The organism is Klenkia terrae, from assembly GCF_900491935.1.
GTDB lineage: Bacteria > Actinomycetota > Actinomycetes > Mycobacteriales > Geodermatophilaceae > Klenkia > Klenkia terrae.
Genome location: NZ_UEXK01000004.1, coordinates 2,260,203 through 2,312,774, shown reverse-complemented (window position 1 = coordinate 2,312,774; position 52,572 = coordinate 2,260,203). Strand labels below are relative to the sequence as shown.

52 protein-coding genes and 1 riboswitch are annotated in these 52,572 nt (G+C 76.3%); of the genes, 22 read left to right on the top strand and 30 right to left on the bottom strand.

Annotation, left to right across the window (positions count from 1 at the left end; all coding sequences use genetic code 11):
- A partial coding sequence (locus LFA75_RS11780) for a hypothetical protein (protein ID WP_263639376.1) occupies nt 1-856 on the top strand: 856 nt, incomplete at its 5' end.
- Nucleotides 857-928: 72 nt separating this feature from the next.
- On the opposite strand, the gene LFA75_RS11775 is transcribed toward LFA75_RS11780, so the two are convergent.
- Genes LFA75_RS11775 through LFA75_RS11755 form a run of 5 tightly spaced genes read right to left on the bottom strand, consistent with a single transcriptional unit; the run spans nt 929 to nt 5,324 of the window.
- A complete protein-coding gene (locus LFA75_RS11775; protein WP_225233826.1) occupies nt 929-1,660 on the bottom strand; it encodes a GntR family transcriptional regulator in 732 nt (243 codons plus the stop codon).
- Nucleotides 1,661-1,664: 4 nt separating this feature from the next.
- The gene (locus LFA75_RS11770) at nt 1,665-2,444 is read right to left on the bottom strand and encodes a glucosamine-6-phosphate deaminase (RefSeq protein ID WP_225236051.1); all 780 of its coding nucleotides are present in this window, start codon (nt 2,442-2,444) and stop codon (nt 1,665-1,667) included.
- Nucleotides 2,445-2,456: 12 nt separating this feature from the next.
- Nucleotides 2,457-3,629, bottom strand: coding sequence for an N-acetylglucosamine-6-phosphate deacetylase (locus tag LFA75_RS11765; RefSeq protein ID WP_225233825.1), 1,173 nt, complete (start codon nt 3,627-3,629; stop codon nt 2,457-2,459).
- Nucleotides 3,630-3,654: 25 nt separating this feature from the next.
- Nucleotides 3,655-4,677 carry a 1-aminocyclopropane-1-carboxylate deaminase gene (locus LFA75_RS11760; protein ID WP_225233824.1) on the bottom strand — a complete coding sequence of 341 codons (1,023 nt, stop codon included), beginning with the start codon at nt 4,675-4,677 and terminating at the stop codon, nt 3,655-3,657.
- Nucleotides 4,674-5,324, bottom strand: coding sequence for a GntR family transcriptional regulator (locus tag LFA75_RS11755; protein ID WP_225233823.1), 651 nt, complete (start codon nt 5,322-5,324; stop codon nt 4,674-4,676). The genes LFA75_RS11760 and LFA75_RS11755 overlap by 4 nt, the downstream gene beginning before the upstream one ends.
- Before the next feature lie 64 nt (nt 5,325-5,388).
- Between LFA75_RS11755 and LFA75_RS11750 the strand changes: the two genes are divergently transcribed.
- Both LFA75_RS11750 and LFA75_RS11745 read left to right on the top strand, forming a co-directional pair.
- Entirely contained in the window at nt 5,389-5,886 is a 498-nt protein-coding gene (locus tag LFA75_RS11750) for a PaaI family thioesterase (RefSeq protein WP_225233822.1), read from the top strand.
- A 31-nt stretch (nt 5,887-5,917) separates the two neighbouring features.
- Nucleotides 5,918-6,538 (top strand): N-acetyltransferase, encoded by a 621-nt coding sequence (locus LFA75_RS11745; protein WP_225233821.1) that lies wholly within the window; start codon nt 5,918-5,920, stop codon nt 6,536-6,538.
- Here LFA75_RS11745 and LFA75_RS11740 read toward each other — a convergent pair.
- Complete coding sequence (locus LFA75_RS11740) at nt 6,512-7,132, bottom strand: class I SAM-dependent methyltransferase (protein WP_225233820.1); 621 nt, start codon at nt 7,130-7,132, stop codon at nt 6,512-6,514. The two genes, LFA75_RS11745 and LFA75_RS11740, sit on opposite strands and share 27 nt — an antisense overlap.
- A gap of 269 nt (nt 7,133-7,401) precedes the next feature.
- On the bottom strand, nt 7,402-8,160 hold the full coding sequence (gene fabG, locus LFA75_RS11735; RefSeq protein ID WP_225233819.1) for a 3-oxoacyl-ACP reductase FabG: 759 nt from the start codon (nt 8,158-8,160) through the stop codon (nt 7,402-7,404).
- Nucleotides 8,161-8,408: 248 nt separating this feature from the next.
- Between fabG and LFA75_RS11730 the strand changes: the two genes are divergently transcribed.
- From LFA75_RS11730 to LFA75_RS11710, 5 genes are all read left to right on the top strand, one after another.
- A complete protein-coding gene (locus LFA75_RS11730) occupies nt 8,409-9,464 on the top strand; it encodes a type IV toxin-antitoxin system AbiEi family antitoxin domain-containing protein (RefSeq protein WP_225233818.1) in 1,056 nt (351 codons plus the stop codon).
- A 48-nt stretch (nt 9,465-9,512) separates the two neighbouring features.
- Nucleotides 9,513-9,617: riboswitch (TPP riboswitch) on the top strand.
- Nucleotides 9,617-10,234 carry an ECF transporter S component gene (locus LFA75_RS11725; protein WP_225233817.1) on the top strand — a complete coding sequence of 206 codons (618 nt, stop codon included), beginning with the start codon at nt 9,617-9,619 and terminating at the stop codon, nt 10,232-10,234. (Overlaps the previous riboswitch by 1 nt.)
- Before the next feature lie 70 nt (nt 10,235-10,304).
- A complete protein-coding gene (locus LFA75_RS11720) occupies nt 10,305-11,627 on the top strand; it encodes an ABC transporter ATP-binding protein (RefSeq protein ID WP_225236050.1) in 1,323 nt (440 codons plus the stop codon).
- Nucleotides 11,624-12,385, top strand: coding sequence for an energy-coupling factor transporter transmembrane component T family protein (locus LFA75_RS11715; protein ID WP_225233816.1), 762 nt, complete (start codon nt 11,624-11,626; stop codon nt 12,383-12,385). Before LFA75_RS11720 ends, LFA75_RS11715 begins: the two co-directional genes overlap by 4 nt.
- 95 nt (nt 12,386-12,480) lie before the next feature.
- A complete protein-coding gene (locus LFA75_RS11710) occupies nt 12,481-13,011 on the top strand; it encodes a putative immunity protein (RefSeq protein WP_225233815.1) in 531 nt (176 codons plus the stop codon).
- A 16-nt stretch (nt 13,012-13,027) separates the two neighbouring features.
- Here LFA75_RS11710 and LFA75_RS11705 read toward each other — a convergent pair whose 3' ends face one another.
- Nucleotides 13,028-13,408, bottom strand: coding sequence for a hypothetical protein (locus LFA75_RS11705; protein ID WP_225233814.1), 381 nt, complete (start codon nt 13,406-13,408; stop codon nt 13,028-13,030).
- A 126-nt stretch (nt 13,409-13,534) separates the two neighbouring features.
- Nucleotides 13,535-14,017, bottom strand: coding sequence for a MarR family winged helix-turn-helix transcriptional regulator (locus LFA75_RS11700; RefSeq protein WP_225233813.1), 483 nt, complete (start codon nt 14,015-14,017; stop codon nt 13,535-13,537).
- A 93-nt stretch (nt 14,018-14,110) separates the two neighbouring features.
- Here LFA75_RS11700 and LFA75_RS11695 point away from each other — a divergent pair, with 93 nt between their 5' ends.
- On the top strand, nt 14,111-15,040 hold the full coding sequence (locus tag LFA75_RS11695; RefSeq protein WP_225233812.1) for an NADP-dependent oxidoreductase: 930 nt from the start codon (nt 14,111-14,113) through the stop codon (nt 15,038-15,040).
- A gap of 8 nt (nt 15,041-15,048) precedes the next feature.
- On the opposite strand, the gene LFA75_RS11690 is transcribed toward LFA75_RS11695, so the two are convergent.
- The 4 genes from LFA75_RS11690 to LFA75_RS11675 form a co-directional block, all read right to left on the bottom strand.
- The gene (locus LFA75_RS11690; RefSeq protein ID WP_225233811.1) at nt 15,049-16,572 is read right to left on the bottom strand and encodes a DUF6297 family protein; all 1,524 of its coding nucleotides are present in this window, start codon (nt 16,570-16,572) and stop codon (nt 15,049-15,051) included.
- Entirely contained in the window at nt 16,569-17,255 is a 687-nt protein-coding gene (locus tag LFA75_RS11685) for an ABC transporter ATP-binding protein (protein WP_225233810.1), read from the bottom strand. The genes LFA75_RS11690 and LFA75_RS11685 overlap by 4 nt, the downstream gene beginning before the upstream one ends.
- A gap of 34 nt (nt 17,256-17,289) precedes the next feature.
- Complete coding sequence (locus tag LFA75_RS11680) at nt 17,290-18,690, bottom strand: uracil-xanthine permease family protein (RefSeq protein ID WP_225233809.1); 1,401 nt, start codon at nt 18,688-18,690, stop codon at nt 17,290-17,292.
- An 80-nt stretch (nt 18,691-18,770) separates the two neighbouring features.
- The gene (locus LFA75_RS11675; protein WP_225233808.1) at nt 18,771-20,144 is read right to left on the bottom strand and encodes a reverse transcriptase family protein; all 1,374 of its coding nucleotides are present in this window, start codon (nt 20,142-20,144) and stop codon (nt 18,771-18,773) included.
- A gap of 220 nt (nt 20,145-20,364) precedes the next feature.
- Between LFA75_RS11675 and LFA75_RS11670 the strand changes: the two genes are divergently transcribed.
- Both LFA75_RS11670 and LFA75_RS11665 read left to right on the top strand, forming a co-directional pair.
- The gene (locus LFA75_RS11670; protein WP_225233807.1) at nt 20,365-20,919 is read left to right on the top strand and encodes a DUF1697 domain-containing protein; all 555 of its coding nucleotides are present in this window, start codon (nt 20,365-20,367) and stop codon (nt 20,917-20,919) included.
- 101 nt (nt 20,920-21,020) lie between these two features.
- Nucleotides 21,021-21,464, top strand: coding sequence for an ATP-binding protein (locus LFA75_RS11665; protein ID WP_225233806.1), 444 nt, complete (start codon nt 21,021-21,023; stop codon nt 21,462-21,464).
- Nucleotides 21,465-21,477: 13 nt separating this feature from the next.
- Here the strand turns inward: LFA75_RS11665 and LFA75_RS11660 are convergent, their stop codons facing one another.
- Entirely contained in the window at nt 21,478-23,289 is a 1,812-nt protein-coding gene (locus LFA75_RS11660; protein ID WP_225233805.1) for a SpoIIE family protein phosphatase, read from the bottom strand.
- Nucleotides 23,290-23,348: 59 nt separating this feature from the next.
- On the opposite strand from LFA75_RS11660, the gene LFA75_RS11655 reads away from it, so the two are divergent.
- Together LFA75_RS11655 and LFA75_RS11650 are read left to right on the top strand one after the other, a co-directional pair.
- Nucleotides 23,349-23,750 (top strand): rhodanese-like domain-containing protein, encoded by a 402-nt coding sequence (locus tag LFA75_RS11655; protein WP_225233804.1) that lies wholly within the window; start codon nt 23,349-23,351, stop codon nt 23,748-23,750.
- Between the two features lie 9 nt (nt 23,751-23,759).
- Nucleotides 23,760-24,395 carry a CG0192-related protein gene (locus tag LFA75_RS11650; RefSeq protein ID WP_225233803.1) on the top strand — a complete coding sequence of 212 codons (636 nt, stop codon included), beginning with the start codon at nt 23,760-23,762 and terminating at the stop codon, nt 24,393-24,395.
- A gap of 89 nt (nt 24,396-24,484) precedes the next feature.
- Here LFA75_RS11650 and LFA75_RS11645 read toward each other — a convergent pair whose 3' ends face one another.
- Entirely contained in the window at nt 24,485-26,317 is a 1,833-nt protein-coding gene (locus LFA75_RS11645) for a gamma-glutamyltransferase family protein (RefSeq protein ID WP_225233802.1), read from the bottom strand.
- An 879-nt stretch (nt 26,318-27,196) separates the two neighbouring features.
- Nucleotides 27,197-27,529: an ArsR/SmtB family transcription factor gene (locus tag LFA75_RS11640; RefSeq protein WP_225233801.1), complete on the bottom strand. Its 333-nt coding sequence runs from the start codon at nt 27,527-27,529 to the stop codon at nt 27,197-27,199.
- Between the two features lie 32 nt (nt 27,530-27,561).
- On the opposite strand from LFA75_RS11640, the gene LFA75_RS11635 reads away from it, so the two are divergent.
- Nucleotides 27,562-28,506, top strand: coding sequence for a nucleoside hydrolase (locus LFA75_RS11635; protein WP_225233800.1), 945 nt, complete (start codon nt 27,562-27,564; stop codon nt 28,504-28,506).
- On the opposite strand, the gene LFA75_RS11630 is transcribed toward LFA75_RS11635, so the two are convergent.
- Together LFA75_RS11630 and LFA75_RS11625 are read right to left on the bottom strand one after the other, a co-directional pair.
- Nucleotides 28,494-29,333, bottom strand: coding sequence for an alpha/beta fold hydrolase (locus LFA75_RS11630; protein WP_225233799.1), 840 nt, complete (start codon nt 29,331-29,333; stop codon nt 28,494-28,496). The two genes, LFA75_RS11635 and LFA75_RS11630, sit on opposite strands and share 13 nt — an antisense overlap.
- A complete protein-coding gene (locus LFA75_RS11625; RefSeq protein ID WP_225233798.1) occupies nt 29,330-31,084 on the bottom strand; it encodes a PHA/PHB synthase family protein in 1,755 nt (584 codons plus the stop codon). Before LFA75_RS11625 ends, LFA75_RS11630 begins: the two co-directional genes overlap by 4 nt.
- A gap of 458 nt (nt 31,085-31,542) precedes the next feature.
- Here LFA75_RS11625 and LFA75_RS11620 point away from each other — a divergent pair, with 458 nt between their 5' ends.
- On the top strand, nt 31,543-33,000 hold the full coding sequence (locus LFA75_RS11620; protein ID WP_225233797.1) for an HNH endonuclease signature motif containing protein: 1,458 nt from the start codon (nt 31,543-31,545) through the stop codon (nt 32,998-33,000).
- A gap of 15 nt (nt 33,001-33,015) precedes the next feature.
- On the opposite strand, the gene LFA75_RS11615 is transcribed toward LFA75_RS11620, so the two are convergent.
- Nucleotides 33,016-33,963 (bottom strand): hypothetical protein, encoded by a 948-nt coding sequence (locus tag LFA75_RS11615; RefSeq protein ID WP_225233796.1) that lies wholly within the window; start codon nt 33,961-33,963, stop codon nt 33,016-33,018.
- 52 nt (nt 33,964-34,015) lie between these two features.
- Here LFA75_RS11615 and LFA75_RS11610 point away from each other — a divergent pair, with 52 nt between their 5' ends.
- Both LFA75_RS11610 and LFA75_RS11605 read left to right on the top strand, forming a co-directional pair.
- A complete protein-coding gene (locus LFA75_RS11610; RefSeq protein WP_225233795.1) occupies nt 34,016-34,435 on the top strand; it encodes an STAS domain-containing protein in 420 nt (139 codons plus the stop codon).
- A gap of 8 nt (nt 34,436-34,443) precedes the next feature.
- Nucleotides 34,444-35,217 (top strand): isocitrate lyase/PEP mutase family protein, encoded by a 774-nt coding sequence (locus tag LFA75_RS11605; RefSeq protein ID WP_225233794.1) that lies wholly within the window; start codon nt 34,444-34,446, stop codon nt 35,215-35,217.
- Between the two features lie 126 nt (nt 35,218-35,343).
- Here the strand turns inward: LFA75_RS11605 and LFA75_RS11600 are convergent, their stop codons facing one another.
- Both LFA75_RS11600 and LFA75_RS11595 read right to left on the bottom strand, forming a co-directional pair.
- The gene (locus tag LFA75_RS11600) at nt 35,344-36,897 is read right to left on the bottom strand and encodes a GTPase (RefSeq protein WP_225233793.1); all 1,554 of its coding nucleotides are present in this window, start codon (nt 36,895-36,897) and stop codon (nt 35,344-35,346) included.
- Nucleotides 36,890-38,419: a GTPase domain-containing protein gene (locus tag LFA75_RS11595; RefSeq protein WP_225233792.1), complete on the bottom strand. Its 1,530-nt coding sequence runs from the start codon at nt 38,417-38,419 to the stop codon at nt 36,890-36,892. The genes LFA75_RS11600 and LFA75_RS11595 overlap by 8 nt, the downstream gene beginning before the upstream one ends.
- 56 nt (nt 38,420-38,475) lie before the next feature.
- Between LFA75_RS11595 and LFA75_RS11590 the strand changes: the two genes are divergently transcribed.
- Both LFA75_RS11590 and LFA75_RS11585 read left to right on the top strand, forming a co-directional pair.
- Entirely contained in the window at nt 38,476-38,877 is a 402-nt protein-coding gene (locus LFA75_RS11590; protein WP_225233791.1) for an ATP-binding protein, read from the top strand.
- A gap of 61 nt (nt 38,878-38,938) precedes the next feature.
- Nucleotides 38,939-40,081: a M23 family metallopeptidase gene (locus LFA75_RS11585; RefSeq protein WP_225233790.1), complete on the top strand. Its 1,143-nt coding sequence runs from the start codon at nt 38,939-38,941 to the stop codon at nt 40,079-40,081.
- A gap of 15 nt (nt 40,082-40,096) precedes the next feature.
- On the opposite strand, the gene LFA75_RS11580 is transcribed toward LFA75_RS11585, so the two are convergent.
- Genes LFA75_RS11580 through LFA75_RS11565 form a run of 4 tightly spaced genes read right to left on the bottom strand, consistent with a single transcriptional unit; the run spans nt 40,097 to nt 45,759 of the window.
- Nucleotides 40,097-41,812, bottom strand: a complete 1,716-nt coding sequence (locus tag LFA75_RS11580; protein WP_225233789.1) for an ABC transporter ATP-binding protein — start codon at nt 41,810-41,812, stop codon at nt 40,097-40,099.
- Nucleotides 41,809-43,455, bottom strand: a complete 1,647-nt coding sequence (locus tag LFA75_RS11575) for an ABC transporter transmembrane domain-containing protein (RefSeq protein ID WP_225233788.1) — start codon at nt 43,453-43,455, stop codon at nt 41,809-41,811. Before LFA75_RS11575 ends, LFA75_RS11580 begins: the two co-directional genes overlap by 4 nt.
- A 34-nt stretch (nt 43,456-43,489) precedes the next feature.
- Nucleotides 43,490-45,043 carry a phospholipase D-like domain-containing protein gene (locus tag LFA75_RS11570; RefSeq protein WP_225233787.1) on the bottom strand — a complete coding sequence of 518 codons (1,554 nt, stop codon included), beginning with the start codon at nt 45,041-45,043 and terminating at the stop codon, nt 43,490-43,492.
- Nucleotides 45,040-45,759: an NYN domain-containing protein gene (locus LFA75_RS11565; RefSeq protein WP_225233786.1), complete on the bottom strand. Its 720-nt coding sequence runs from the start codon at nt 45,757-45,759 to the stop codon at nt 45,040-45,042. Before LFA75_RS11565 ends, LFA75_RS11570 begins: the two co-directional genes overlap by 4 nt.
- 126 nt (nt 45,760-45,885) lie before the next feature.
- On the opposite strand from LFA75_RS11565, the gene LFA75_RS11560 reads away from it, so the two are divergent.
- From LFA75_RS11560 to LFA75_RS11550, 3 genes are read left to right on the top strand one after another with little or no spacing between them, the layout of a single operon-like run.
- The gene (locus LFA75_RS11560) at nt 45,886-46,608 is read left to right on the top strand and encodes a TetR/AcrR family transcriptional regulator (protein ID WP_225233785.1); all 723 of its coding nucleotides are present in this window, start codon (nt 45,886-45,888) and stop codon (nt 46,606-46,608) included.
- On the top strand, nt 46,605-47,300 hold the full coding sequence (locus tag LFA75_RS11555; RefSeq protein WP_225233784.1) for a GAF domain-containing protein: 696 nt from the start codon (nt 46,605-46,607) through the stop codon (nt 47,298-47,300). Before LFA75_RS11560 ends, LFA75_RS11555 begins: the two co-directional genes overlap by 4 nt.
- Before the next feature lie 20 nt (nt 47,301-47,320).
- The gene (locus LFA75_RS11550; protein WP_225233783.1) at nt 47,321-47,854 is read left to right on the top strand and encodes an NUDIX domain-containing protein; all 534 of its coding nucleotides are present in this window, start codon (nt 47,321-47,323) and stop codon (nt 47,852-47,854) included.
- Here the strand turns inward: LFA75_RS11550 and LFA75_RS11545 are convergent.
- The 5 genes from LFA75_RS11545 to LFA75_RS11525 all read right to left on the bottom strand — a co-directional run bounded on the left by LFA75_RS11545 (nt 47,851) and on the right by LFA75_RS11525 (nt 52,479).
- Nucleotides 47,851-48,534, bottom strand: coding sequence for a GNAT family N-acetyltransferase (locus tag LFA75_RS11545; RefSeq protein WP_225233782.1), 684 nt, complete (start codon nt 48,532-48,534; stop codon nt 47,851-47,853). The genes LFA75_RS11550 and LFA75_RS11545 overlap by 4 nt on opposite strands.
- A gap of 74 nt (nt 48,535-48,608) precedes the next feature.
- Nucleotides 48,609-49,085: a DnaJ family domain-containing protein gene (locus tag LFA75_RS11540; RefSeq protein WP_225233781.1), complete on the bottom strand. Its 477-nt coding sequence runs from the start codon at nt 49,083-49,085 to the stop codon at nt 48,609-48,611.
- A gap of 19 nt (nt 49,086-49,104) precedes the next feature.
- Nucleotides 49,105-50,733 carry an acyl-CoA dehydrogenase family protein gene (locus tag LFA75_RS11535; protein WP_225233780.1) on the bottom strand — a complete coding sequence of 543 codons (1,629 nt, stop codon included), beginning with the start codon at nt 50,731-50,733 and terminating at the stop codon, nt 49,105-49,107.
- A gap of 30 nt (nt 50,734-50,763) precedes the next feature.
- Nucleotides 50,764-51,153 (bottom strand): SRPBCC family protein, encoded by a 390-nt coding sequence (locus tag LFA75_RS11530; protein ID WP_225233779.1) that lies wholly within the window; start codon nt 51,151-51,153, stop codon nt 50,764-50,766.
- 36 nt (nt 51,154-51,189) lie between these two features.
- On the bottom strand, nt 51,190-52,479 hold the full coding sequence (locus tag LFA75_RS11525; protein WP_225233778.1) for a competence/damage-inducible protein A: 1,290 nt from the start codon (nt 52,477-52,479) through the stop codon (nt 51,190-51,192).
- Between the last annotated feature and the right edge of the window lie 93 nt (nt 52,480-52,572).

The window sequence follows — 52,572 nt, the reverse complement described above, 5'->3', positions numbered from 1 at the left end:
GGCCGACCCCGTCACCGCGTGCGGCAACGGGGTCGGCGTCCTGGGCGACGGGACAGGCACCTGCGCCACGCCCACCCCGGCCACCCCGGCCGCCCCGGCCGACGGCGCTGACCTGGCCGACGTCGATGCCCCCGTCCTCGTCGGCGGCAACGGCATCGGCGTCATCGGCAACGGCACCGGCTCGGTCACCCCGACCACCGGCACCACCGGCACCGGCACGACGGGCAACAGCGCGACCGACACCCTGATCGACGCCGACGCCCCCGTCACCGCCTGCGGCAACGGCATCGGCGTCCTGGGCACCGCCACCGGCACCTGCACCCCGCCCACCACCGGCACCGGCACCGGCCCCGGCACCGGCAGCACGGGCCCCCCGCCCACCGGCACCGGTGGTGGCCTCGACGTCGACGTCCCCGTGACCGTCTGCGGCACCGCGATCGGCCTGCTCGGCAACGCCTCGGCCACCTGCTCCCCGGCCACCACCGGCACCGGCGGCCCCGGCGGCGGCATCGACGTCGACGTCCCGGTCACCGCCTGCGGCAACGCCATCAGCCTGCTCGGCAACGCCTCCGCCGCCTGCGGCCCGACCACCACCCCGCCGACCACCCCGGTCCCCCCGGTGACCCCGCCGACGGCCACCGAGGACCCGCAGGGCCCCCGCACCGACACCCCGCTCGGCATCACCCCGGTCGCCCTGCACGGCACCCCGGTCATCACCGGCGCGCAGGCCGACGCCCAGTCCGACGAGACCTCGCTGGCCTACACCGGCAGTGACCTCGGCACCCCGCTGCTCGCCGGTCTGCTCGCCCTGGCCATGGGGCTGATCCTCAGCCTCACCGCCCGCCGCACCCGCTAGGCAGCACGCGCCCCGGCCCGGTCGTCGTCCGCGACGACCGGGCCGCCGGCGTGCCCGGATGTTCCACGTGGATCAGCTGAGCCCGACCGCCATCTGCACCTCGTAGCGGTCACCGCGGTAGGTGGAGATCGCGTGCTCCACCGGCCGTCCGCGGCTGGAGGAGACCCGGTCGAACACCAGCACCGACCGACCCGGGGCCACCCCCAGGTGCACCCCGGTGTCCCGGTCGACCTCCGCGGCGCGGACGGTCTGCTCTGCCCGGTCGACCGGGCAGTCGTACTCGTCGGCGAGCAGCGTGTAGAGCGACCCGGTGAGGTCGCGCTCCCCGAGATCGGGCAGCAGGTCGGCGACGTACCAGCCGTCGTCGACCGACATCGGCTGGCCGTCGGCCAGCCGCAGCCGGCGGACGTGCCAGGCCGGCGCCCCGGCCGGCAGCTCCAGCCCCCGCCGGGTCACCGGCGGCGGCACGGCTCGGACCACGTCCAGCACGACGGTGGACGCCGCCAGCCCCAACCGCCGCATGTCCTCGTGGAAGGAGGCCAGGTGCAGGCGGGACCGGGCCGGCCGCTCGGCGACGAACGTGCCCTTGCCGCGGACCCGGACCAGGACGCCCTCGCTGACCAGCTGGCCGATCGCCTCCCGGACGGTGATCCGGCTGACCCCGTGCTCGACGCACAGCTGCCGCTCGCCGGGGAGCGGCGTGCCGGCCGGGAGGCGGGCGGCCAACTCGGTCAACCGCCCGCGCAGCTGCTCGTGCTTGGGCACCGGCCCGTCCTGGATCAGCGGCCCGGGCACGGCGCTCATCGTGTCACCAGCCCTGCGCCGCCAGCTTGTGCGCCAGGACGTAGCGGTAGTACTCGGCCCGGGCCAGCTGCGAACCGGCGGCCTCGTCGACGACCACCGTCACGTGCGGGTGCAGCTGCAGCACCGACCCGGGGCAGGAGGCGCTGACCGGTCCCTCGACGGCGTCGGCGACCGCGGCCGCCTTGGACTCCCCGGTGGCCACCAGCACCAGGTGCCGGGCCCGGCCGATGGTGGCCAGGCCCTGGGTGATGACGTGCCGCGGCACGGCCTCGACGTCGTCCCCGAAGAACCGGGCGTTGTCCGACCGGGTGCGCTCGGTGAGCGTCTTGACCCGGGTCCGGCTGGCCAGCGAGGAGCCCGGCTCGTTGAACCCGACGTGCCCGTTGGCCCCGATGCCGAGCACCTGGACGGCGACCGGCCCGGCCGCCTCCAGCTGTGCCTCGTAGTCCAGGGCGGCCTGCATCGGGTCGTCGGCGGACCCGTCGGGACCGTGCACCTCGAGGCCGAGCTCGTCGGTGCACTCCCGGCGGATCACCTCCCGGTAGGACTCCGGGTGCCCGGCCGGCAGGCCCACGTACTCGTCGAGCAGGAACGCCCGGACGCCGGCCGTCGTCCAGCTGCCGGCGCGGTGCCGGGCCTGCATCTCCCGGTAGGCCCGCAGCGGGGAGGACCCGGTGGCCAGCCCCAGCGCGCCCGGCCCGCCGGCGGCCTGCGCGGCGGTGACCGACGCGATCACCGCGTCGGCGACGACCCGCCCGCAGTCCTCGGGGGTGGGCAGCAGCACGAGCTCCAACGGTCAGTCCTCCAGCAGGTGGGTGCCCGCGGCGAGGACCGCCACGGGCGCGAGGTCGGGATCGGTCACCAGCACGTCGGCACGGGCACCGGCGACCAGCCGACCGACGTCGGTGCGGCCCAGCAGGTCCGCCGGGGTCTGCGTCGCGGCCAGCACCACGTCGGCGAGCGGGACACCGGCGGCCACCGTGCAGCGGACGACGTCCAGCAGCCGGGAGGTGCCGCCCGCGATGGCTCCCCCGGTGGTCAGCCGGGCGACCCCGCCGGAGACGGTGACCGGCAGCCCGCCGAGCCGGTACCCGCCGTCGGGCATGCCGGCCGCGGCCATCGCATCGCTGACCAGCGCGACCTGCGCGGGACCGACCAGGTCGAACACGGCGGCCACGGTCTCCGGCGCCAGGTGCACACCGTCGGCGACCAGCTCGACCACCAGCTCGCCGCGACCGGCCGCTGCCAGGCAGGCGGCGACCGGTCCCGGGGCGCGGGACAGCATCGGCGGCATGCCGTTGAACAGGTGGGTGGCCGACACCCGCCCGGTCCGGGCAGCCGACCGGACGGCAGCGGTGGTCGTCGCCGCGGAGGCGTCGGTGTGCCCGAAGCTGGGCAGCGCGCCGTGCTCCCGGAGGACGGCGACCAGCTCGTCGGCGTGCGCGGTCTCCGGGGCCAGCGTCACCGAGACCACGACGCCCGCGGCCAGCAACCGGCGCAGCAGCGCGGGGTCGCCGGGCAGCAGGGCGGCCGGGTCCTGCGCGCCGCACCGGGCGGCCGACAGGAACGGGCCCTCCAGGTGCACCCCGGCCAGCTCGCCGGCGCGGACCAGCGGCGCGAGCACGTCCAGCCGGGCCAGCAGGATCTCCGTCGGTGCGGAGACCAGGCTGGCGACCAGCGTCGTCGTCCCGCCGCGGCGGTGGTGCGCGGCGGCGGCCCGGACCCCGGCGGTGTCGCCGTCCGGGAAGCCGTGCCCGCCGCCGCCGTGGCAGTGCAGGTCGACCAGGCCGGGCAGCAGCAGCCGGTCGGGGGCGGCCGGCGGGAGGTCGCCGGCGAAGCCCGCCGCCGGTCCCGCGTACCCGATCCGGTCGTCGAGGACGGCGCCCCCGCCGTCCTCGACGACCGATCCGCCGGTGACCAACCGTCCGCGCAGGACGGCACCGCCGCCACGCTCCCGAGCACTGGTCATGACCGGACGGTACCGCCCATGTGGCTCAGCTGAAGAGGGCGCTGTACCCGTTCAGGGCGGGCTGGCCGCCGAGGTGGGCGTAGAGCACGGTCGAGTTGCGGGAGATCTCGCCGGAGCGGACCAGCTCGATCGTGGCGGCCATCGACTTCCCCTCGTAGACCGGGTCGGTGACCATGCCCTCGGTGCGGGCGGCGGTCTCCATGGCGCGCAGGGTGACGTCGTCCGGGATGCCGTAGATGCCGGCGTGGAAGCGCTCGTCGAGCTCGACGTCGTCCAGGGTCAGCTCGCGCTGCACGCCGATCGCGGCAGCGGTGCGCCGGGCGATCCGCAGCACCTGGTCGCGGGTCTCGGTGGGCTTGGCGGAGGCGTCGATGCCCAGCACCCGGCGCGGGCGGGCGCCGTCCTCCTCGAGCTTGGCGAAGCCGGCGACCATGCCGGCCTGGGTCGAGCCGGTCACCGAGCAGACGACGACGGTGTCGAAGAAGACGCCCAGCTCCTGCTCCTGCTGCGCCACCTCGCGGGCCCAGTTGGCGAAGCCGTGCCCGCCCAGCGGGTGGTCGGAGGCGCCGGCCGGGATGGCGTAGGGCTTCCCGCCGCGGGCCTCGATCTCGGCCAGCGCGGTCTCCCAGCTCTCCTTGAACCCGATGCCGAACCCAGCCTTGACCAGCCGGACGTCGGCGCCGGCGAGCCGGGAGATCAGGATGTTGCCGACCTTGTCGTAGACCGCGTCGGGCCAGTCGACCCAGCTCTCCTGGATGAGCACGCAGGACAGCCCCAGGTGCGCGGCGACCGCGGCGACCTGGCGGGTGTGGTTGCTCTGCACGCCGCCGATCGAGACCAGGGTGTCGCAGCCCTGCGCGAGCGCCTCGGCGACGAGGTACTCGAGCTTGCGGGTCTTGTTGCCGCCGTAGGCGATGCCGGAGTTGCAGTCCTCCCGCTTCGCCCAGACGGCGGCGCCGCCCAGGTGCTCGGTCAGCCGGTCCAGGCGGTGCACCGGCGAGGGGCCGAACAGCAGGCTGGTGCGGGGGAAGTCGTCGAGCGTCGTCACGGGGTCTCCTCGGTCAGTTCGGACAGCAGCGCCGTCCAGATGGCGGTGGTGGTGCCGACGGCGGCCTCGACGTCGTGGTGCTCGCACGCGGTGATCAGCTGGTCGTGCAGGTCGACGGAGTCCGACCCGTGCGCAGCGGCGAAGCGCAACCGCTCGAGCCGGCGGACGACGGGGGTGAAGCGGTCCACGGTGGCCCGCACCGCACCGTTGCCGCAGCGGTCGACCAGCACGTCGTGCAGCTCGTCGTCGGCGTCCAGCGCCGCGTCGACGTCGCCGGCCCGGACCGCGTCGGCGAACCGCTGGTTGGCCGCGCGCATCGCCGCGACGTCGTCGGCGGTCACGGCGGGGACGGCGGTGGCGACGGCGAGCTCGTGCATCGCCCGGACGACGACCGCCGCGTCGTGCACCACCGCGGGGACGACGGCGGTCACCCGGGTGTGGCTCTGCGGCTTGGACTCCACCAGCCCCTCGTCGGCCAGCCGGGCCAGCGCGGTGCGCACCGGGGCGACGGACAGCCCGAGCCGGCCGGCCAGCTCGGCGTCCTTCACCACCCCGCCCGGGGGCAGCTCGCCGGTCACGATCGCCTCGCGCAGGCGCACGAGGGCCTGGTCGCGCAGCAGCACCCGAGGCGTGGTCACAACTGACATCTCAGATGTCAGTTGTGCATCTGTCAAGGCCCGGCCATATCGGCACACCCGCTAGGTTGTCGGTATGACAACCGAACCCACCCGTGAGCGCACCTACGCTTGGGGGGACCCCGCCGTCTCCGCGGCCGAGGTGATGACCAGCGCCGGCATCGACGTGCTGCGCGGGATCGCCGAGGGTCGCCTCCCGGCCGCGCCGATCGCGGCGACGCTGGGCATGGGCCTGGAGTCGGTCGAGCCCGGAAAGGTCGTGTTCACCCTCGACCCGGCCGAGTTCCACTACAACCCGATCGGCTCGGTGCACGGCGGGGTCTACGCCACGATCCTCGACTCCGCGACCGGCTGCGCCGTGCACTCGATGCTGCCCGCCGGGGTCGGCTACACCAGCCTGGACCTCACGGTGAAGTTCCTGCGCGCGATGACGACGACCACCGGCCGGGTCCGCTGCACCGGGACCGTGACCCACCTCGGCGGGCGGACCGCGCTGGCCGAGGCCCGGCTGACCGACGGCGCCGACCGGCTGCTGGCCACCGCGACCAGCTCCATCCTGGTCATGCGCCCCTGAGCCGGCCGGCGCACTGTGGTGGGGTGGGCCGGTGAGCGCACCCGTCGTCCGCCCGGCCCGCCGACCCGACGTCCCCCGCATCTCGGCGACGCTGGCCCGCGCCTGGGCCGACTACCGCTGGTCGTCCTGGGCGCTGCCCGAGGACGGCCGGTCCCAGCGGCTGCACCGCTGGTGCGAGCTCGCCGTCCTGCAGGCGCTGGACACCGACTCGGTCTGGACGACGGAGGACGGCGCCAGCGTGGCCGTCTGGGCCCCGCCGTCCCCGCCGCCGATCGCCGCCGACCTGCAGACCGTGCTGGACCGGGACCTGCCGCGGATGCTGGGCAGCCGCCAGCCGGTCGTGCTGGCCAGCGAGCGCCTGGCCGAGCAGGGCCTGCCCGAGGAGCCGCACTGGCGCCTGGTGGCCGTGGGCACCCTGGCCGAGCAGCGGCACGCCGGCCTGGCCGCCGAGGTCTGCCGGCCGGTGCTCGAGCGCTGCGACGCCGAGGGCGTGCCGGCCGCGCTGACCGCCTACACCCGGCTGGCGGTGACCTGGGGCCAGCGGCAGGGGTTCGCGGTCACCCATGCCACCCGGACGGCGGTCGACCACGAGCTCCCGGCCTGGGCGATGGTGCGCCGCCCGGCCTCAGGCGGCCAGGGCGGGGACGCCTAGCTGCAGCGCGCCGGCCAGCTCGGCCGAGCGGTCCACCCGCAGCAGCGGCGACCGGGTGAAGAGGGCGACGGCGACCATGTAGGAGTCGTCGTCGGCCCAGCCCCGGTCGGCCGCGACCAGGTCGCGGATCCGGTCGAGCACCTTGGGCTCGCGGCTGTACCGGCCCAGCTCCAGCGGCATGGCCAGGAAGCTGGTCACCCGGTAGCCGGCGTCGGCGGCCGCCTCGAGCGTGCCCACCGGGTCGGCGTAGCTGGCCACCGCGGCCACCACGTTCTCCCACGGGCCGCCGAGCAGCCGGACGAGCAGCGCGTTGCCGTCGGGCCCGCCCCACAGCCCGGGCAGCTCCAGGTCGCCGTCCGGGGCGGGCAGGTAGGGCGGGTTGGTGATCACGGTGCGGGCCGGCGACCCGGCCGCACCGGCGAAGAAGTCGCCGTGCTCGACGGTGTAGCGGTCGGCCACGCCGCGCTCGGCGACGACGGCCCGGGCCGCGGACACCGAGTCGGCGTCGACGTCCCACGAGCGCACGGTCAGCCCGGGGAGGCCCGCGACCACCCCCGCGACCGCCGAGGCGTCGCCGGTGCCCAGCTCGACCACCCCGTCACGGGCCCAGCCCAGCTCGCGGGCGTACTGACGGAGGACGAGGTCGGTGGAGCAGGCGAAGTGCTGGGACTCGGCGGTGCAGTCGAAGGGCAGGGAGGCTCCCGGGGCGCAGCGGGCACGGAGCCCTGGGCGGATGCCGCGGGCTCACGAGCGCCCGCGGGCACGGCCGGCCGTGGGCTCCAGCGCGACGTGCGATGCCCAGGAGAACTACCTCGCCGGGCCGTCCGCCAACCATCGCGGACGGCCCGGATCGGGCCGCGGGATCAGTCCCGGGGCCCGCCGGCGACGTAGATGACCTGGCCGGAGACGAACCCGGCACCCTCGCTGGCCAGGAAGGACACGGTGTGCGCGATGTCCTCGGGCTGGCCGACCCGGGCCACCGGGATCTGCTTGGCGGCCATGGCCTTGAAGTCCTCGAAGGGGACGCCGACGCGCTCGGCGGTCGCCGCGGTCATCTCGGTCTCGATGAACCCGGGGGCGATCGCGTTGGCGGTGACGTTGTAGCGGCCCAGCTCGATGGCCAGGGTCTTGGTGAACCCCTGCATGCCGGCCTTGGCCGCGGAGTAGTTGACCTGGCCGCGGTTGCCCAGCGCCGAGACGCTGGACAGGTTCACGATCCGGCCGAACTCGGCGGCGACCATGTGCTTCTGGGCGGCCTTGCTCATCAGGAACGCGCCGCGCAGGTGGACGTTCATGACGGCGTCCCAGTCCTCGACGCTCATCTTGAACAGCAGGTTGTCGCGGGTGATGCCGGCGTTGTTCACCAGCACGGTCGGCCCGCCGAGCTCCTCGGCCACCAGGTCCACCGCCGCGGCCACGCCGGCCTCGTCGGCCACGTTCGCGCCCACCGCGATGGCGTCGCCGCCGGCGGCCTTGATCTTCTCCACCGTGCCGGCGCAGGCGCCCTCGTCCAGGTCGAGCACCGCGACGGACATGCCGTCGGCCGCCAACCGGGTGGCGATGGCCGCCCCGATCCCGCGGGCAGCCCCCGTCACGATCGCCGTCCGCTGTGCCTGCGCCATTGCCTGCTCCTTCACTACCGGTGAGTACGTCTCCGCTGATCTCTACCAGCCGGGCGGGACGGCGGCACGGGCCGGGCGTCCTCCTGGGTCACCTGGCGGTCATCGGGTCGCGTCGTGGCGCGACCCGATGACCGTGGGGTGACCCGCACGGATGCGCCGGTGTCCATGCCGCACGCCGATCTGTGGACGGCCCCGCCGGGTGTGGACGACGACCGACGCCGGACCCGCTCCCAGCGCACGGTCCCGGTGTGCACCCTCTCCTGGACGAGCTCCGCTCTCGACGGATGGGGCTGATCATCACCGCCGACCTGCGACGGGCCGGGATCACCGACGCGGAGGTGCGCCGACAGCTCCGTCGCGGCGAGTGGGTCCGGCTGCGGCGCGGCGTCCTGGCCGAGGCCTCCCACCTCGCGGGTCTGGACGGCGCCGGCCGCCACCTCCTGGAGACGGTCGCCGTGGTGCTCGCGCTGCAGCGACCGGGTGCCGTCGTCGGGCGGCACAGCGCGGCGACGGTGTACGAGCTGCCCCTCCCGCGCTCCCTCGACGGCACCGTCGTCCTGCTCGACCCGACGCAGAACCGCGCCGGTGAGGGGTACCGCATCCACCGCGCACCGCTGCCCGACGGCGACGTCACCCGTCGACGCGGCATCCCGGTGACGACGCTGCCGCGCACCCTGGTCGACCTCGCCCGCACCCTGCCGCTGACCGACGCGGTCGTCGCCGCCGATGCCGCGCTGCACCGGCTGCCCGAGCTGGTCACCCCCGAGCTGCTGGGCGCCGCCGCCGCAGCGGCGACCGGGTGGGCGCACGCGGCGGACGCCCGCCGGCTGGCCGACCTCGCCGTCGAGCACGTGGAGTCGCCGCTGGAGAGCAGGCACCGGCTGGCGCTGCTCACGTCGCGGGTCCCGCTGCCCCGCCGGGGCATGCGCATCGACCTGGACGGGGACCGGTTCTACCCCGACGGGCTCTGGGAGGAGGCGGGCGTCGTCCAGGAGACCGACGGACGGGTCAAGACCCGCGAGCCGTGGCACGACCGGACGGCGGAGCAGAAGGTCTGGGAGGAGAAGCGACGGGCCGAGAAGCTGACCGCCGCCGGCCTGCGGTTCTGGCGGGTGGCCGAGGAGGACCTGGAACCGCGGGCCTGGGCGAGGGCCGTCGACCGGTTGCTCGGGATGCTGGCGCACCCGGTGCCCGGCCCGCGCCGCTACCGCGCGGTGTTCGCGCCGCGCCCCCGTGACCCCGGCAGCGGGTCACCGGGCAGTCAGAGGGTCGCGTCGCGGCGCGACCCGATGACCGGGGGGTGACCCTCTGCGGCGGAAAGCGGGCGTGCGTACAGTCCCCGGCACAACAGAACACACCGACAGGGGAGCGCCACGAGGCGCTGAGAGTGCGGGCAACCGCAGACCCTCGAACCTGAACCGGGTCATGCCGGCGTAGGGAGTCTGGAGAGAGCACCATGACCGCTGAGGTCACCCGTCCGACCGCTGCCACCGGGCAGGCGCCGCGCCGTTCCTGGCGCACCGTCGACATCGTCACGACCGCCGTCCTGGGCGTCGCGTTCGGCGTCGTCTTCTGGGCCTGGAACCTGGTCTTCGGCGTGCTGGCCGCGCCGCTGGACTTCTTCCCGCCGCTGGCCGCGGTGCTCAACGGCGTCTACCTGATGCCCGGGGTGGTCGCCGGCCTGCTGGTCCGCAAGCCCGGCGCCGCGATCTTCGCCTCCGGGCTCGCCGCCGCGGTCAGCCTGCTGCTGGGCTCGCCCTACGGCGGCATCATCATCGTCTACGGCTTGATCCAGGGCCTGGGCGGCGAGATCGGCTTCCTGCTGACCCGGTACCGGTCCTTCGGCTGGGGCACCGCCGTGCTCGCCGGGGTCACCGCCGGGCTGTCCACGTCGATCCTGGACAACACCGTCTACTACGCCGACCTGGGCTTCTGGGCCTACAAGGTGCCCTACACCGTCTTCACCGTGATCAGCAGCGTGCTGCTGGCCGGTGTGGTCGGGCTGCTGCTGGTGAAGGCCCTGGCCCGCACCGGCGCGCTGAGCTCCTTCGCCTCCGGGCGCAGCCGCGTCTAGCCACGGCGGCCCGTCCGCCGTCCGGGCGCGCGGGCTCGCCGTCCGGCACGCCTCCCGCCTCGCCTCGGCGCTGACCGACGTCGACCTGGACGTCGCGCCCGGCGAGCGCGTGCTGGTCACCGGCCGGTCGGGCGCGGGCAAGTCCACGCTGTTCGCGGTCCTGGCCGGGCTGCTGGATCCCGAGGCCGCCGAGGTCACCGGCGAGCTGACCGTGGACGGCCGCTCCCCCGCCGAGGCCCGCGACCGGCTGGGCCTGCTGCTGCAGGACCCGGACAGCCAGCTGGTGATGACCCGCGCCGGGGACGACGTCGCCTTCGGACTGGAGAACGCCGGCCTGCCGCGCGAGCAGATCTGGCCACGGGTGGACGACGCGCTGGCCGCCGTCGGCTGGCGCTACGCCCGGGACCGGGCCACCCAGGCGCTGTCCGGCGGGGAGAAGCAGCGGCTGGTGCTGGCCGGGGCGCTGGCCCGCCGACCCGGGTTGCTGCTGCTGGACGAGCCGACCGCCCAGCTGGACCCGGCAGGCTCGGACGTCGTCCGGGAGGCGGTGGCCCGCGCGGTCGCCGACCGGTCGACGACGCTGCTGGTCGTCGACCACGACGCCGCGCCCTGGCTGCCGCTGGTGGACCGGGTGGTCGAGGTCGTCGACGGCGGGCTGGTCGCGCACGGCCCGGACTGGACGCCGCAGCTGCGGACGGCAGGTCTGGTGCTGCCGGTGGCTCCCGGGTCCGGCGCCCCCCGGGTCGTCGCCGAGGCCGCCGGCTTCACCTACCGGGGGACGACGACACCCGCCCTGCCGCCGACCGACATGGCCCTCCCGGGCGCCTCGGTCACCGCGCTGACCGGCGCGAACGGCACCGGCAAGTCCACGCTGGCCCTGCTGCTGGCCGGGCTGCGGGCACCCACGACCGGCCGGGTGCGCGCGGCCGAGGAGCTCGCCGCCCGCGGGGTGCGGGAGCCCTACCGCTGGCGGGCCGGGGAGCTGGTCACCCGGATCGGCACGGTCTTCCAGCAGCCCGAGCACCAGTTCCTCACCGGCCGGCTGCGCGACGAGCTGGAGCTGGGTCCGCTGCGCTCGGGCTCCGGGTCCAACGCCGCGCGAGTACGGGCTGAGGAGCTGCTCGAGCGCCTCGGTCTGACCCCGTTCGCCGACGCCAACCCGTTCACGCTGTCCGGCGGCCAGCAGCGCCGGCTGTCGGTGGCCACCGCGCTGGCGACGTCCCCGCAGGCGTTGGTGCTCGACGAGCCCACCTTCGGCCAGGACGCCGCCACCTGGCGCGAACTGGTCACCCTGCTCGCCGAGCAGCGCGCCGCCGGCTGCGCGGTCTGCGTGGTCACCCACGACCGGGACCTGGTCGACGTCCTGGCCGACGCCGAGGAGCGGTTGTCGTGACGGCGTCCCTGGCCCTGGGGCCCGCGCCGGACGTGCCGCTGTCCCGGGTCAACCCGGTCGCCCAGCTGACCGCGATCGCCGTGGTCACCGTGGTGCTGCTGACCAGCCTGGACGTCGTCACCCCGTCGGTGGTGGTGCTCGCCGAGCTGTGCCTGCTGCCCGCCGCCGGGCTGACGAACCCGCGGACGCTGTGGCTGCGGACGTGGCCGCTGCTGATCGGCGCGGGCACGGTCGGACTGGTGAACCTGCTGCTGGGCGAGTCCGGCGCGGTGTACGCGCTCGGCCTGGCGCTGCGGGTGGTCGGCTTGGCGCTGCCCGGGGTGTTCCTGGTGGCGTCGACCGACCCGGTGCGGCTGGCCGACGCGCTCACCGTGCACTGGCGGTTCCCGGCCCGGTTCGCCGTCGGGGCGCTGGCCGCGCTGCGTCTCGTGCCGCTGCTGGTCGCCGAGTTCGAGTCGGTGCGGCTGGCCCGACGGACCCGCGGGGTCGAGGCCGGCCGCAACCCGGTCGCCCGGGTCCGGCTGGTCGCCGGGATCGGCTTCACGCTGCTGGTCGGCGCCGTCCGGCGGGCCGGGCGGCTGGCCACGGCGATGGACGCCCGCGGGTTCGACTCCGGGGTGACCCGCACGAACGCCCGCGGGTCGGTGCTGCACGCCCGGGATGCCTGGTTCGTCGTCGGCACGGTGGCGGTGTGCGCGGTCGCCGTCACCGCGAGCGTGCTCAGCGGCGTCTGGGACCCGGTCTTCGTCGGCGGCTGACGCACCCGCTCACCGAGTGCGGAGCCAGGCCGCCCACCGGTCGCGGATGACCGGCCCAGCTCCGCACTCGACGCGGCCCGTGCCAGGGTGACCCGGTGCCCTCACCCCAGGCGTTGAGCGAGGCCGACCGGCGGACCGTGGCGGCGTGGGCCGCGGACTGCGCCGAGCGGGTGCTGCCGCTCATCGAGTCCGAGGCGCCCCACGACGACCGGGCCCGGGACGCCGTCGCCCGGACGCGCGCCTTCGCCCGCGGCGAGCTGGGCACCGCCGGGGAGATCAAGCGCCGCTTCGAGGCCGGCCGGGCCGCTGCCTCGGCCACCTCGCCGGCCGGTGCGGCCGCCGCCCGGTCCGCCGCGCAGGCCTCCGGGGTCGCGCACATGGGCGCGCACGCGCTGGGCGCCGCGGCCTACGCCGCCCGGGCCGTCGCGCTCGCGCACCCCGACGACCCGGACGCCGGGCCCGCCGAGGTGCGCTGGCAGCTCGCGCACCTCCCCGACGAGGTGCGCGCCGCCCTGCGCACACTGCCGGCCGCGGGGACGGACCGGTCCGGTCCGCTGGGGGCGGGGCTGCTGACCTCCGGCGCGCTGGGCGTCCTCACCCGAGAGATCCAGGCCGGCCTGGCCTGAGACCGCCGCGGCGCACTCAACCCAGCTCGGACCTCAGCAGGGCGACCGCGAACGGGGTCACCCAGAGGGCCACCGACACCGGCCACCAGGTCCGCGCAGGCAGGCTGCTCACCCGGCGCATCGCCCAGGTCAACGGCCCGGCGACCCCCAGCAGCACGAACCAGAGCACGCCAGTGGCCCAGACGACGACGCCGATGCCGTCGTCCACGAGCGTCGGATCGACGGCCACCCACCCCAGCTCCCCGGCGACCACCAGACCCAGCAACCAGGCGAAGAGGACCGGGTACCAGGCCAGCGCGCCCACGAGCAGCCCGCCGAGCACGAGCAGCACCCAGCTCGCCGGCACGCCCAGGCGCCGACGGCGGGTGCCCGCGTCCGGGGCAGTCAGGTCGACCACCGCGCCATCCTGGCACCGCCGTGCGGGCTGCACCCTGGGTCCACCCGTCGCGCCGCCCCTTCCCCCAGGGCAGGACCTGGAGGGAGGGGCGCCCCGCTGGGTCCACCCACCCTGCGACTGCAGCGGTCAGCGGCGGCGGGCGGAGCGGGGCGGGGCCTGGCGCATCCGGTCCCGCAGGCGCAGCAGCAGCCGGGTCAGGACCGGGGCGTCCTCGGCGGGCAGCAGGTCCAGCAACGCCGCCCGGACGACGGCCTCGTGCCCGGGCAGCACGCGGTCGATCAGCGCCCGGCCGGCCGGGGTCGCGCTGACCACCGTGCCGCGGTCGTCGGCGGGGTCCGCGCTGCGCGCCACCAGGCCGCGCTTCTCCAGCACGGTCGCCTGGTAGGTCACCCCGCTGCGGCTGTAGACGACCCGGTCGGCGATGTCGGTCATCCGCTGGCTGGGCTCGGGGCCGAGCACCAGCCCGGCCAGCACCTGGAACTGCACCCAGCTCAGGTCGCCGTCGGCGCGCAGCTGCTGCTCCACCGCGTACTGCAGCAGGCTCGCGGTCTCCATGAGGGCGAAGTACGTCTGCAGCTGCTCGGGCGCGAGGTGGTCCGGGCTCGTCACGGCACCGAGCCTACCGGGCACTTGCTTCGAACTCGGAACACCTCTACGGTCGCCAGTGTTACGAGTTCGAAGCACCTACCCAGGAGGAACACCATGAAGGCAGTCCGTTTCCACGAGTTCGGCGACCCGCAGGTCCTGCGCAGCGACGACGTCGACACCCCTCGGCCCGGGGCGGGCGAGGTCCGCGTCCGCGTCGCCGCCACCACCTTCAACGGCATCGACGCGACCATCCGGGCCGGCGCGATGCAGGGGCCGTTCCCGGTCGCACTGCCGCACGTCCCCGGCGTCGAGGTCGCCGGCACCGTCGACGCGCTGGGCCCCGGGGTCGAGGGCCTCGCGGTGGGCGACCCGGTCGTCGGCTTCCTGCCGATGATCGCCGACGGCGCCGCCGCCGAGTTCGTTTTGGCCCCGGCCGACGTCCTGGTCGCCGCGCCGACCACCATCCCGCTCGCCGACGCCGCCGCGCTGCCGATGGTCGCGCTCACCGCGTGGCAGTCGCTGTTCGACCACGGCGGGCTGACCGCCGGCCGTCGGGTGCTGGTCGTCGGCGCGGGCGGGGCGGTGGGCCGGTACGCCGTCCAGCTGGCCGCGGCGGCGGGCGCGCACGTCGTCGCCGTCGCCGCGCCCCGCCACCGGGAGGCCCTCCTCGCCCTCGGCGCCGCCGAGGTGGTGGACCCCGCCGCGACCCCCCGCACCGAGCCGGTGGACCTGGCCCTCAACCTGGCCCCGGTCGAGCCCGAGCAGCTGGCCGCCCTCGCCGGGCTGGTCCGCGACGGGGGTGCCGTCGTGGCCACCACGGTCTGGATGCCCGCGCCCTCCGACGAGGCCCGCGGCGTGCGCGGCGTCGACGTCTTCGTCCGCAGCGACGCCGCCCAGCTCGCCGAGCTGGTGGCCCGGGTGGACAGCGGCGAGCTGCAGGTCGACGTGGCCGAGCGGGTGCCGCTGGCCCAGCTGGCCGAGGTGCACGCCCGCGCGGGCGCCGGCGCACTGCCCGGCAAGGTCGTCGTCCTGGTGGGCGGCTGACCGGGTGGTCAGCTGCTGCGGCGCTGCGCCGTCCCGACCGCGAGCGCACCCAGCCCGGCGGCCACGACGAGCGCGATGCCCTGGAGCAGCTGCGGGGCCTCGCCGAGCAGCAGCGCGACGATGAACGGGATGGTGCCCAGCACGCCGAGGTCGAGCCCGCGGACCAGGGTGACCCCGACGCTGGTGGGCACCGCCCCCATCGGCGAGGAGAGCACCGGGCCCGACCAGTCGAGCTCGGGCCGGTACCCCCCGCGCACGGCGGCCCCGGCCCAGGCCGGGGCCGTCAGCACGCCCAGCACCGCCCACTCCCAGCCCAGCCCGACCACACCCGCCGACACCCCGCAGACCAGTGCCATGCCGGCCAGCGGCACGATCGCCCGGGCGCGCACCACGTCCTGCGAGCTCAGCGGCATCGCCCGGTCGGCGGCCGGTGACCCGTGCGCCCGCCGACTGGGTTCACCGAGGGCGACCGCGGCCAGCCCCCAGCCGATCACCACGGCGACGGCGACCAGGCCGGGCACCTCGCCCAGCCCGCGGGTGCGGGCCGCCAGCACCGGCAGCGCGGTGCCGATGGCCAGCTGACCCCACCGCCACGGCGAGCGGGAGAACACGGCCAGGTCCCCGGCCACCACGGCCTGCCAGGGCTCCTTCACCCAGGACCAGCTCCGCTGCCGCCGCGGCGGGTGCACCGGGGTGCCCAGCGCCCGGCCCAGCTCACGGGTGTCCAAGGACAGCGCGGACGCCGAGGCCACGAACACCGCCGTCCCCCGCTCGCGCAGGGCGCCGGCGGCCAGCCGGTCGCTCACCCGGTCGGCGGCCACGAGGCCGGCGACGGCCAGCACCGCGGGGACGCCGATCAGCAGCGGCAACGGGACGTCGGGCGCCGAGGGCACCCAGTCCCAGCCGTCCACCAGCGTCCCGCCCACCGCGGGGACGACGACCACCACGGTGGCCAGCGCCCCGGTCACCGGCGCCACCCAGCCGGTCCGCCCGCCCGCCTGCAGCACGACCAGCCCACCGACGACGGCCAGGGCCAGCAGCGCCGCCCCGGCGACGGTGACCGACACCTCCGGCACGCTGGGCGCCTGCGGCGCGGCCAGCACCACCGGCAGCGCGACGACGACCGCGGCCACCACGGCGACCAGGCCGACCTTGCGCAGCTCGCCGCGCAGCAGGCCACGCCGTCCGGCCGGCAGCGGCAACCACCACGCGGCGGTGGCCGGGGTGGCGCTGACCGGGCCCAGCCGGGACAGCAGCGCGACGACGGCCGCGGTGACCAGCACCGCGGCGACCAGCGCGGTCAGCTCGCCGGGCAGCACGGCCGACCCGGTCTCCGGGCGGGCCGCGATCCGCTCCCGCAGCGAGGCGAACGCCCCGCCGAACACCGCGACGACGACCGCCGCGGTGGTGAGCGCGGACAGCACGTCCCCGCCGAGGGTCAGCCAGCTGGTGTCGGCGCGCTCCGCGGTGGCCCGGCGGGTGAACCGGCGGACCCCCGCACCCGAGAGCTCCAGGGTCGGGTCGGCGTTCATCCCTCGTGCAGCGCCGCGACGGCCGCCTTCGGCGACACGACGGTGCACTGGTCGTCGTCGACCACCAGCACCCGGCGGGCGACGGTGGCCAGGAACTCCGGGTCGTGGCTGGCGAACACCACGGTCAGCCCCTCGGCGACGTCGGCGGCCAGGCGGGCGGCCAGCCGCCGGCGCATCTGGGCGTCCAGCCGGCGCTCGGGCTCGTCGAGCACCAGCAGCCGGGCCGGCCGGACGAACGCGGCGGCCAGCGCGAGCCGGCGACGCTGGCCCGAGGACAGCGCGGAGGGCAGCGCGTGCGCCCGCTCGGCCAGGCCGAACTCCTCGATCTCCTCGGCGACGACCTGCTCGGCGTCGGCGACCCCGTGCCCGCGGGCGGTCAGCAGCAGGTGCTCGGCGCCGGTGAGGGAGGGGAAGAAGGCGTCGTCGTCCAGCACGGTGGCCACGGCCCGGCGGAAGCCGGCCTCGCGCTCGTCGACGTCCCGCCCCTCGAGCTGCACCGTGCCGCCCAGCGCCGGCAGCAGGCCGACGACGGTCTGCAGCACGGTGGACTTGCCGGCCCCGTTCGGGCCGATCACGCCCAGCGCCGTGCCGGCCTGCACGCTGACCGTGACCGGCGCGCAGACCGGCTCCCCGCCGTAGCCCACGGAGAGGTCGTGCACCTCGAGCAGCCCGTTCTTCGCCATCGTCGCAGCAGCGTAGGGCGCCCCCCTGTGCGGCTCAGCGCTCGGTGCGCTCCTCGGCGCGCTCCTCGACGGCCGCCTCGACGAAGGGCTCGGCCGGGGACGGCACCTCGGGCGCGGGCACCGGGCGCCCGGGCAGCACCAGGTTGAGCACGATGGCCACCACCGCGGAGACCACGATCCCCGAGCTGAACAGCGCACCCCACTCCCCCGCGATGCCGGCGATCGCGTCCGGGGCGGCCGCGATGCCCCGGCCCAGGGCGACCGACATGGCCACGATGAGCAGCGCGCGGGTGTCCAGGCCGTCCTTGCTCAGCAGCTCGATGCCGATCGCGCAGACCATCCCGAACAGCACCAGCACACCGCCGCCGAGCACCGCCGGCGGGACGGCGGCGAGCACCGCGGCCAGCTGGGGCAGCAGCGCCAGGCCGACCAGCACGCAGGCGCCGATGGTCACCACGTGCCGGCTCATCTGCTTGGTGAGCGCGACCAGGCCGATGTTCTGGCTGAACATCGTGGTCGGCAGCGCCCCGAACACCCCGCCCAGGACGGCGGACCCGCCCTCGGCCAGGATGCCGCCGCGCAGCTCGCGCCGGGTGGCCGGCCGACCCGCGCCGCCCTCGGTGACCGCGTGCACCGTGCCCACCGAGTCGACCATGTTCACCACGCCGACGATCGCCATCGACGCGATGGCCACCACCTCGAACGAGACGCCGAACGCGAACGGCGACGGGAAGGCCAGCACCGGCCGGTCACCGACGCCCGACAGGTCCAGCAGGCCGGCCGGGATGGCCACCAGGTAGCCCACGACGACGGCGATGAGCACCGACGCGGCCTTGGCCAGCCCGCGGGCGAACTGGTTGAGCACCACGGTCAGCACGAGCACCAGCCCGGCGACCCCGAAGTTCGTCCAGGACCCGAAGCCCTCGCGGCCGACCCCGCCGGCGGCCAGGTTGATCCCGCTGGGCAGCAGCCCCAGGCCGATCACCAGGATGATCGTCCCGGTCACCACCGGCGGGAACAGGAACGCGATCTTGTGGATGCCCAGCCCGATCGCCACCTGGACCAGCGCGGTGACGAGCACCCCGCCCAGCACGGCGTCCAGCCCGCGCTCGGCGGCCAGCGGGACGGCGACCGCGATGAACGCGAAGCCCGAACCCATCATCAGCGGCAACCGGCTGCCGACCGGGCCGATGCCGATGGTCTGCAGCAGCGTGGCCAGACCCGCGCACAGCAGCGCGGCCTGCACCAGCAGCACCGCCTCGCCGGTGGTCGCGCCGATGCCCCCGGCCAGCAGGATCGCCGGGGTCAGGTTCGAGGTGAACATGGCCAGCACGTGCTGCAGGCCCAGCGGCACCGCCACGCCCCACGGCGGCATCGCGTCCGGGTCGCCCGGGTCCCGCCGTCCCGTGCCCTTGGTCGCCTTCGTCGTCGCCATGTCCTGCTCCCCCTGGCTCCCGCCGGTGCCCGGTGCACCGGCGACGGTGCCGAGACTGACGGGTCCGCGTCACAGCCAGGTCACAGGTCCGTGTCGGGCTCCGCGAAGTCGACGGCGGCCAGCAGGGCGGCCAGGCGCTCCCCGCGGACGGGGTGCACCTGGGTCACCCAGGCCCCCCGGCCGGCCAGCTCCCGGCGCAGGGCCTGCCGGTCGCCGTCCACCGCCGCGAGGTCGGCCGCCGACGGGCCGCGGCGGACGGCGTTGGTCAGCCGGGCCCGGAGCGCGTCGAGCTCGGCGCGGGGCAGCGAGGGGCGCTCGTTGACCACGACGCCGGTGACCGCCTGGCGGGCGCCGCGCCCGCGCACCCGGGTCTTGGCCGGCTGCAGCGCGAACCCCTCGTCGGCGACGACGACCGCCACCCGGTGCCGCAGCGCGGCGGTGCCGCGCCGGCCGGAGAAGGTCAGGTCGTCGGCGTAGCGGGTGTAGACCGCGCCCGCCGCCGCGGCCAGCCCGGCCAGCCGCCGGTCCAGCCGGTGGGCGGCCAGGTTGGCCAGCTGCGGGGACGTCGGCGCCCCCTGCGGCAGGTGCGGGGTGGCCAGCGCGGCCCGGACGTGGGCACGGGCGCCCTCGCTGCCGCCCGGCGGCATGGTCGCCAGGTCGTCCCGGGTGGCCGAGGTGGTGCACAGCCCGGTCAGCAGGGAGGCCACCGGCTCGGGGTAGCCGGCCGAGCGCAGCGTCGCCCACACCCGGCCGGCGCGGACCGTGGCGAAGAACGCCGCCAGGTCCAGGGTGAGCAGCTCCTCGGCACCCACGTGCTGCCGCGCCCCGGTCAGGGCGGAGCGGCCGGCGACGAACCCGTGCGCGGCGGGGTGCGGCGGGATCGGGGCGAGCACCCGGTCCAGCAGCACCCGCTGCACCGCGCGCAGCCGCGGGGTCGGCACCTCCAGCAGGCGGGGCACCCGGCCCGGGCGGGGCAGCCACCGGCGGCGGTAGAGCTGCAGGTGACCGGCCGGCTCGGTGCGCTGGCGACCCTGCGGGTCGGCGTACCAGGAGAGGTGGTCGAGGTCGGTGCCCAGCATCTCGGCGACGTCGGCCAGGTCGTGCAGCGGGTGCACCGGCCAGCGGGCGCGACCCATCCGGGGGGTGGTCGGCAACCAGGCCCGCACCCGGGGCTCGGCGGGACGGGGCAGCGGCTCGCCGTCGTCGTCGAGCCGGGGCCGGGCGTCGAGCAACTCCTCCCGCACGCCGAGGAGGAACCCGGCCAGCTCCCGCGGAGCGTCCCGCGGCGGCTCCCGGTGGGCCGCGACCGCGGCGGCCGCCACGGCGGGCAGCCAGTCCGGCGCCGGGTCCAGCACCACCCGGCCCTGCTCGACCAGCGCCGGCGCGGACCACTCCGGGGAGCCCAGGAACGCGGCGGCCAGCGCGCGGGCGGTGCGGGTGCCGGGTGGTTTCACGTGGATCGTGCGGTGGCGCGGGTCGACCGGTCCCGTCGTCCCGACGCTGAGCTGCGCGGAGCGCTGCGTCGCGCCGGAGGCGTGGTGGTGGAGGCTGCGTGCGGTCCCCGGGGCATCCCCGGAGCTGCCGGCCCGACCTGCGGCACGGCGTCCTCGAGCCCGCGCCACCGCATGCCGGCCACCTTCCCAGACCCGTCCGCCGGGCTCTACCTTCTGCGGCGTGGCCCGATCCGTCGTCCTGCTCCGCGGCATCAACGTCGGCCGGGCCAAGCGGATCGGCATGGGCCCGCTGCGGGAGGCGCTCACCGCCCGCGGGTACACCGACGTCGCCACGCACCTGCAGAGCGGCAACGTCGTGCTGACCACCGACCTCGTCGAGGACGGGCTGGCCGCCGACGTGCACGCCTGCATCCAGGCCGACTTCGGGCACGACGTGGCGGTCGCCGTCCGGTCCGCCGCCGAGGTGGCCGCCGTCGTGGACAGCGGCCCGGTCGCGCTGCCCGACGGCGCCGACCTGGACCCGGCCCGCTACCTGGTCACGTTCCTGCCCGCCGTCCCCGACCCGGCCGCGGTGTCCGCGGTCCCGGTGGCCGGGCCCGGGGAGGGCGCCTGGGCGCTGCGGGGACGCGACCTGCACCTGTGGCTCCCCGACGGCGTCCTGGACACCCCGGTCGGCAGCTGGCGGTGGGACCGCCTGCTCGGCGCGCCGGGCACCGGTCGCAACTGGACGACGGTCACCCGGGTCGCGGAGCTGGCCGGACGCCCCGGGGGGTGAGGTCGGGGGCACCCCGGAGGTGCCCCCACCAGGTCGTCGTGGTCGACTGTCGGGGTCCGGGCCGTCCCCGGCGCCCCGCGACGACGACGAGAGGGACCCGCGTGGACCGCGACACGGCGAGCCCGGTGTGGCCGTCCGTCGCACCCCCGGACGCCCCACCGGGGTGGATGTGGCCGCTGGCCCGGGTCTCCGAGCTCCCCCGCGTCCGGGCCCAGCTGCGCCGTCACCTGACCGCCGAGCTGGGCGACGACCTCTCCGCCGAGGACGCCGAGCTGGTCGACCGGGTCGTGCTCGCCTTCGACGAGATGGCCTCCAACGCCCTGCGGCACGGCGGGGCCGACGTCACCGCCCGGGTCGCCCCGCACCGGCGCTCCTGGCTGGTGGAGGTCTGCGACTCCGCGCCCGTCCGACCGCCGACGCCGGCCATCGGGCGGGACCCCAGCAAGGGCGGGCTGGGGCTGTACCTGATCGCCGAGATGTCCACCGCGCACGGCTGGCACACCCACGGCGCCGCCAAGAGCGTCTGGGCCCTGCTCCCCCGCTGAGCCCCGGCCGGCCTCAGTCCAGCCGCAGCGCGACCAGCGCGACGTCGTCCTCGGAGTCCTCCGGGCGCAGCCGGGCCACGACCGCGTCGCAGAACGCCTCCAGCGCCTCCCGGCCCGGACCCACCGGGCCGAGCTCGGCGAGCAGGCCGGTCAGCCGGGGCAACCCGTCGTCCAACGGCATCTGCCGGCTCTCGACCAGGCCGTCGGTGTAGAGCAGCACGGTGGCGCCGGGCTGGACCACCAGCTCGTGCTCGGTGCGCGGTGCCCGGTCGTCGACGCCCAGCATCAGGTCGGCCCGCGCGGTGGCCAGCTCCTGGACCGTGCCGTCGGGCCGCAGCACCATGATCGGCGGGTGCCCGGCGTTGGACCAGCGCACCCGGGTGCCCCCGGCCTCGCCGGCCGGCTCCAGGCGGGCGATGGCCGCGGTGCCCATCGTGTCCACCTGCAGGCCGGTGATCGCCCGGTCCAGGTCGGCCAGGACCGCCGCCGGACCCCACCCCGACCGGTGCGCGATGCCGCGCAGCAGCCCGCGCAGCTGACCCATGGCGGCGGCGGCCTCCGTGTCGTGGCCGACGACGTCGCCGATCACCACCATCGTGCCGCCGTCGGGCTGGCGGAAGGCGTCGTACCAGTCACCGCCGACCTGCGCGGCCTCCGCGGCCGGCAGGTAACGGACGGCGATCCGGGCCCCCGGCGTGGCCGGCGGGGCGGTGAGCAGGCTCAGCTGCAGCTCCTCGGCGATCCGCCGCTGCTGCTCGTACAGTCGCACGCTGTCCAGGGCGAGGGCGGCCCGGTCGGCCACCTCCCGGCCGGCCGCGAGGTCCTCGTCGTCCATCGGCGGGCGGTCGGCACCGCGGTGCACCGACAGCGCACCCACCGACCGGCCCCGCGCCACCAGCGGGAACGTCACCCCGGACACCGCGTCGGCGGGGACCTCGCCGGTCGTGCAGGTCGCGGAGTCGCCGAGCACGGGAACCACGGCCCGGGCCAGCTGGTCGAGGGCCAGGGCCGGGGTGAGGTCGCCGGCCAGCATGGCGCCGAACCCGGAGGTCACCTCGGCGATCATCGCCAGCCGGGCCGCGCTGCGGACCACCTGGTCCTGCGCCCGGCGGCGCTCGGTGACGTCGAGGAAGTACCCGCTGAGGCCGTCGGGGCCCGGCCACGCGCGCCCCTCGACCCAGGCGTCCAGCGGCGGCGGGTAGTAGGCGTCGAACCCCCCCGGCTGCCCGGTCTCGGCCGCCCGCCGGTAGTGCAGCTCGAAGTCGCTGCCGACCGCGAGCGGGAACAGCTCCCACACCACCCCGCCGAGCATCTCGTCGCGGCCGCGGCCGAGCCCCCGCTCGGCCTCGGCGTTGACGTAGCTGAACCGCCAGTCGGCGTCGAGGGAGAAGAAGGCCGCCGACATCGACTCGAGCACCCGGGAGACGCGCGCCTCGGCGTCCCGCTCGCGGGTGGTGTCGTAGGCGACGCCGAGCACCCGGGCGGTGCGACCGGTCTCGTCGGCCACCGCCCGACCACGGCCGACCACCCAGCGGGTGCGCCCGTCGGGCAGCTGCACCCGGTACTCGACGTCGAGCACCCCGACGGTGTCGATGGTCTGCTGCAGCGCGTCGGCCACCCGGGGGACGTCATCGGGGTGCAGCCGGGCGTTGAAGTCCGCGAGCGACTCGCCGAAGGAACCTCGCTCGTACCCGAACATCTCGACGAGGCGGTCGTCCCACACCAGGCGTCCGGAGGCCAGGTCCCAGTCGAAGCTGCCGATGCCGGCGGCTTCTGCCGCCAACTCCTGCACCAGAGCCGTCATCGGCAGATCGCGGCCCTCCATGCCTCCGATCATGCCTGTCCCCACCGACAACCGTCGACCACGACGGGCAGGATGGGCGCGTGGGGCACGGGGTGGACAGCGTCTTGGCCGGGGCCCGGGTGGGGCTCACCCGCTACGACCCGGCGGGCACGGCGGCCGCCCTGGACCGCGGTGCGCTCGTCGTCGACACCCGGACGGAGACCCAGCGCGCCGAGCAGGGCGAGCTGCCCGGCGCCCTGGTCATCGACCGGACCGTGCTGGAGTGGCGGCTGGACCCCACCTCGGGCAGCCGGATCCCCGAGGCCACCGGGTGGGACGTCGAGGTCGTCGTGGTCTGCCATGAGGGCTACAGCTCCAGCCTGGCCGCGGCCAGCTTGCGGGCGGTGGGCCTGCACCGGGCCGGGGACCTCGCCGGTGGGTTCGCCGCCTGGCGGGACGCCGGGTTCCCGGTCGGCCGCGGCCCGGCCGACGTCCGGCGCTAGCGTCCCCGCATGGCCACCATCCACCCCAGCGCCACCCTCGTCCCCGGCAAGCTGGAGCTGCTTCAGGCCTGGGTGCCCACCCAGCCCTGGGCGGAGGGCCTGGACACCTCCGCCCTGGAGCAGGTGGGCGCCTACCGGTTCGACGACCCGGCCGGCGAGGTGGGCACCGAGACCTTCCTGCTGCGCACCGGCGACGGCACGGTGCTGCAGGTGCCGCTCACCTACCGCGCGCAGCCGCTGGACGGCGCCGAGCTGGTCGGGACGACGCAGCACTCCGTGCTGGGCACCCGCTACGTCCACGACGGCCCGGCCGACCCGGTGTACGCCGCCGCCCTCGCCGCGGCCCTGCTCACCGGCACCCCGCAGGCCGAGCTGGAGCTGCAGACCCCGGGCGGCCCCGTCGTCCGGGAGCCCACTGCCCGGGTGCACGTCGACGGCGCGCTGGGCACCGTCGGCCCGCCGCCGTCGGACGCCGAGGTCGCCGTCAGCACGGTCGGGACGACGACGGTGCTGGCCACCGGCGCCGCGGACCTGGTGCTGCTGCGGGTGCTGGGCGGCGCGGAGGAGGGCTCCGTGGGCGGTTCGGTGCTGCGCGGCACCTGGACCGGCCAGGACACCCCGGTCCTCCTCGCCCTCGCCCGCTGACCCCCGCGCGCCGGATGTGACACGTCGTCGGGTCCTGGCCCCCGGACACCGCGACGAGTCACATCGAGCAGGAACCCCGGGGCCGCGGCTCAGCGGCCGACGGCGTAGCCCTGCATGCCGCGCGGGTTGGCGGCCGCGCGGAGCAGCCCGGAGGTCGGGTCGGCGCTGACCGCCGACAGCCGGCCCAGCGACCACGGGTCGGCGACGACGACGGTGTGGCCGCGGCGGCGCAGGTCGGCGATCACCGACTCCCCCACCCGGGACTCCACGACCACCTCGCCCACGTTGGTCTCGCGCGGGTAGAACGACGACGGGAACGCGGTGGTGTGCCAGGCCGGGGCGTCGATCGCGGCCTGCAGGTCCAGCCCGCGGTGGGTGTGCGCCAGCCAGAAGCACAGCTGCCACTGCTCCTGCTGGTCCCCGCCGGGGGTGCCGAAGGCCAGCCAGCGGCCGGTCTCGCGCTCGCGGGCCAGCGTCGGGGTCAGCGTGGTGCGCGGCCGCTTGCGCGGGGCGAGGGAGTTGGGCAGGTCCCGGTCCAGCCAGAACATCTGGGCCCGGGTGCCGAGCGGGAAGCCCAGCTCGGGGATGACCGGGGAGCTCTGCAGCCAGCCGCCGGACGGGGTGGCAGAGACGATGTTGCCCCAGCGGTCGACGACGTCGACGTGGCAGGTGTCGCCGCGGGTGGTGCCGTCGGGCTCGGTGATGTGCTCGCCGGTGCGGGCCACGGTGGGCTCACCGACGCCGGCGCCGGTGCTGTAGGTCCCGGACGGATCCGTCACGTGCCGGGGCAGCCGGGGCGGGCGCCCGTCGGGTGACCCGGGCCGCAGCTCCAGGCTTGCGGTGTCACCGACGAGCGCCCGCCGCTCGGTTGCGTACCGAGGGGAGAGCAGGTCCTGCAGTGGTACGTCGGGCACGTCCCCGTACCAGGCCTCGCGGTCGCCCATGGCCAGCTTGACCGCCTCGACGGTGGCGTGGACGACCTCGGCCTGTGGTGCCTGCTGACCAGCTCCTGCGCCCGGTGCCAGCGCCGGGAGTCCGTCCAGCATCGCCATCGCCTGGAGCAGTGCCGGTCCCTGGGACCACGGCCCGGCCTTCGAGACGTCCCACCCTCGCCAGTCGGTCGTGACCGGGGACTCGTACGTCGGCTGCCAGCTGGCGAGGTCGTGCCCGGTGAGGAAGCCCGCGTGGTCACGACCGGAGTCGTCACGCACGGGGCGCCGGGAGAACACGTCGATCGCATCGGCGACGAATCCGGAGTACCAGGCCGCGAGCGCCGCATCGATGCCCGCCTCCCGGGAGGGTCCGCGCGCTGCGTCGAGCAGCCGGCGGTAGGTGGAGGCGAGGACAGGGTTGCGGAACAGGCGACCGGCGACCGGAGGAGCTCCGTCGGCGGCGAGCCAGGTGGCGGCCGAGGTCGGCCAGTGGGTGGTGAAGTGCTCGGAGACCGAGTCGACGGTCGCTGCCACCCGCGGGGAGAGGGGGTGGCCGGTCTCGGCGTACTCGACGGCGAAGCGGAGGACGGCGTCCAGCGGCAGGCTGCCGTGGTCGCGGAGCAGGGTCAGCCAGGCACCGACGGCACCGGGGACGGTGGCCGCGAGCAGGCCCGTACCGGGGACCAGCTCGAGACCGAGTGCCTCGAATCCTTCGATGGTGGCTGCGGCCGGGGCGACCCCCTGGCCCGAGAGCACGGCGGCCCGGCCCGCGAACCCACCGCTCCCGCCGCGGGCGAAGACGATCGGGACCTCGCCACCGGGCCCGTTGAGGTGCGGCTCGACGACGTGGAGCACGAAGCCTGCGGCGACGGCGGCGTCGAACGCGTTCCCGCCGGCCTCGAGGGTCGCCATCCCGGCCGAGCTGGCGAGCCAGTGCGTCGAGGCGACCATGCCGAAGGTGCCGGTGAGCTCGGGACGGGTCGTGAACACCTGGCCAACCTACGGACCCCGCTGCTGGGTCGCAGCGTGCCCGAGGAGCCCGACGTCCAGGCGACGCCCCGCACCACCGCACGACGCCGCGCCCGGACCGCAGGGCGGGACGCCGGGACCGGCCCGGGGACGACGGCGGGGACGAGCAGGCGGGCCGAGCCGGCCGGTCGGACCGGGGACGGCCGCGGCAGCTCACGCATCGGGGCCGGGTCGTCGTCGTCCGGCGCACGGTGCCGGGCGACGGGGACGGTGCCCGGGCGGACGACGGGGCGGACGACGGGCCGGCCCCAGGCGAGGTTCTCGCCACCGGGCCCGGCGCCCCAGGAACCCAGCGCGCGGTAGGCGGCGCGGATCCAGGCCACCAGCCGCACCAGGGTCAGCACGGGGGCCGGCGACCGGCGGGCCACCGGGGCCGGGACGAGCCGGGCCACCGGGAAGGCCTGATGGGTGGCGACGGCGCGCTGGGCCAGCGCGACGCGCTCGGCCGACGTGAGCCGGGACAGCGGGGTCGTCGACGGGGCGCGGACGGCGGCGTCGGCGGCCCGGAGCCGAGCTGCGCTGCTGGGCCTGATGACCGGGTACTGCAGCGTGTCGGTCACGGGTTTCTCCTTCCTCGCTCGGAGCGGGGCCGCAGCCGGGTGCAGCTGCGGACAAGGAGAAGAGTGACCCGTGGGACGGGCGGGACGACGCCGCGCGGACACGCACCGGGACGCGCGTGACCGAACCGTTGTGCACGCCGTCCCGCCGGCCGGCGACCGGCCCACTGGGCGGGCCACAAGTCGACCTGCAGCGGCGTTTACGCAGGTGGATTTCCGGAACGGAGTCGGTGACCTCGCGCCGCGCCGCGTGGGGCGGGCGTGTCGGGTGTGACGGGGGAGGTCAGTGCCGGACGGTGCGGGGGTCTGCGCCGACCGAGCGCAGCGCCTGGACCAGCAGCGCACCCAGCGGCCCCTCGGCCACCGTGTAGTAGACGTACGTGCCCTCGCGGCGGCCCTGGACCAGCCCGGCCAGCCGCAGCTTGGACAGGTGCTGGCTCACCGCGGTCGGTGAGGTGCCGGCCAGCTCGGCGAGGCAGGCCACGTTGGACTCGCCCTGGGCCAGCGCCCACAGCACGGAGAACCGGGTGGGGTCCGAGAGCATGCGCAGCAGGTCGGTCGCGGCCCGGACCTGGGCAGGGTCGGGCATCGCGAAGTCGTCGATGCCCTGGTGCACACCCGGGATGCTAGTGCGGCAGGCTGCGCGGTGTGGCCTCCCGCATCCCCCTCGTGATCGACACCGACCCCGGCATCGACGACGCCCTGGCGATCCTGCTCGCGCTGGCCAGCCCGGAGGTGGACCTGCAGCTGGTCACCGCGGTGCACGGCAACGTCGGCCTGGCGCAGACCACGGAGAACGCGCTGCGGGTGCTGCACCTGGCCGGCCGCTCCGACGTCCCGGTCGCCGCCGGTGCCGCCGGGCCGCTGGTGCACCCGATCCCCGAGCGGGCCGGCCACGTGCACGGCGCCGCCGGGCTGGGCGGGGTCGAGCTGCCCGCCTCCCCCGCCGCGCTGGACCCGCGACCGGCCGTCGTGGCGCTGGCCGAGCTGCTGCTGGCCCACGACCCGGGCACCGTGACCGTCGCCCCGATCGGCCCGCTGACCAACATCGCGCTGCTGCTGCACGTGTTCCCCGAGGCCGCGGCCCGCATCGGCCGGGTGGTCTGGATGGGCGGCTCGGCCACCCGTGGCGGCAACGTCACCGCGGCCGCCGAGTTCAACGCCTGGGCCGACCCGGAGGCGGCCGCCGCGGTGCTCGGCTCCGGCCTGCCGGTGACGATGGTCGGCCTGGACGTCACCCTGCCGACCGTGCTCACCGAGACCGGCATCGCCCGCTTCCGCGACGGCGGCGGCCACGTCGGCGCCACCGCCGCCGGGGTGCTCCGCCAGTACGTGGACGCCGCCCGGGACCGCTACGGCATCGACGGCGTGGTGGTGCACGACGCGCTGGCGCTGACCGAGGCGATCGTCCCGGGCACGCTGACCACGGTGCGCCGCGACGTCGTCGTCGGCACCACGCTCGGCGCGGCCCGCGGCCAGACGCTGGTCGACCGCCGGTCGGTGGCCGAGCACGGGGTCGAGGTCGCGGAGGCCGTCGACAGCGCGGCCGCGGTGGAGTTCCTGGTCAGCCGGCTGGAGACCTACGGCGCCTGATCGGCGTCCGAGCTCTGCTGATCCAAGAACGTCTCGACCACGCCGGCCATCGCGTCGGCGTGGGTGAAGAGGAACAGGTGCCCCCCGCCGCGGACGACGTGCAGCCGGCCCCGCGGCAGCCGCGCGGCCATCAGCCGGGCGTTGGCCAGCGGGATGATCGGGTCGTCGTCCCCGGCCAGCACCAGCGTCGGCATCTCCAGCCGGTGCAGCCACGGCAGGCTGGACCACCGGCGCAGCGCGGCGATCTGGCACAGGTAGCCGTAGGGCGTGGGCGGGTGCGCCGAGCGCTGCGCGGCGTGCTCGCCGAGCAGGTCGGGGTGGTCCTGGATCCCGCCGCCGTACAGCGTCGGGGCCACCCGGGTCAGGTAGCCCGGGGAGTAGTAGCGCATCGGCGAGGCCAGGATGCTGATCGCCGCCGGACGGCCGGGCAGGGACACCCAGCCGGGGGTGGTGCCGGCCAGGACCAGCCGCCGGACGACGTCCGGGTGCCTCCGGGCGAGCTCCTGGACCAGCGCGCCGCCCCAGGACAGGCCCAGCACGTCCACCCGCTCGTGCCCGACCGCGCGGACCAGCTCGGCGACCACGCCGGCGAGCCGCCGCAGCGTCGGCGGGTAGTGCGGCGTGGAGCTGCCGCCCACGCCCGGGGCGTCGAAGGTGATCGTCTCCCGGTCGGCGAGGTGCTCGCGGAAGGTGTCGAACAGGTCGCCGGTCGCCCCGATGCCGTTGACCAGCAGCAGCGGGTGCCCGGCCCCGGCGTGGTCGACCCGGACCCGCAGCGAGAACCCGCCGACGTCCAGCTGCCGCGGTGCCGCGGTGCCCGCCGTCATGCGTGGCCGCCGCGGACGTAGCTGCCCGGCGCGTCCAGCGTGGCCGGGTGCGCGGTGCTGCCGAGGGTCTTCTTCGCCTTCCGCTTCGGCCCGCTGCGCGGCTCGAGCCACTCCACCCAGTGGTCCCACCAGGAGCCCTGGTGCTCGGTGGCCTGCTCCAGCCACTCGTCGGCGCTCGGGGCGGCTTCCCCCTCGGGGACGGGGTCCGTCGTCCGGTAGGAGCCCTTCGGGTTGCCCGAGGGGTTGATCAGCGCCTGGATGTGGCCCTGGCTGCTGAGCACGAACTGCACGTCGCCGCCGAGCAGGTCGACCGTGGGGTAGCAGGCGCGCCACGGGCAGATGTGGTCGGTGACCGCGCCGACGACGTAGGCGTCGGCGGTCACCCGGCCCAGGTCCACCGCGGTGCCCAGCACCCGCAGCTCGCCGGGGTGGGTCAGCGCGTTGCTCTGCGCCATGTCCATGAAGTCCCCGTGCAGGCCGGCGGGCAGGTCGACCGCGTCGGCGTTCCAGGCCAGCACGTCGAAGGCCGGCGGGTTCTTGCCCATCAGGTAGTTGTTGACCCAGTAGTTCCAGACCAGGTCGTTGGGCCGCAGCCAGGCGAAGACCCGGGCCAGCTCCCGGCCGCTGAGCACGCCGTCCGAGCGGCTCTTGCGGCCCGCGGCGGCCACCACCGGCCCGGAGATGAACGTGCCCACCTGCGAGGGCACCTCGAAGTCGATCAGGGTGACCAGGAACGTCACGCTGGCGAACCGGTCGTCGCCGGCGGTGGCCAGGTGGCCCAGCAGCCCGGCGCCGGTGATCCCGCCGGCGCAGACGCCGAGCATGTTCATGTCCGGGGACCCGGTGATGTCCCGGACGACGTCCGAGGCCTCCAGCGCCGTCCGGGCGTAGGAGTCGTAGTCCCACGCCGCGTCGGCCGAGGTCGGGTTGGCCCAGCTGAGCATGAAGACCTGGTGGCCGTGGCTGACCAGGTGCTCGACCATGCTGCGGCCCGGGGCGAGGTCCAGCACGTAGTACTTGTTGATCTGCGGCGGCAGCACCAGCATCGGCCGGGCGTGCACCTGCGGCGTGGTCGGCTCGTACTGGATCAGCTCGGCGATCTCGTTGGACCAGACCACCTTGCCGGGGGTGGCCGCGATCGTCTCGCCGATCACGAACGGCCGGCTGTCCACCATCGAGGGCATGCCGCCGTTGGCCTTGATGTCGTGCAGCGCGTGCCGGGCGCCGTCGACCAGGCTGCGGCCGCGGGTCTCGCGGGCCCGCTTGAGCGCGGCCGGGTTGCCCAGCAGGGTGTTCGTCGGCGCCACGGCCTCGGTGAGCAGCCGGAGCAGGAACTGGGCGCGCAGCTTGCTCTTCTCGTCGAGCTCCAGGTCGTCGACGACGCCGAGCACGGCCCGGTTCCAGGCCAGGTAGGACTGGCCCAGCCGCTTGTAGACCGGGTTCTCCTGCCAGGCCGGGTCCTTGAAGCGGCCGTCCTTGCGGTCGGGCTCGATCCCCGAGGTGCCCACGGCGACCCGGGCGAGCTGGGCGGTCAGGTCCACCCCGCGGCGGGTGAGCGCCCGGGGCTGCCGGACGACGGTGCCGACCAGCCGGCGCGCGGCGGCGATGCCCTGGGTGGGGCTCAGCGCCACCGGCAGCACCCCGGTCAGCGCCTCGATCGCGGCCTCGACCAGCTCGAGGTCGGACTGCTGCTCCGCCGGCTCGGCGACGGTGGTGGAGTCCGGTGCGGTCCGGTCCTCGGTCTGGGTCATGCGGAGTCTCCCGACCTCGTGCAGCACCGGGCCCGGACGGCCGTGTGCTGCCGGTCACATCCTGCCCCGGGGGTGCCGGACCCGCGCGGCCGGGCAGCGCTCCCGTCTGCGCCTCGACAGGTGATGATCACCAGGTGGACAACGAGCCCTTCTTCCACGGCACGGCACGGCCGCGGCCCTGCGCCCGGGCGACCACCTCGTCGCCGGGCTGGTCGTCCGCGAGGTCGAGGGCTGGACGCGGCTGACCCCCGAGGCGCTGGCGGCCTGGCGGACCCGGCTCGCTGCGCTGCGCACGGATCCGAGCGCCAAGATCGTGGACCGACACCCGCCAATCCGGTCGTCCACTCGTGGCGGATCGGTGCCCGGTCAGCGCTCTGAACTGCACCTTCGTCTTGTCGACCGCCCGCCGAGCTAGTAAGGTATCGAACAGGTGTTCGACTACGGAGAGGGGACGAGCCTTGGGACTCGACGATGGTGTCGACCCCTTCCCCGACACCGGCATGTTCGGCACCGCCACGTTCTCCGAGGCCGTCTCCGAGGCGTGGGCGGCGCTGGACGCCGAGGTGGCGGCGACCCGGGAAGCCGAACGCGAGGACGCGCCGGCCAGGGCAGCTGTCGACAAGGCTGTCCGCACCGCGGAGCGGGAGGCCGCGCGGCAGCTGTCGATGACCGTCCCCGACGAGATCGCAGCGGTGCTGGCCGGTGCGCTCGGACTGGTCGATGCCGATGCGCCCCTGGGTGGGCCGGGTGTGGTCGCCCCGACGTTGCTGGCGCGGGTGCGCGGGCTGGCGCAGCTGGTCAACGTGGTGGACACCGCCCTCGCCCACGCCGTCCGCGCAGCGGAGAACGCGCAGGCTGCGGAGTTCGACGGGCACAAGACGATGCGGTCCTGGCTGCCCGGCCACCTCAACGTGTCCCCGGCGACCGCACGCCGGGTCGTGCGGGCCGGGCGCACCCTGGAGCAGCTGCCGCGTTGGGACGCCGCCGCCGGCGAGGGCCGGGTGACCCCCGACCAGACCGCGACCGTGGCCAAGGTGGCGACCCCCGCCCGACTGGCCGCTGCTGCCGACCTGGGTGTGGACCTGCACGGCGACGAAGGCCTGGATGCCGCCCTGCTCGGCTGCGCGATCGGTCCCACGCCCGATGCACTGACGTCGATGGTCAAGCGGGCCCTGGACTGGATCGACCCCGACGGCCCCGAACCCGACCCCACGAAGAAGCGCGAACTGCACCTGACCCCGGACGCCGACGGCGGCGGTGGCAGCATCCACGGCCGGCTGGACGCCGTGGGGTTCGAGAAGGTCACCACGGCGCTGACGGCCCACCAGCAAGCCGGCCGGATCGCCGGCGACGACCGCTCCCACGCCCAGCAGATGGGCGACGCCCTCGTCCAGCTCGCCGACAACGCCCTCGCTGCAGCGACGACTCCGATGCTGCGCACCAACCACGCCCACATCGCAGCCACCATCAGCGCCGAGGACCTGCTCGACCACCAGACCGTCACCGGCGCCGCCCGCTTGGGCTCCGGCCAGACCGTGCCCAACACCGTCGTCCAGCAGATCACCTGCGACTCGATCATCACCCGGGTGCTCTTCGGCCCCGACGGGATGCCGTTGAACATCGGCCGCGCCCAACGCCTGGTCCCCGCCCATATCCGCAGGGCCGCCGAGGCCCGCGACGGCGGGTGCGTGTTCGCCGGCTGCCCGGCCCCGACCTGGTGGTGCGACGCCCACCACGTCCTGGAATGGCTCGCCGACCACGGCGACACCAGCGTGGAGAACACCGCCCTGCTGTGCGAACGACACCACACCAAGGTCCACCACGGCTACGCCGTGGAATGGGACCCCGTCCAGGGACGATGGCGCACCCACCGCAAGGACGGCACCGAGATCATCACCGGCTACCCACCTCGGTAGGTGGGGTGCTGCCGGTCAGCTGAGGGCGTCGACCTGCTGCTGGGCGGCGTCCCGCTCGGCCTCGGCGCGCTGCAGGTCCTCGTCGGCCGCGGTCCGGTCGGCCTCGGCCTGCTCGGCCTCGCGGTCGGCGGTGGTGGCCTCGTCGGCCGCCTGCTCGGCCCGCTCCCGGGCCTGGGCCAGGGCCGTCTCCAGCTCCTCCACCCGCCCGTCGGCGTCCTCGCGGGCCCGGCGGGCAGCGTCCGCGGCCTGGGCCGCCTCCTTCGCCGCCGTCGCGGCCTGCTCGGCCTCGCCCGCCGCCTCGTCCACCGCGGACCGGGCCGACCGCAGCTCGGCCCGGGCGGTCCGCAGCTGCTCCTCGGCCTCCCGGCGCGCGGCCCGCTCGGCCTTGGCGGTGCGGGCGGCGTCCAGGTCCACCGGCGGCGGGGGCGGTGCGGCCGGCGCGGACGGCGCGGACGGACGGCGGGGCGGGCGCCCGGTGGGCGCGACGGGCTCCGGCGTCCCCAGGCCGTTGTAGGTGAGCGCCCCGGTCAGCCGGCCCTCGAGCACCTGCTCGGCGGCCGACGGGTCGGCCACGGCGGCCTTGAGGGTCTCCTCCACCTGGACGACGACCTGGTCGCTCACCGGGTGCCCGGCGCGGCGGGCCAGCTTGGCGGCCTCCCGCGCGACCGCGCGGACCACCTGCCGGCGCTGCTTGTCCAGCGCGCGCAGCTGGTCGGGGTCCAGGTCGTCCTGGGCGCGGCGGAGCAGGTCGCCGAGCTCGACGAGCTCCTGCACCTGGTCGCCGGACTCGCGCACCAGCAGGTTCACCGTCCAGGCGGCCAGCGTCGGCTTGCCCAGCTCGCCCAGCCGGCGGGCCAGGCCCTTGTCGGTGCGCTTGGCCTGCGCGACCGCGTCGGTGCGGGCGCCGATGAAGTCCGCGGGCAGCGCGGCGTAGAGCCCGTCGGCGACCTCGTCGAAGTCCACCTCCCCAGCCTAGGGAGACCCGGCGGAGGTTTGTCCGACCGCCGTCCTGATCATGAGCTGGGGCATGGAGACCGTGCACGGTCACGCGGGGGACCACGACGCGTTCACGCTGACCACCGAGGACGCCGGGGACGGCGAGGTGGTGGCCCGGGTGGCCGGGACGCTGGACTCCGCGCACGGGCCCGCCCTGCACCAGGCGCTGCTGGGGGCCCTGCGGCAGGCGCCGGAACGCCTGGTCGTGGACCTGTCCGGCGTGTCCTTCTTCGGCTCGGCCGGGGTGACCGCGCTGGTGTGGCTCAGCCAGCACCCCGAGGCCGCCGGCAAGCGGGTGCGTGTGGTGGCCACGAGCCGGGTGGTCACCGGACCGCTGGAGCTGACCGGTCTGCTGCAGCGGCTGGACGTGTCGGGGATGCCGGTGGAGTCCCGTCCGCCCGAGGACCCCACCGGGCCGGCGGTGCCGCCGTCGGTTTGACTGCGGCCATGAGCAACCGCGAGAAGGCCGAGACCCTGCTCCGTCTGCACACCGCCCCCGAGCTGCTGACCGTGGTGAACGTGTGGGACGTGATCACCGCGACCGTCGTGGCCGGCCTGCCCGCCACGAAGGCGCTGGCCACCGCCAGCCACTCGATCGCGGCGTCCTACGGCTACGCCGACGGGGAGAACATCCCGGTCGACACCATGATCGAGGCCGTGGGCCGGATCGCGGCGGCCGTGGAGGTGCCCGTGTCGGCGGACCTGGAGGCCGGCTACGGCGACGCCGGCGAGACGGTGCGCAAGGCGATCGGCGTCGGCGTCGTCGGGGCGAACCTCGAGGACCAGATGAAGCCGCTGGACCAGGCCGTCGCCGCCGTGGCCGCCGCGGTCGCCGCCGGCGAGGCCGAGGGCGTGCCGTTCGTGCTCAACGCCCGCACCGACGCCTTCGTCAAGGCCGGGGACCGCCCGAAGGCCGACGTCGTCGCCGACGCGGTCGAGCGCGGGAAGGCGTTCCTGGAGGCCGGTGCGGCCTGCGTGTTCGTGCCGGGCCTGCTCGACGAGCCGACCGTGGTGAAGCTGGTGGAGGGCATCGGCGAGCGCCGGGTGTCGGTGATCAACGTGCCCGGCTCGCTGCCGCAGGACCGGCTGGCCCAGCTCGGCGTCGCCCGGGTCTCGTTCGGCCCGTGGACCCAGCGGCTCGCGCTGACCGCCTTCGCCGACTTCGCCCTCTCGGCCACCCGCGGCGGCAACCTCCCGGCCGGCATCCGCCCCCTGAACTGACCTCCCCACCACCCACCCATCCGGCGGTGATCATGGGGTTGTGGACCGGTCGACGCGCCGGATCGGCGTGTCCAGCGGCCACAACCCCATGATCACCGCCAGGTGAGGGGTGGGTGGGTGGGTGGGTCAGGCGGCGGCGCGGGTGACGGCGGCGCAGAAGCGGGCGTGGGCGGTCGCCGTCCCGGCCAGGGGGTCGAGGACCTCGGTCCGCGCCACCCCGGCCACCGCCTCCTCCAGCCGGCGCCTCGCGCGGCGGGCCCGGCGTCTGGCCCGCAGGCCGATGAACGGCCTGGCCAGCACCGCCAGCAGCAACCCGGCCAGCAGGCCGCCGACCAGCAGCAGCGTCGGCACCGGCAGCCCCTCCACCCGCGGCAGCGGCACCAGGTCGTCGAGCTGCAGCCAGCCCAGCACGACCAGGCCGAGCAGCCACAGCACGCCGACCAGCGCGGCCGCGGTCACCGCCCACTGCAGGGCGCCGACCCCCCGCTGCCACAGCGGAGTGCGCTCGGAGCCCAGGTCGGTACCGGAGACGGCCCGGTCCAGGCGGTCGGCCAGCCGGTCGGCGTGCACCTCCGACGTGGCGCGCAGGTCGTCGGTCCAGGCCAGCGGAAGGCCCTCGCCCGCGGCGTCCCGGGCCCGGCGGACGGCGGTGGCCACCCCGGCCTCCTGCACCGACCCGACCTCGGGCAGCGAGCTGCGCCCGCCGGTGCCCAGGTGCAGGCGGCGCAGCGGGTCCGGGCGCAGCTTGCCCAGCCAGCGGACCACCGGCCAGCCGGTCGCCGCCGTCCCGGCCTTGACCGTCGAGCGCTCCACGGCGGCGGTGATCGCCGGCACCCCGGCCGCGGCGGCCAGCGCCCGGGTGAGGCCCGCGTCGTCGGTCGCCGTCCGGGTGCCGGGACCGCAGTGCACCTGCAGCGCCCGGGCGACCCCGCGGACGTCGGCGGTCAGCCGCTGGGTCGCCGCCCGGCGCTCGGCCACCCGGCGGCCCAGCAGCGCCAGCAGCTCCGGCAGGCCCTCGCCGGTGCGGCCGCTGAGGGTCAGCAGCGCGGCGTCGGCCAGACCCTCGGCGTCCAGCAGGCCGCGCAGGTCGGCCCGGCAGGCGGCCAGGTCGGCCGGCGGCAGGCGGTCGGCCTGGTTGAGCACCACCAGCAGGGTGCCGGCGTGCCCGGCCAGCGGGCGCAGGTAGCGGTCGTGGACGGCGGCGTCGGCGTACTTCTCGGGGTCCAGCACCCAGACCAGGACGTCGACCAGCTCCACCAGCCGGTCGACCTCCAGCCGGTGCTCCAGCCGCACGGAGTCGTGGTCGGGCAGGTCGAGCAGCACCAGGCCGTCCAGAGCCGGGTCGGCGTCGTGCCGGTGCCGGCGGGGCACCTCCAGCCAGTCCAGCAGCGGGTCCTGGGCCGGTCCCCACACCGTCGCGTGGGCCACCCCGGTCGTCGGACGGCGCACCCCCGGCGTGCTGACCTCGGCCCCGGACAGCGCGTTGAACAGCGTGGACTTCCCGCTCCCGGTGGCCCCGGCCAGCGCCACCACGGTGGCCTCGCCGAGCGCCTGGCGCGCACCGGCCTTGGCCAGCAGGGTGCGCGCCCGGCCCACCTCGGGCACGGCCAGCCGGCCCTCGGCGACCTCGACGGCCTCGCGCAGCCCGCCGAGCCGGTCGGCCAGCGTCGGCTCAGCCACGGGCGCGGGCCAGCTCGGCGGCGGCGTCCCGGACCGACGCGACGTCCTCGGCGGTGGCCAGGTCGGCCAGCAGCGCGGTGAACCGGGCCCGCTCCCCGGCCAGCAGGGCGGCGGTCCGCTCGTCGAGGTCCCGGCGGGCCCGCTCGGCCAGCTGCCGGACGGCGGAGTCGCCGAACACCGCCTCGAGCACCCGCTGACCCACCACGGTCGTGCCGCCGGCGACGGCCACCTCGGCGCCGGACAGGCCGGCGGTCTGGGCGAAGACGGCGACCATCACCACCGTGCCGGCCCCGTTGACCCCCCAGGACAGCAGCCGGGCCCGGGAGCGCTTGCCGGCGCCCTCGCCGCGCACCAGCTCCAGCACCGCGCCCTGCCAGTCCCGCACGGTCGCGCCGGCGGCCTCGGCGAAGTCCGGGCCCACGGTGGCCAGCTCCCTCTCCCGGCCGGCCACCAGCGCCGCGCCGCCGGGCAGCCCCCGCCAGGCGGTGACGGTGTCCTCGGCGGCGGTCTCGGCCGCCGCGCGCAGCAGCTGCTCCACCCCGGACTCCAGGGCGCCGGTGAGGTCCTCCGCCGGGGTCGCCCGGCCGGTCACCGCCGCGGTCAGCCGGTCGCGCAGCCGACCGATGCCGGCCTGCAGCGAGCGCATCCACTCCCCGGTGCCGACGAACTCCTGCCAGCGGGCCAGCACCTCACCGCGCAGCAGGGTGCCGCTGCGCACGCCGTCGTCCACGGCTGTCGCGGCCCGGTCGTAGGCGGCGTCGGCCGCGGACCGCAGCGCACCGGCCGCGGCGACCTGCTCGTCGCCGGCCGCGGCGATCCCGGTGACCCGGTCGTCCAGGCTCGCCAGCGCGCCGGCCAGGGTCTGCCGGACCACCTCGGCCCGCGCCCCGGCGTCCGCGGCCAACCCGTGCAGCCAACCGCGCAGCGGGGCGACCTCGGACTCCGGCAACCGCCCGTCCTGCAGCGGACCCTCTCGCACCACCCACAGCGTCGCCGCCGCGAGCCCGGCCCGGGCGAGCATCCCGGCCAGGTCTCCGGCCACCTCGTCCACCGCCTCCGGCGGCACCCGGTCCAGGACGACGGCCAGCGCGGTGCCGCGGTCGGCGGCGGTGCGCAGCAGGTCCCAGGGCACCGCGTCGGCGTACCGGGACGCGGTGGTCACGAAGACCCAGAGGTCGGCGGCGGCCAGCAGCTGGCCGGCCAGGTCGCGGTTGGTCTCCACCACGCTGTCCACGTCCGGGGCGTCGACCAGGGCCAGCCCCGGCGGCAGCGCCGGGCTGACGGTCACCTGCACCGGCAGCACCCGCCCGTCGGCGAACGCGGCCCGGTCGCCCGGGGCGCACACCAGCACCGGCGTCCGGGTGGTCGGCCGGAGCACGCCGGCGGTGGTCACCTCGACCCCCAGCACGCTGTTGACCAGGGTGGACTTGCCGGCGCCGGTGGAGCCGCCGACGACGGCCAGCAGCGGGGCGTCCAGGTCCTGCAGCCGCGGCAGCAGGTAGTCCTGCACCTGGTCCACCACCGAGCGCTCCGGTCCCCGACGTCCCCGGCGACGTGTGGCGGTGGCAGCTCCCCAGCGTGCACGACGCGTCCCGGGTGCGGATGGACCTGCGGGCCCGGCTGGCGCACCCGTCGCTGACCTCGTCGTCCACCGAGGACGCCCGGGAGGGACTGCTGCTGGCCTTCGAGGAGCTGGCCTCCAACGCGCTGCGGCACGGCGGCGGCGCGGTCGAGGCGGTCATCGTGGCCACCGCCGACGGGTGGATCCTCAGCCTGTCCGACGAGGCCGTCGACCGGCTGCCGGTGCCGGCCGTGGACCGCGACCCGGCGCTGGGCGGGATGGGCCTGCCGATGGTGGCGCAGCTCTCGGTGCAGCACGGCTACGCGGTCGGCGACGACCGCAAGCACGTGTGGGCCCAGCTCACGTCGGGTGTCGCCGTGCCCGGGGCCATGCCCGGACCGCGCAGCCGGCTCGGCTGAGACGGATCGGTCCGTTACCCGACCGTGACATCGGGGGTCACCGTCGGTTAGCGTCGATCCGGTGCGCCGCTCCCTGCTCGTCGTCCTCCTCGCGGCACTGCTGACCCTCGGCACCGGCCCCGCGCACGCCGCGCCGGTCGACCCGGGCCAGGTCACCGCCGCCCAGGCCGAGGTGGACCGGGTGGCCGCGCTGGTCGCCGCCGCGGAGGAGGAGCTGGCCCGCTCGACCGTGCTGGCCGAGGCCGCCGCGGACGCCGACCGGGTCGCGCAGGAGCAGCTGGTCGCCGCCCAGCAGGCCGCCGCCGGCACCGCCGCCGCCCTCGCCGACGCGCAGGCGGCCACCGTGCTCGCCGAGGACGACGTCGCGACGCTGGGCCGCGAGGCCTTCATGGGGTCGCAGACCTTCGGCACCGCCGCCGTGCTGCTGGACGCCGACAGCCCCGAGGACGTGCTGGAGCAGGCCGCGACGCTGGCCCAGCTCGGCGAGGACCGGGCTGACCGCCTGGACGCCGTGGAGCAGGTGCGCGACCAGGAGCAGGCCGCCGACACCGCCGCGCAGGAGGCCGTCGTCCAGCTGGACGCCGCGGCCACCGCCGCGGCCGAGTCCGACGCCGCCGCCCAGGCGCAGGTGGCCGCCGCCCAGGAGTCCTACGACGCGGTCACCGCGCAGAAGGCCGACCTGGACGCCCAGCTGCTGGCGGCGCAGACCGCGCTGCTGGAGGCCCAGGGCGTCGAGGACGCCGCCGAGGCGGCCGCCGCTGCCGCCGAGGCGTCGGTGGCCGCCGTGTCCGTCAGCACCGTGGGCGCCGGGTCGCTGGTCTCGGGCCGGGTCACCTCCTGCTACGGCTCCCGCTGGGGCACGGTGCACCAGGGCATCGACATCGCCGCGCCGATCGGCACCCCGATCTACGCCCCCGAGGACGGCGTGGTGCTCGACGCCGGGCCGGCCAACGGGTTCGGCCAGGCGGTCTACCTGCAGCACCAGGACGGCGTGATCACCCTCTACGGGCACGTGGACACCTTCACCGTCCGGGCCGGCCAGGTGGTTGCCGCCGGCCAGCAGATCGCCACCGTCGGCAACCGCGGCCAGTCCACCGGCCCGCACGTGCACGTCGAGACGCACTACGGCGGGCTCTACGCCGACCGCCGCAACCCCGTCCCCTGGCTCACCGCGCACGGCATCTCCGTCGGCTCCTGCGGCTGACCGACCGGGCGCAGCTCAGCCGCGGGCGCTCCAGGCGGTCCAGAGCCGGGCGTAGCGGCCACCGGCCTCGACCAGCTCGGCGTGGGTGCCCTCCTCGACCACCCGGCCGGCGGCCAGCACGACCACCCGGTCGGCCCGCGCCGCCTGGGTGAGCCGGTGCGCCACGACCAGCGTGGTCCGGCCGGCGGTGGCGGCCAGCGCGGCGTCCTCCAGGTCCCGGGCACCCGCGCTGCCGGCCTCCGCGGTGGCCTCGTCCAGGACGGCGACCGGCGGGTCGGCGAGCACCAGCCGGGCCAGCGCCAGCTGCTGCGCCTGCGGTGCGGTGAGCTCGCGCCCGCCGTCGCCCACCACGGTGTCCAGCCCCATCGCCGTCGCCCACCCGGCGCCCACGGTCTCCAGCGCGGCGACCACCTCGGCGTCGGTGGCGTCGGGCCGGGCCAGCCGGACGTCGTCGGCCAGCGACCCCGCGAACACGTGCACCTCCTGGCTGACCAGGCCCACCTGCGCGCGCAGGTCGGCCACCGGCTCGCCGTCCAGCAGCACCTGCCCGGCGGCCGGGTCCAGCCCGCCGGCGAGCACGCTGGCCAGCGTCGTCTTGCCCGCGCCGGACGCACCGACCAGGGCGACCCGCTCCCCCGGGGCCAGCGCCAGGTCGACGTCGACCAGCACCGGCGGGCCGCCGTAGGAGTGCCCGATGCCGCGCAGCTCCACGGCCGGCCGGGCCGCCGTGCGCACCCGGGGCGCCGCGGCGGCATCGGGCAGGTCGGCCACGCCGACCATCCGCACCAGGGACGCCCCGGCCGACTGCACGTCGTCGAAGGTGAACAGCAGCAGCCCCAGCGGGCCGAACAGCCGGTGGAACAGCAGCGCCGCCGTCGTCACCGCGCCGACGGTGACGTCGCCGGAGCGGACGAGGAAGAAGCCGACCCCGAGGACGGCGGCCAGGCCCAGGTACTCGGCCCGGTTCATCCGCCAGCCGAAGTCGGTGAACAGCCGGAAGACCCCGAGGGTGATGCCCAGCGCCGAGGCGGACCGGTCGTCGACCACCGCCCGGTGCCGGGCCTCGTCGGCGTAGGCGTGCACGGTGTCCGCGCCCTGCACCGAGCTGACCAGCGCCTGCGACCGCTCGCCCATCGCCACCCGCTCGGCGGCGTACCGGGGGGCCGACCGCGGCAGGTACCAGCGCAGCGCGGTGACGTAGAGCGGCAGCGCGACCATCCCGGCCAGCGCGAGCCGCCAGTCCAGCGCACCCAGGCCGACCAGGGTGAGCAGCACCGTCAAGCCGGCGCCGGCCACCTGCGGCAGCGCGCTGGTCACCGCGTCGGCCACCTTGGCCACGTCGTCGCCGACCCGGGACAGCAGGTCGCCGCCGCGCACCCGGTCGAGGGTGGCCGAGGGCAGGTGCAGCGCCCGGTCGACCACCTTCTCCCGCAGCCGGGCCAGCACCGTCTCGCCCAGCCGGGCGATGAGGACCGCGGACAGCCCGGTCAGCACGGCCGACAGCAGCGCGGCGCCCAGCAGGGCCCACACGAAGGGCCAGATCGTGCCCTCACCGCGGTCCACCGCGTCGACCAGCCGGCCCAGCACCGTCGGGGCGATCAGCCCGGCCGCCGCCGCGCAGACCGCCGTGAGGGCGGTCAGCGACGCGGCCAGCGGCCGGGCGCGCAGCTCGTCGGCCACCACCCGCCCGGCCCGGCGCCCGGTGGCGACCGGGAGCAGCTGGTCGGTCACCGGAGCACCGCCGCGGCGTAGTCCGGGTGTTCGGCGAGCTCGCCGTGGGTGCCGGTCGCGTCCACCACGCCGCCGCGGAGCACGACCACCCGGTCGCAGCGACCGAGCAAGGCGGGGCTGCTGGTGACCAGCACCGTCGTCCGGCCGCGGCGCAGCCCGGTCAGCCCGGCGGCGATCTCCTCCTCGGTGACCGCGTCGACCGCCGTCGTCGGGTCGTGCAGCACCAGCACGGCCGGCCGGCGGAGCAGCGCCCTCGCCAGGCCCACCCGCTGGCGCTGCCCGCCGGACAGCGACCGGCCGCGGTCGGCGACCGGCAGCTCCAGGTCGGCGAGGTCGGCGGCGCCCGCGGCGGTCAGCGCGGCGAGCAGCTCGTCGTCGGCGGCGTCGCCGGAAGGGTCGACGGCGCTGCGCAGCGTGCCCTCGAAGAGCACCACGACGTGCGGCTCGACCAGCACCCGAGCCCGGACCGCGGCGGGGTCCAGCCCGGCGACGTCCTCGTCGTCGAGCAGCAGCTCACCGGGGCGGACCGGACGCCGCCCGGCCAGCAAGCCGACGAGGTCCTCCGCGTCGGCGGGGTCGGGGGCGACCACGCCGACCAGGGAGCCCGGTTCCACGTGGAACCCCGCCGCCGGCAACGCGAGGGCGCCGGGTCCGGGCCGGGGTGCGCGGCCGGCGGGGGGCAGCGGCTCCGCGGTGAGGACGCCGACCACCCGGGCGGCCGAGGCGCGGGCCTCGGCCACCTTCTGCCCTGCGAAGCCCAGCAGCCCGACCGGCTCGGCGAGGAACTGGGCCAGCCCGACCACGGTGACCAGCTGGCCGACGGAGAGCTGGCCGTCCAGCGCCAGGGCGCCGGCGACCCCGGCCACGGCGAGCAGGAACAGGCCGCTGCCCAGCACCGTCGTCCCCTGGTAGGTGCCGATCGCGCCGGCCGACCGCAGGGTCGAGGCCAGCGCGGTCGCGCTGGTGCGCCGGTACCGGGCGGTGGCCGCGTCCTCGGCCCCGATGCCGCGCAGCACCCGGGCGCCCCGGACCAGGTCGGTGGCCAGCCCGGCGGTGCGGGCGACGTCCGCCTGCTGGGGGGCGGTGCGCCGGGTCAGCCACGGCGACAGCAGCTGCAGCAGGCCGACCAGCAGCGGGGCACCCAGCAGCACCCCGATGCCCAGCGGCACGCTGATCGTGAGCAGGCTGACCGCCGCGACGGTGAGCGCCGCCGTGCCGGCGACCACCAGCGAGGCCGCCTCGATCACCCGGCCGGTCTTCTCCGCGTCGTTGGTCGCGATGCTCAGCAGCTCGCCGGTCGGCGGGGCGCCGCGCAGGCCGTGCGGGTCGAGCACCCGCGCGGCGATCTCCACCCGCAGCTGGTGGGTCTCGGTGAACCAGCCGGTCACCACGTGCCGGGCCCCGTAGCGGTAGGCCTGCGACAGGACGACGAAGAGCAGGGCGGTCGCGCCGAGGGAGGCCACGAGCGCCGGCAGCGACCCGGTGGCCACCGCCCGGTCGATCGTCACGCCGATGGCGACCGGGACCAGGGCCTCGCAGGTCTGGTGCAGGGACAGCAGGACCGTGGCCCAGCCGAGCCGGCGCGGGTGCCGCCGGAGGGAGCGCCGGAGCAGCGCGCCCGGGGTGCTGGGGTGGGGGTCCATGGTGAGGGCACCCTAACCCAGCGTCAGGGGCGGCTCAGCCGTGGTGACCGCGCCGCTGCACCCGGGCGACGACGCGCTGCGTCCGGCTGGGGGTCTGCTCCGGGTCGAGCAGCTCGGTGTCGGCCAGCACGGTGTCGATCAGCCCCTGCTCCGGGATCTCGAAGGGCTGCAGCGAGCGGCCGGTCGTCGTCCGCAGGCTCTCCACCGCGGCGAGCAGCGACCCGTCGTGGGCCGCCACGGCGGCGGCGACGTCGTCCGGACCGACGGCCAGGTGCTCGGCGAGCAGGCGGTCCCGCATGCCGAGGACGGCGGCGGCGATCTCGTCTCGCCGGGGGTCGTCGGCGGCGGCCTCGATGGTGAGGTCGCACTCGGTGTCCAGGCCCATCGACCGGTTGTTCAGGTTCGAGGACCCGATCCGCAGCAGGCGGTCGTCGACGACGCAGACCTTGGCGTGCACGTAGATCGGCGTCCGGCTGGCGGTGACCGGGACGTAGAGCCGGAACCGGCCGTGCACGTCGGCCTCCCGCACCCGGGCCAGCAGCTTGGCGCGGGCGGTGCCCATCGCCTTCTCCTCCAGCCACCCGTCGGCGGTCTCGGGGTTGACCACGACGAACTCGGGGCCGTCGGCCTCGCCCAGCCGGGCGATGATGGCCTCGGCGACCCGGCGGTTGGCGAAGTACTGGCTCTCGATGTAGACCGCGGTGGTCGCGCTGGCGATCATGGCCAGCCACAGGTCCTCGATCTCGTGCACCAGCTCCCACTCGCGGTGCTGCGGGCGGGTGCGCGAGATGGCGACGTCCACGTCGCGCAGCAGCACCGGGACCTGCTCGGGCCACTCCTGCTCGACGTCGTCGACGGGGTCCAGCTGCTCGCCGGTGCCGGCCGCCCAGCGACGGCGGGCGAGCTCGCCGAGCGCCTTGGCCGCCGGACCGGACACCATGCTGGTGACGTCGTGCCACGGCTGGGTCGACCGGCGCGAGCGCGGCCGGTGCCGGTACCGGTTGCGGTCGGCGTGGTCGGAGTCGTCCCAGCGGTCGGCGGTGACGTCGATGCCGCCGGCGAAGGCGAGGCTGTCGTCGACCACCACGATCTTCTGGTGGTGCGCCCCGCCCAGCGGGTGGTGCGCGTCGACCTTCATCTGGAACCGGTCGGACGTGCGCCGGTTGAGCAGCACGATGGGCACCAGACCGCGGCCGAGGGCCTCGAGCATGCCCAGGTCCCACTGCAGCACGCCGACGAACAGGCCCGGGTTGGCCTCGACGGCGGCCTCGAGCACCCGGCCGACGCGGTCGTCGCGCCCCCGGCCCGGGGTGCGCGGGTCCAGCCGGATCCGCGGGTCGAAGTCCCACCCGATGAACAGCACCTGCCGCTTCGCCCGCAGCACGACCTGCTTGAGGGTGGCGAAGTAGTCGGCGGCGTCGACGAACACCGCGTGCTCGCGGGCCCGCTCGACCCGCCACACGGTCTCGCCCGGCTCGAGCACGCTGCCGCGCCACGGCGCCGGGTCGACCGGCTCCCGCGGACTGGGGACGACGGCGGCGAAGCCGTCGGTGTCCGGGTCGGTGGTGCTGGTCCCGTCGGAGCTCACGCGGTCTTCCGGCCGTAGGCGGCCGCGGCGTCGCGCAGGCTCTTGGTCGGGCGCAGCCAGGCACCCTCGACCGGCAGCGAGTCCAGCCGGACCCGGTCCAGCGGGGCGGCGAAGGCCCCGGGCACGTCCTCGATGTCGACGAAGTGCAGCAACTCGGAGCTGCTGGCGTAGCCGGCGACCTCGCTGAACGCGACCACCACGACGTCGGTGCCGGTGCGCGCCAGCTCCTCCAGCGGCTCGCGGAAGTTGCGGCCGTCGCCGGAGAAGACGACCAGGCGGCGCAGCGAGTGGCTGTGCGCGCGGACCTCGATGTGGTCGAGCATCGACTGGTCGATGTCGTCGTCGGGGCGGCTCTTGGGCCGGGCGAAGACCGAGTACCCGAAGCTGCGCAGGGCCTCGACCCAGCCGCGCAGCGTGGTCACGTGCTGCGGGGGCACGTTGGCGAAGACGCAGGCCTCGACCTCGTCGGCACCGCCCTGCCCGGCCTCTCCCGCACCGCCCACGAACCAGGAGGCGATCGCGTCGAAGCGCGGCCGCGAGGCCGCGGTCGGGCGGGCCCCGATGACCGTCGCGAGGGTCATGTCGATGTTCGGGGCGTCCCACACCAGCAGGTCCAGGGCGGGCCGGTCGCGGACGACCTGCCGCTCGGGCTCGGCGGTGGGCTCGGCGGTCCGGCCGGACCCGAGGTCGGGGCTCTCGATCTCCGTCGCGGTCACCGGGCCAGTGTGCCGGGTCGCACCCCCGGACGTCGCCGAGGTGGCCGGCGGCGCCACCCGGGAGGGGGGCCCGGCCGGGGAGGTGGCGCGCCGGGAGCGGCGCCGGCCGGTGGGGTCCACCCGGTCATGGTGGCAGCCGTCTCCCGGGCGCACACCCGACGGCGGTTTACAGTTCATGCACGCAGTCCGCACAGCTTCGACGGAGGAGGGGTCCTGACCGACACCTCCTGGCGGGACCGCAAGCGGGACAGGACCAGGCAGCAGATCGTCCTCGCGGCCCGTCACCTCTTCCTGACCCAGGGCTTCGACCGCACGACGGTGCAGCAGATCGCCGAGGCCGCCGACGTCGCCGTGCAGACCCTGTTCAACCACGCGGCCAGCAAGGAAGCGCTGTTCTTCCTGGACCGGGTGCCCTTCGCCGACGCCCTCACCCGGCCGGCGGAGGCGGGTGAGGAGTCGTGGGACCAGACGCTGGTCGCCCACCTCACCGAGCTGTCGATCGGCTACATGCGCTCCCTGGACGACCCCGGCAACCTGGCGATGGCCACCCAGATCGAGGCCACCCCGTCCCTGCACCGGCACGAGCGCAGCCTGCACAACCAGGTCGAGGGCGAGCTGGCCGAGGTCATCGCCGCCCACCTGCCCGACGCCGACGCCCGGCTGGGCGCCGCCGTCCTGCTGGCCACCACCCGGGTGCACGCGCACACCTACCGCCAGCACCTGATCGCCGGCGCCGTGCCGCCGCTGTGCCTGGACCAGCTCGCCGAGGTCCTGCCCGTCCGCCTGGCCCACGTGTTCGCCGTCGCCCGGCACGCGCAGCCCGCCCCGCACCCCGCGCCGGCCCGGTGAGCCCCGGCGCCGCCTTCGTCGCCGAGCTGGACCGCGGGCCCGGCGACCCGGAGCTGCTGCCCGAGCGGCTGGCCCGGGCCTGCGTCGCGGCGCTGCCGGTGGACGGCGCCGGGCTCAGCCACGCCTTCGACCCCGACCGCCGGTTGCCGCTGGGCGCCAGCGACGCGCAGGCCGTGGCCGCCGAGCAGATGCAGTTCGCGCTCGGTGACGGCCCGTGCCTGGAGGCGCAGCGGCGACGGCGTCCGCTGGCGGTGTCGGCACCGGAGCTGGCGCAGCGCTGGCCGGTCTACGCCTCGCAGCTCGCGGCGCGCACCGCCTACCGCAGCGTGCTCGCCGTGCCGGTCGGCGGGCCGCTGGCCGCCGTCACCACGCTGGACCTGTTCTGCACCGACGCCGAGGCCCCCGCCGTGCCCGACGAGGACGTCGCCGAGGTGGCCCTGCTGGTGGGCGACGCGCTGGCCGCGGACATGTCGGGCGGGCAGCACCGGCTGCTGGGTCTGCCCGACTGGTTCCACCGCCCGGCGGTGCTGGCCCGGCAGCGGGTGTGGCTGGCCGTCGCCCAGCTCAGCGGGCAGGACGGCATCAGCAACGCCGCGGCGCTGGCCGTGCTCCGGGCCCGGGCCTTCCGGCTGGACCAGGACCTGGAGACCGCGGCGGAGGGCCTGCTGCGCGGCGAGGTGCCCCCCGCCTGACCCGCTGGCAGGCTGGGCGGGTGCGCACCACCAGCAGCCGCGAGGTGTACCGGAACGCCTGGACCCGGGTCCGGGAGGACACCGTCGTCCTGGACGACGGCAGCAGCGGGATCTACGGCGTGGTGGAGAAGCCCGACTTCGCCCTGGTCGTGCCCGCGCAGGACGACGGGTTCTGGCTGGTCGAGCAGCACCGCCACCCGGTCGACCGGCGGTGCTGGGAGTTCCCGCAGGGCACCTGGCCGCGCGGGGGCGGGGGCACCCCGGAGCAGCTGGCCCGGGCCGAGCTGGCCGAGGAGACCGGGCTGCGCGCCGCCGACCTGCGCCACCTCGGCCACCTGGACGCCTCGCCGGGGCTGTCCACCCAGGGCTTCGACGTGTGGCTGGCCACCGGGCTGACCGAGGGCCCCACCGCGAGGGAGGCCACCGAGGCCGACATGGTGCACGCCTTCGTGCCCGAGACCGAGCTGGTCGCCCGCATCCGCGCCGGCGGCTTCACCGACGCGCCGTCGCTGGCCGCCTTCGCGCTGCTCCTGCTGGACCGGGCTGCGGGCTAGGGACGCCGGCCCGGCCAGCGCCGGGGCTGCCGGCGGTGGAAGGGCTGCGGGCGCAGCGGGCGCCAGTCCGCGCGGGTGAGCACGTACTCCACCTCGCCGTGCTCGGCGCCGGGCAGCGGGCCGGGCAGCTCCTCGGTGTAGGTGCGGCGCCAGCTCAGGCCGACCTTCTCCATCACCCGCCGGGACCCGGTGTTCACCGCCATCGTGGTGGCGACCACCTCGTCGGTGTCGGTGCCGGCGAACACGGCGTCCACGAGCGCCCGGGCACCCTCGGTGGCCAGGCCGCGGCCCCAGCAGGCCCGCCGCAGCCGGTAGCCCAGCTCGACCGAGGCCACCGGGTCGGTCACCATCGGGCGCAGCTCGAACCAGCCGACGAAGTCGTCGGTCGCCCGGTCCTCCGCGGCCCAGTAGCCCAGCGGCACCGGCCCGTGGTCGGCCAGCAGCCGCGGCAGGTCCAGCCCGCGCACCCGGGCGGGGGGCACCGGGTGGCCGGTGCCCAGGTGGCGCATGACCTCGGGGTCCCCGTGCAGCGCGACGACGTCGTCGCCGTCGGCGGGACGGACCGGTCGCAACCGCAGCCGGGGGGTGAACAGCGGCGGGACGACGGTCCCGGTGCTCGGCCCGGGCACCGGCAGCAGGGCGCGCGGGGGCACCGGTCGCCACCTGCCGTCGATCGCCATCCCCACCACGCTAGACCCGGCAGGCCGCACAGCCGGTGACCACGGCCGTGCACGTCGTGTCGGAACGCCGCCGTTCAGCGCCGGCGCCGCCACCACCGCCGCGCAGCCGGCGGCTCGGGCTCGGGAGCCGGCTCCGGATCCGGTGCGGGCGGACGGCTGGCCCACCACTCCGCCACCCGCTCCTCCTCGTCGTGCATCCGCACGACCAGGGGTGGGCCGTCCAGCGGGGTGCGCCACGCGGCGGCCACCCGGTCGTTGAACTCCCGGACGGCGGCCCGGACCCGCTCCTCCGACGTCAGCGCCGCCAACCGTCCGGGCAGGTCGTCCCGCTCCCGGCCCAGCGCGAGGGAGGGCGGCAGGAAGGAGGCGTCCGGCACCTGGCGGCGGGCCCAGGCCAGCGCCCAGGCGTAGGCGTCCTCGGGACCATCCCGCTTCGGCAGCGGCTTCCCCGACCCGGGCAGGTCGGCGAACGCACCGCGCTCGGCCGCCGTACGGATCTGGTGCTCGACCCAGGTCTCGACGGACATCCCGTCGGGCTTGCGCTCGGTCACCTCCCCGAGTTTCCCACCCTCAGGCGGGCGCGACCACCGCGCGGTCGACGATCTCGGTGACCGCCGTCCCGGCCGGCAGGGTGCCCAGCACCGAGCCCCAGTCCCCACCCAGCCGGGTCGCGCAGAACGCGTCGGCCACCGACCCCGGCGAGTGCTGCAGCAGCAGCGAGCCCTGCAGGCACAGCGCGAGCAGACCGGCGATCCGCCGGGCCCGCAGCGGCAGGTCGGCCGGGTCGGCGAGCTCGGCCTGCAGCCGGGCGACCGCGGCGTCGAACCGGTCGTCGACGCCGGCCGCGGCCTCGACCTCGGCCAGCACCGCGGCCACCGACGCCGACTCCCGGTCCAGCGCCCGCAGCACGTCCAGGGCGATCACGTTCCCGCTGCCCTCCCAGATCGAGTTCAGCGGCGACTGCCGGTACAGCCGGGGCAGCACCGACTCCTCGACGTACCCGTTCCCGCCGAGCACCTCCAGCGCCTCGGCGACGACGGCGGGGGTGCGCTTGCAGACGTGGAACTTCGCCGCCGCCCCGGCCAGCCGCAGGAAGTCGGTCTCCCCGGCGTCCTGGGCCGCGGCCAGCCGGATCGCCAGCGCGGTCGCTGCCTCGCTCTCCACCGCCACGTCGGCCAGCACGTTCTGCATGAGCGGCTGGTCGACCAGCCGGGCACCGAAGGCCGACCGGTGGGTGGCGTGGTGCAACGCCTGGGTCAGCGCGGCCCGCACGGTCGACGCCGAGCCCAGCACGCAGTCCAGCCGGGTGGTGGTGACCATCTCCAGGATGGCCCGCACCCCGCGCCCGGGCTCCCCCACCAGCCAGCCGACGGTGCGGTCGAACTCGACCTCCGAGGAGGCGTTCGAGCGGTCGCCGAGCTTGTCCTTGAGCCGCTGCAGCCGGAACACGTTGCGCTCGCCGTCGGGCAGCATCCGCGGCACCAGGAAGCAGGAGACGCCCTCCTCGGTCTGCGCCAGCACCAGGAACAGGTCGCTCATCGGCGCCGAGGTGAACCACTTGTGCCCTGTCAGGTGGTAGGTCCCGTCGATCCGGGCGACCGCCTTGGTCGTGCCGGCCCGCACGTCGGAGCCACCCTGCTTCTCCGTCATCCCCATGCCGGCGACCAGGCCCGCCTTGGACCGCGGGTCGGCCAGGCCGAACTCGTAGGACGTCGAGGTCAGCCCCGGCTCGAACACCACGGCCAGCTCGGGGGCCCGGCGCAGCGCCGGGACGACGGCGTAGGTCATCGTCACCGGGCAGCCGTGCCCGGCCTCGACCTGGGTCCAGCCCAGGTAGCCCACCGCGCGGCGCACGTGGGCGTGGGCGTCCCCGGCCTCGGCCAGCGCCCACGGGGTGCCGGCCAGCCCGTGGCCGACCGCGGCACCCATCAGGTCGTGCCAGGCCGGGTGGAACTCCACCTCGTCGATGCGGTGGCCGGTGCGGTCGTGGGTGCGCAGCCGCGGCGGGTTCTCGTTCGCCAGCCGCCCCCACTCGGCGGCCTGCTCGCTACCGGCCAGGGCGCCGAGGTCCTCCAGGGAGTCCAGGGTCAGCGGGTCGGCGTGCCGCAGGCAGGCCTCGACGAGCGCGGTGTCGCCCGCGATCGGGTCGTGCCCGACGAGCGGCGGGACCTGGTTGGTGACCGTGTGGGTGCTGCTCACCCCGCGACGGTACGGCGGGTCAGCGACGGGTCAGCGGCGGACCAGCCGCTGCAGGGCCGCCGCGGCCAGCGGGACGTAGCCGACGACCAGCGGGAACGGGCCCGACACCCGCAGGCCGGTCGTCGTCCCGCCCTCGGGGCCGCTGCGCACCCAGTGCATGAGCTGCATCGTGCCCACGCCGATGTCGGCCGACCACAGCCACTCGCGGGCCGCGTCGTCCACCGCGTCCACCACGAACGGCGCCGAGACGCCCAGCGGCCCCAGCACCCGGCCGGTGACACCGGGGTCGATCCGCACCGCGTCGGTGTCGACCCCGCGGATCTGCGGCGACCAATCCGACCACCGGGCCGGGTGCAGGTAGCGGTCCCACGCCTCGTCGGGGTGGACCGGACCGGTCGCGTGCAGCCGCATGGAGCTCATGGCCCCACTCTGCCCGCTCCGTTCCACGTGGAACCGTCAGGCGGGCGGGCCGCCCAGCAGCAGCGAGCGCAGCAGGTGCATGCCCACGGTCACGGTCCGCTTCCGGAAGGCCGCCCGGTCCCCGGGGACCACCAGCGAGCGGGTGAGGACGCCGTCCGGGCCGACCGCGCACAGGTGCACGGTGCCCACCGGCTTGTCCGGGCTGCCCCCGCCCGGACCGGCGATCCCGGTGACGCCGATGCCGACGTCGGCGCCGAACCGGCTGCGCGCCCCGTCGGCGAGCTGGCGGGCCACCTCGGGGCTCACCGCGCCGACCGTCGCCAGCGTCTGCGCCGACACCCCGAGCAGCTCCTGCTTGGCGGTGTTCGAGTACGAGACCACCCCGCCGGGCACCCAGGCCGACGCACCGGGCCGGTCGATCAGCCGGGCCACCAGCTGGCCGCCGGTGCAGGACTCGGCGGTGGCCACGGTCAGCCCGCGGGACCCCAGGGCGGCGGCGAGCAGGGTGTCCCCGTCAGGGCCCTCGCTGACCAGGGTGCCGCCGAAGTCGGCGCGCACCGCGTCGACCAGCCGCTGGTAGGCCGCGCCCGCCGCCGGGGCGTACCGGGTGACGATCTCGAGCTCGCCGTCCCGCAGGCAGGTGGTGATCTCCAGGCCGGCCAGCTGGTCGTCGACCCGGCGCAGGGTGGCGGCGAGCGCAAACTCCGGGGTGCCCCACAGCCGCAGGGTGTCCTGCCGCAGCTCCTCGGCCCGGTCCAGCACCGCGCGCACCGGGGCGGCGGCCAGCGCGGCCGGCCACATGGCCTGCAGCTCCGTCGGCGGTCCGGGCAGCACGACGACCGGCGGGCCGTCGCCCTGCGCGGGCGGGACGACGAGACCCGGCGCGGTGCCCACCGGCTCCAGCACCAGCGCACCGGCCGGCACCCGGGCCTGCTTGCGGGTGCCCTCCCGGGTCGCTGCTTCCTGGTCCCGCCCACCCCTGGCCCAGCCGCGGCGGGCCATCAGCCGGTCGACGATCGCCCCGATCCGGTCCGCCAGCTCCTCGTCCACCGCGGACGCCCGCCCGCAGAAGTCCCCGACCACCTGGGCGGTCAGGTCGTCGGCGGTCGGACCCAGCCCGCCGGAGGTGAGCACCAGGTCGTTGGTCGCCGACAGGTAGGCCAGCGCCGAGTGCAGGTCCTCGGGTCGGTCGCCGACCACCACCACCTGGCCGACGTCCAGGCCCAGGCGCCGGAGCTGCTCGGCCAGCCACGGTCCGTTGCGGTCGGTGACCCGGCCGGTGAGGACCTCGGTCCCGGTGACGACGATGCCTGCGCGTGCTCCCACCGCGCCGACAGTAGGCGCCGATACGGTGGCCCGCGTGAGCCAGCCGCCGTACCCGCCGCAGCCCCAGCCGGATCCCCCGCAGCAGCCAGAAGA

Excerpts from the sequence above, each read along its gene's own strand:
- LFA75_RS11625 (WP_225233798.1), bottom strand. The coding sequence starts at position 31,084 with ATGACCCAGACCGAGGACCGGACCGCACCGGACTCCACCACCGTCGCC.
- LFA75_RS11680 (WP_225233809.1), bottom strand. The coding sequence starts at position 18,690 with ATGGCGACGACGAAGGCGACCAAGGGCACGGGACGGCGGGACCCGGGC.
- LFA75_RS11605 (WP_225233794.1), top strand. The coding sequence starts at position 34,444 with ATGAGCAACCGCGAGAAGGCCGAGACCCTGCTCCGTCTGCACACCGCC.
- LFA75_RS11545 (WP_225233782.1), bottom strand. The coding sequence starts at position 48,534 with ATGGCGATCGACGGCAGGTGGCGACCGGTGCCCCCGCGCGCCCTGCTG.
- LFA75_RS11560 (WP_225233785.1), top strand. The coding sequence starts at position 45,886 with ATGGTGGCAGCCGTCTCCCGGGCGCACACCCGACGGCGGTTTACAGTT.
- LFA75_RS11775 (WP_225233826.1), bottom strand. The coding sequence starts at position 1,660 with ATGAGCGCCGTGCCCGGGCCGCTGATCCAGGACGGGCCGGTGCCCAAG.
- LFA75_RS11725 (WP_225233817.1), top strand. The coding sequence starts at position 9,617 with ATGACCGCTGAGGTCACCCGTCCGACCGCTGCCACCGGGCAGGCGCCG.
- LFA75_RS11765 (WP_225233825.1), bottom strand. The coding sequence starts at position 3,629 with ATGACCAGTGCTCGGGAGCGTGGCGGCGGTGCCGTCCTGCGCGGACGG.
- LFA75_RS11755 (WP_225233823.1), bottom strand. The coding sequence starts at position 5,324 with ATGTCAGTTGTGACCACGCCTCGGGTGCTGCTGCGCGACCAGGCCCTC.
- LFA75_RS11685 (WP_225233810.1), bottom strand. The coding sequence starts at position 17,255 with ATGGCGAAGAACGGGCTGCTCGAGGTGCACGACCTCTCCGTGGGCTAC.
- LFA75_RS11695 (WP_225233812.1), top strand. The coding sequence starts at position 14,111 with ATGAAGGCAGTCCGTTTCCACGAGTTCGGCGACCCGCAGGTCCTGCGC.
- LFA75_RS11650 (WP_225233803.1), top strand. The coding sequence starts at position 23,760 with ATGGCCACCATCCACCCCAGCGCCACCCTCGTCCCCGGCAAGCTGGAG.
- LFA75_RS11610 (WP_225233795.1), top strand. The coding sequence starts at position 34,016 with ATGAGCTGGGGCATGGAGACCGTGCACGGTCACGCGGGGGACCACGAC.
- LFA75_RS11530 (WP_225233779.1), bottom strand. The coding sequence starts at position 51,153 with ATGAGCTCCATGCGGCTGCACGCGACCGGTCCGGTCCACCCCGACGAG.
- LFA75_RS11660 (WP_225233805.1), bottom strand. The coding sequence starts at position 23,289 with ATGGAGGGCCGCGATCTGCCGATGACGGCTCTGGTGCAGGAGTTGGCG.
- LFA75_RS11750 (WP_225233822.1), top strand. The coding sequence starts at position 5,389 with ATGACAACCGAACCCACCCGTGAGCGCACCTACGCTTGGGGGGACCCC.
- LFA75_RS11575 (WP_225233788.1), bottom strand. The coding sequence starts at position 43,455 with ATGGACCCCCACCCCAGCACCCCGGGCGCGCTGCTCCGGCGCTCCCTC.
- LFA75_RS11630 (WP_225233799.1), bottom strand. The coding sequence starts at position 29,333 with ATGACGGCGGGCACCGCGGCACCGCGGCAGCTGGACGTCGGCGGGTTC.
- fabG (WP_225233819.1), bottom strand. The coding sequence starts at position 8,160 with ATGGCGCAGGCACAGCGGACGGCGATCGTGACGGGGGCTGCCCGCGGG.
- LFA75_RS11690 (WP_225233811.1), bottom strand. The coding sequence starts at position 16,572 with ATGAACGCCGACCCGACCCTGGAGCTCTCGGGTGCGGGGGTCCGCCGG.